This window comes from Kitasatospora sp. NPDC018619 (assembly GCF_044391605.1).
GTDB lineage: Bacteria > Actinomycetota > Actinomycetes > Streptomycetales > Streptomycetaceae > Kitasatospora.
The window spans coordinates 322,775-377,227 of sequence record NZ_JBISAI010000002.1 but is presented as its reverse complement, the minus strand read 5'-3'; the positions used below and the strand labels follow the sequence as shown (position 1 = coordinate 377,227).

General features: G+C 72.4%; 57 protein-coding genes and 1 pseudogene (2 of these 58 only partly in view). 21 read left to right on the top strand and 37 right to left on the bottom strand.

Annotated elements, in window-relative coordinates; all coding sequences use genetic code 11:
* The 4 genes in view from ACH5AR_RS04175 to ACH5AR_RS04160 are tightly spaced (at most 46 nt apart) and all read left to right on the top strand, a layout consistent with a single transcriptional unit that may run on beyond the window.
* Positions 1–41: the final stretch of a hypothetical protein gene (locus ACH5AR_RS04175; protein ID WP_396299835.1), read on the top strand. Its footprint begins 568 nt before the window's first position; 41 of the gene's 609 nt are visible here — the last part of the coding sequence; its start codon lies beyond the left edge, outside the window; it ends in the stop codon at positions 39–41.
* A 27-nt stretch (positions 42–68) separates the two neighbouring features.
* Positions 69–338, top strand: coding sequence for a hypothetical protein (locus tag ACH5AR_RS04170; RefSeq protein WP_117490912.1), 270 nt, complete (start codon positions 69–71; stop codon positions 336–338).
* A gap of 43 nt (positions 339–381) precedes the next feature.
* Positions 382–1,680, top strand: coding sequence for a peptidoglycan-binding protein (locus ACH5AR_RS04165; protein ID WP_396299834.1), 1,299 nt, complete (start codon positions 382–384; stop codon positions 1,678–1,680).
* Between the two features lie 46 nt (positions 1,681–1,726).
* Positions 1,727–2,020 carry a hypothetical protein gene (locus tag ACH5AR_RS04160; RefSeq protein ID WP_396299833.1) on the top strand — a complete coding sequence of 98 codons (294 nt, stop codon included), beginning with the start codon at positions 1,727–1,729 and terminating at the stop codon, positions 2,018–2,020.
* A 132-nt stretch (positions 2,021–2,152) separates the two neighbouring features.
* Here the strand turns inward: ACH5AR_RS04160 and ACH5AR_RS04155 are convergent, their stop codons facing one another.
* From ACH5AR_RS04155 to ACH5AR_RS04080, 16 genes are all read right to left on the bottom strand, one after another.
* A complete protein-coding gene (locus tag ACH5AR_RS04155; RefSeq protein WP_396299832.1) occupies positions 2,153–2,962 on the bottom strand; it encodes a hypothetical protein in 810 nt (269 codons plus the stop codon).
* Positions 2,963–3,077: 115 nt separating this feature from the next.
* On the bottom strand, positions 3,078–4,448 hold the full coding sequence (locus tag ACH5AR_RS04150) for a DUF3987 domain-containing protein (protein WP_396299831.1): 1,371 nt from the start codon (positions 4,446–4,448) through the stop codon (positions 3,078–3,080).
* A 13-nt stretch (positions 4,449–4,461) separates the two neighbouring features.
* Positions 4,462–5,139, bottom strand: coding sequence for a hypothetical protein (locus ACH5AR_RS04145; protein WP_396299830.1), 678 nt, complete (start codon positions 5,137–5,139; stop codon positions 4,462–4,464).
* Positions 5,140–5,234: 95 nt separating this feature from the next.
* Positions 5,235–5,477 carry a hypothetical protein gene (locus ACH5AR_RS04140; protein ID WP_396299829.1) on the bottom strand — a complete coding sequence of 81 codons (243 nt, stop codon included), beginning with the start codon at positions 5,475–5,477 and terminating at the stop codon, positions 5,235–5,237.
* Positions 5,474–5,839: a hypothetical protein gene (locus tag ACH5AR_RS04135; protein ID WP_396299828.1), complete on the bottom strand. Its 366-nt coding sequence runs from the start codon at positions 5,837–5,839 to the stop codon at positions 5,474–5,476. The genes ACH5AR_RS04140 and ACH5AR_RS04135 overlap by 4 nt, the downstream gene beginning before the upstream one ends.
* Entirely contained in the window at positions 5,836–6,060 is a 225-nt protein-coding gene (locus ACH5AR_RS04130) for a hypothetical protein (RefSeq protein WP_396299827.1), read from the bottom strand. Before ACH5AR_RS04130 ends, ACH5AR_RS04135 begins: the two co-directional genes overlap by 4 nt.
* Complete coding sequence (locus ACH5AR_RS04125; protein ID WP_396299826.1) at positions 6,060–6,623, bottom strand: antirestriction protein ArdA; 564 nt, start codon at positions 6,621–6,623, stop codon at positions 6,060–6,062. The genes ACH5AR_RS04130 and ACH5AR_RS04125 overlap by 1 nt, the downstream gene beginning before the upstream one ends.
* Positions 6,624–6,746: 123 nt before the next feature.
* On the bottom strand, positions 6,747–7,082 hold the full coding sequence (locus ACH5AR_RS04120) for a hypothetical protein (protein ID WP_396299825.1): 336 nt from the start codon (positions 7,080–7,082) through the stop codon (positions 6,747–6,749).
* Between the two features lie 347 nt (positions 7,083–7,429).
* Positions 7,430–7,726 (bottom strand): hypothetical protein, encoded by a 297-nt coding sequence (locus tag ACH5AR_RS04115; RefSeq protein WP_396299824.1) that lies wholly within the window; start codon positions 7,724–7,726, stop codon positions 7,430–7,432.
* 80 nt (positions 7,727–7,806) lie between these two features.
* Positions 7,807–8,049, bottom strand: a complete 243-nt coding sequence (locus tag ACH5AR_RS04110) for a hypothetical protein (RefSeq protein WP_396299823.1) — start codon at positions 8,047–8,049, stop codon at positions 7,807–7,809.
* Positions 8,046–8,258, bottom strand: coding sequence for a hypothetical protein (locus ACH5AR_RS04105; RefSeq protein ID WP_396299822.1), 213 nt, complete (start codon positions 8,256–8,258; stop codon positions 8,046–8,048). Before ACH5AR_RS04105 ends, ACH5AR_RS04110 begins: the two co-directional genes overlap by 4 nt.
* Complete coding sequence (locus ACH5AR_RS04100) at positions 8,258–8,548, bottom strand: hypothetical protein (protein ID WP_396299821.1); 291 nt, start codon at positions 8,546–8,548, stop codon at positions 8,258–8,260. Before ACH5AR_RS04100 ends, ACH5AR_RS04105 begins: the two co-directional genes overlap by 1 nt.
* Positions 8,545–8,769: a hypothetical protein gene (locus ACH5AR_RS04095; RefSeq protein ID WP_380352077.1), complete on the bottom strand. Its 225-nt coding sequence runs from the start codon at positions 8,767–8,769 to the stop codon at positions 8,545–8,547. The genes ACH5AR_RS04100 and ACH5AR_RS04095 overlap by 4 nt, the downstream gene beginning before the upstream one ends.
* Before the next feature lie 196 nt (positions 8,770–8,965).
* Entirely contained in the window at positions 8,966–9,187 is a 222-nt protein-coding gene (locus tag ACH5AR_RS04090) for a hypothetical protein (protein WP_396299820.1), read from the bottom strand.
* A gap of 1,141 nt (positions 9,188–10,328) precedes the next feature.
* Positions 10,329–10,589: a hypothetical protein gene (locus tag ACH5AR_RS04085; RefSeq protein ID WP_396299819.1), complete on the bottom strand. Its 261-nt coding sequence runs from the start codon at positions 10,587–10,589 to the stop codon at positions 10,329–10,331.
* Between the two features lie 151 nt (positions 10,590–10,740).
* Positions 10,741–12,315: a recombinase family protein gene (locus ACH5AR_RS04080; protein WP_396299818.1), complete on the bottom strand. Its 1,575-nt coding sequence runs from the start codon at positions 12,313–12,315 to the stop codon at positions 10,741–10,743.
* A gap of 90 nt (positions 12,316–12,405) precedes the next feature.
* Between ACH5AR_RS04080 and ACH5AR_RS04075 the strand changes: the two are divergent.
* Together ACH5AR_RS04075 and ACH5AR_RS04070 are read left to right on the top strand one after the other, a co-directional pair.
* Positions 12,406–12,543 (top strand): annotated as a pseudogene (locus ACH5AR_RS04075) (exodeoxyribonuclease III); the annotation flags it as partial.
* Positions 12,544–13,025: 482 nt separating this feature from the next.
* A complete protein-coding gene (locus tag ACH5AR_RS04070; RefSeq protein WP_396299817.1) occupies positions 13,026–15,338 on the top strand; it encodes a hypothetical protein in 2,313 nt (770 codons plus the stop codon).
* A 334-nt stretch (positions 15,339–15,672) separates the two neighbouring features.
* Here ACH5AR_RS04070 and ACH5AR_RS04065 read toward each other — a convergent pair whose 3' ends face one another.
* From ACH5AR_RS04065 to ACH5AR_RS04055, 3 genes are read right to left on the bottom strand one after another with little or no spacing between them, the layout of a single operon-like run.
* The gene (locus ACH5AR_RS04065) at positions 15,673–15,936 is read right to left on the bottom strand and encodes an acyl carrier protein (RefSeq protein WP_396299816.1); all 264 of its coding nucleotides are present in this window, start codon (positions 15,934–15,936) and stop codon (positions 15,673–15,675) included.
* 17 nt (positions 15,937–15,953) lie between these two features.
* Positions 15,954–17,207, bottom strand: a complete 1,254-nt coding sequence (locus tag ACH5AR_RS04060; RefSeq protein ID WP_396299815.1) for a ketosynthase chain-length factor — start codon at positions 17,205–17,207, stop codon at positions 15,954–15,956.
* Positions 17,204–18,496, bottom strand: a complete 1,293-nt coding sequence (locus tag ACH5AR_RS04055; protein ID WP_396299814.1) for a beta-ketoacyl-[acyl-carrier-protein] synthase family protein — start codon at positions 18,494–18,496, stop codon at positions 17,204–17,206. The genes ACH5AR_RS04060 and ACH5AR_RS04055 overlap by 4 nt, the downstream gene beginning before the upstream one ends.
* Positions 18,497–19,248: 752 nt before the next feature.
* Here ACH5AR_RS04055 and ACH5AR_RS04050 point away from each other — a divergent pair.
* Both ACH5AR_RS04050 and ACH5AR_RS04045 read left to right on the top strand, forming a co-directional pair.
* Entirely contained in the window at positions 19,249–21,201 is a 1,953-nt protein-coding gene (locus ACH5AR_RS04050) for a BTAD domain-containing putative transcriptional regulator (protein WP_396299813.1), read from the top strand.
* Positions 21,202–21,379: 178 nt separating this feature from the next.
* Positions 21,380–21,751 (top strand): antibiotic biosynthesis monooxygenase family protein, encoded by a 372-nt coding sequence (locus ACH5AR_RS04045; RefSeq protein ID WP_396299812.1) that lies wholly within the window; start codon positions 21,380–21,382, stop codon positions 21,749–21,751.
* On the opposite strand, the gene ACH5AR_RS04040 is transcribed toward ACH5AR_RS04045, so the two are convergent.
* From ACH5AR_RS04040 to ACH5AR_RS04030, 3 genes are all read right to left on the bottom strand, one after another.
* On the bottom strand, positions 21,735–22,844 hold the full coding sequence (locus tag ACH5AR_RS04040) for a DegT/DnrJ/EryC1/StrS family aminotransferase (RefSeq protein WP_396299811.1): 1,110 nt from the start codon (positions 22,842–22,844) through the stop codon (positions 21,735–21,737). The genes ACH5AR_RS04045 and ACH5AR_RS04040 overlap by 17 nt on opposite strands.
* Before the next feature lie 182 nt (positions 22,845–23,026).
* Positions 23,027–23,737: a class I SAM-dependent methyltransferase gene (locus ACH5AR_RS04035; protein WP_396299810.1), complete on the bottom strand. Its 711-nt coding sequence runs from the start codon at positions 23,735–23,737 to the stop codon at positions 23,027–23,029.
* A gap of 76 nt (positions 23,738–23,813) precedes the next feature.
* Positions 23,814–24,593 carry a cyclase family protein gene (locus tag ACH5AR_RS04030; RefSeq protein ID WP_396299809.1) on the bottom strand — a complete coding sequence of 260 codons (780 nt, stop codon included), beginning with the start codon at positions 24,591–24,593 and terminating at the stop codon, positions 23,814–23,816.
* A 230-nt stretch (positions 24,594–24,823) separates the two neighbouring features.
* On the opposite strand from ACH5AR_RS04030, the gene ACH5AR_RS04025 reads away from it, so the two are divergent.
* Positions 24,824–25,270 (top strand): nuclear transport factor 2 family protein, encoded by a 447-nt coding sequence (locus ACH5AR_RS04025; RefSeq protein WP_396299808.1) that lies wholly within the window; start codon positions 24,824–24,826, stop codon positions 25,268–25,270.
* 115 nt (positions 25,271–25,385) lie between these two features.
* Here ACH5AR_RS04025 and ACH5AR_RS04020 read toward each other — a convergent pair whose 3' ends face one another.
* The 6 genes from ACH5AR_RS04020 to ACH5AR_RS03995 are packed head-to-tail and all read right to left on the bottom strand — an operon-like array spanning position 25,386 to position 32,383.
* Positions 25,386–26,651 carry a methyltransferase domain-containing protein gene (locus ACH5AR_RS04020; protein ID WP_396299807.1) on the bottom strand — a complete coding sequence of 422 codons (1,266 nt, stop codon included), beginning with the start codon at positions 26,649–26,651 and terminating at the stop codon, positions 25,386–25,388.
* On the bottom strand, positions 26,651–28,141 hold the full coding sequence (locus ACH5AR_RS04015) for an NDP-hexose 2,3-dehydratase family protein (RefSeq protein WP_396299806.1): 1,491 nt from the start codon (positions 28,139–28,141) through the stop codon (positions 26,651–26,653). Before ACH5AR_RS04015 ends, ACH5AR_RS04020 begins: the two co-directional genes overlap by 1 nt.
* Positions 28,138–29,082 (bottom strand): NAD-dependent epimerase/dehydratase family protein, encoded by a 945-nt coding sequence (locus tag ACH5AR_RS04010; protein ID WP_396299805.1) that lies wholly within the window; start codon positions 29,080–29,082, stop codon positions 28,138–28,140. Before ACH5AR_RS04010 ends, ACH5AR_RS04015 begins: the two co-directional genes overlap by 4 nt.
* Positions 29,079–29,693, bottom strand: coding sequence for a dTDP-4-dehydrorhamnose 3,5-epimerase family protein (locus ACH5AR_RS04005; RefSeq protein WP_396299804.1), 615 nt, complete (start codon positions 29,691–29,693; stop codon positions 29,079–29,081). The genes ACH5AR_RS04010 and ACH5AR_RS04005 overlap by 4 nt, the downstream gene beginning before the upstream one ends.
* Before the next feature lie 60 nt (positions 29,694–29,753).
* Positions 29,754–30,965: a methyltransferase domain-containing protein gene (locus tag ACH5AR_RS04000; RefSeq protein ID WP_396299803.1), complete on the bottom strand. Its 1,212-nt coding sequence runs from the start codon at positions 30,963–30,965 to the stop codon at positions 29,754–29,756.
* A gap of 17 nt (positions 30,966–30,982) precedes the next feature.
* Positions 30,983–32,383 carry a P450-derived glycosyltransferase activator gene (locus tag ACH5AR_RS03995; protein ID WP_396299802.1) on the bottom strand — a complete coding sequence of 467 codons (1,401 nt, stop codon included), beginning with the start codon at positions 32,381–32,383 and terminating at the stop codon, positions 30,983–30,985.
* A 120-nt stretch (positions 32,384–32,503) separates the two neighbouring features.
* Here ACH5AR_RS03995 and ACH5AR_RS03990 point away from each other — a divergent pair, with 120 nt between their 5' ends.
* Positions 32,504–34,618, top strand: a complete 2,115-nt coding sequence (locus ACH5AR_RS03990) for an NAD-dependent epimerase/dehydratase family protein (RefSeq protein ID WP_396299801.1) — start codon at positions 32,504–32,506, stop codon at positions 34,616–34,618.
* A gap of 52 nt (positions 34,619–34,670) precedes the next feature.
* Here the strand turns inward: ACH5AR_RS03990 and ACH5AR_RS03985 are convergent, their stop codons facing one another.
* Positions 34,671–35,618 carry an aromatase/cyclase gene (locus ACH5AR_RS03985; protein WP_396299800.1) on the bottom strand — a complete coding sequence of 316 codons (948 nt, stop codon included), beginning with the start codon at positions 35,616–35,618 and terminating at the stop codon, positions 34,671–34,673.
* Positions 35,619–35,716: 98 nt separating this feature from the next.
* The gene (locus tag ACH5AR_RS03980) at positions 35,717–37,309 is read right to left on the bottom strand and encodes an FAD-binding oxidoreductase (RefSeq protein ID WP_396299799.1); all 1,593 of its coding nucleotides are present in this window, start codon (positions 37,307–37,309) and stop codon (positions 35,717–35,719) included.
* Between the two features lie 312 nt (positions 37,310–37,621).
* On the opposite strand from ACH5AR_RS03980, the gene ACH5AR_RS03975 reads away from it, so the two are divergent.
* Genes ACH5AR_RS03975 through ACH5AR_RS03965 form a run of 3 tightly spaced genes read left to right on the top strand, consistent with a single transcriptional unit; the run spans position 37,622 to position 40,116 of the window.
* Positions 37,622–38,611: an ATP-binding cassette domain-containing protein gene (locus tag ACH5AR_RS03975; RefSeq protein ID WP_396299798.1), complete on the top strand. Its 990-nt coding sequence runs from the start codon at positions 37,622–37,624 to the stop codon at positions 38,609–38,611.
* Between the two features lie 2 nt (positions 38,612–38,613).
* Positions 38,614–39,402, top strand: coding sequence for an ABC transporter permease (locus ACH5AR_RS03970; RefSeq protein ID WP_396299797.1), 789 nt, complete (start codon positions 38,614–38,616; stop codon positions 39,400–39,402).
* Between the two features lie 42 nt (positions 39,403–39,444).
* Complete coding sequence (locus ACH5AR_RS03965) at positions 39,445–40,116, top strand: disulfide bond formation protein DsbA (RefSeq protein WP_396299796.1); 672 nt, start codon at positions 39,445–39,447, stop codon at positions 40,114–40,116.
* An 11-nt stretch (positions 40,117–40,127) separates the two neighbouring features.
* On the opposite strand, the gene fabG is transcribed toward ACH5AR_RS03965, so the two are convergent.
* A complete protein-coding gene (gene fabG, locus ACH5AR_RS03960) occupies positions 40,128–40,913 on the bottom strand; it encodes a 3-oxoacyl-ACP reductase FabG (RefSeq protein WP_396299795.1) in 786 nt (261 codons plus the stop codon).
* A 155-nt stretch (positions 40,914–41,068) separates the two neighbouring features.
* Between fabG and ACH5AR_RS03955 the strand changes: the two genes are divergently transcribed.
* The 7 genes from ACH5AR_RS03955 to ACH5AR_RS03925 all read left to right on the top strand — a co-directional run bounded on the left by ACH5AR_RS03955 (position 41,069) and on the right by ACH5AR_RS03925 (position 48,634).
* On the top strand, positions 41,069–41,887 hold the full coding sequence (locus tag ACH5AR_RS03955; RefSeq protein WP_396299794.1) for an NAD(P)H-binding protein: 819 nt from the start codon (positions 41,069–41,071) through the stop codon (positions 41,885–41,887).
* 97 nt (positions 41,888–41,984) lie between these two features.
* Positions 41,985–43,169, top strand: a complete 1,185-nt coding sequence (locus tag ACH5AR_RS03950) for a hypothetical protein (protein ID WP_396299793.1) — start codon at positions 41,985–41,987, stop codon at positions 43,167–43,169.
* 15 nt (positions 43,170–43,184) lie between these two features.
* Complete coding sequence (locus tag ACH5AR_RS03945; RefSeq protein ID WP_396299792.1) at positions 43,185–44,408, top strand: nucleotide disphospho-sugar-binding domain-containing protein; 1,224 nt, start codon at positions 43,185–43,187, stop codon at positions 44,406–44,408.
* 115 nt (positions 44,409–44,523) lie between these two features.
* Entirely contained in the window at positions 44,524–45,324 is an 801-nt protein-coding gene (locus tag ACH5AR_RS03940) for an SDR family NAD(P)-dependent oxidoreductase (protein WP_396299791.1), read from the top strand.
* 117 nt (positions 45,325–45,441) lie between these two features.
* A complete protein-coding gene (locus tag ACH5AR_RS03935; RefSeq protein WP_396299790.1) occupies positions 45,442–46,758 on the top strand; it encodes an activator-dependent family glycosyltransferase in 1,317 nt (438 codons plus the stop codon).
* A 51-nt stretch (positions 46,759–46,809) separates the two neighbouring features.
* Positions 46,810–47,247, top strand: coding sequence for a MarR family winged helix-turn-helix transcriptional regulator (locus ACH5AR_RS03930; RefSeq protein ID WP_396299789.1), 438 nt, complete (start codon positions 46,810–46,812; stop codon positions 47,245–47,247).
* Positions 47,248–47,323: 76 nt separating this feature from the next.
* A complete protein-coding gene (locus tag ACH5AR_RS03925; protein WP_396299788.1) occupies positions 47,324–48,634 on the top strand; it encodes an activator-dependent family glycosyltransferase in 1,311 nt (436 codons plus the stop codon).
* 28 nt (positions 48,635–48,662) lie between these two features.
* Here ACH5AR_RS03925 and rfbD read toward each other — a convergent pair whose 3' ends face one another.
* Positions 48,663–49,592: a dTDP-4-dehydrorhamnose reductase gene (rfbD, locus tag ACH5AR_RS03920; RefSeq protein ID WP_396299787.1), complete on the bottom strand. Its 930-nt coding sequence runs from the start codon at positions 49,590–49,592 to the stop codon at positions 48,663–48,665.
* Positions 49,593–49,734: 142 nt separating this feature from the next.
* On the opposite strand from rfbD, the gene ACH5AR_RS03915 reads away from it, so the two are divergent.
* Complete coding sequence (locus ACH5AR_RS03915) at positions 49,735–50,097, top strand: muconolactone Delta-isomerase family protein (protein WP_396299786.1); 363 nt, start codon at positions 49,735–49,737, stop codon at positions 50,095–50,097.
* 20 nt (positions 50,098–50,117) lie between these two features.
* On the opposite strand, the gene ACH5AR_RS03910 is transcribed toward ACH5AR_RS03915, so the two are convergent.
* The 5 genes in view from ACH5AR_RS03910 to ACH5AR_RS03890 are tightly spaced (at most 53 nt apart) and all read right to left on the bottom strand, a layout consistent with a single transcriptional unit that may run on beyond the window.
* Positions 50,118–51,086 carry an SRPBCC family protein gene (locus ACH5AR_RS03910; protein ID WP_396299785.1) on the bottom strand — a complete coding sequence of 323 codons (969 nt, stop codon included), beginning with the start codon at positions 51,084–51,086 and terminating at the stop codon, positions 50,118–50,120.
* 37 nt (positions 51,087–51,123) lie between these two features.
* A complete protein-coding gene (locus tag ACH5AR_RS03905) occupies positions 51,124–52,419 on the bottom strand; it encodes an activator-dependent family glycosyltransferase (RefSeq protein ID WP_396299784.1) in 1,296 nt (431 codons plus the stop codon).
* On the bottom strand, positions 52,416–53,450 hold the full coding sequence (locus ACH5AR_RS03900; RefSeq protein WP_396299783.1) for a hypothetical protein: 1,035 nt from the start codon (positions 53,448–53,450) through the stop codon (positions 52,416–52,418). The genes ACH5AR_RS03905 and ACH5AR_RS03900 overlap by 4 nt, the downstream gene beginning before the upstream one ends.
* Complete coding sequence (locus ACH5AR_RS03895; protein WP_396299782.1) at positions 53,447–54,256, bottom strand: phytanoyl-CoA dioxygenase family protein; 810 nt, start codon at positions 54,254–54,256, stop codon at positions 53,447–53,449. The genes ACH5AR_RS03900 and ACH5AR_RS03895 overlap by 4 nt, the downstream gene beginning before the upstream one ends.
* Before the next feature lie 53 nt (positions 54,257–54,309).
* Positions 54,310–54,453: the end of a nucleotide disphospho-sugar-binding domain-containing protein gene (locus ACH5AR_RS03890; protein ID WP_396299781.1), read on the bottom strand. The gene runs 1,005 nt beyond the window's last position; only the last 144 of its 1,149 coding nucleotides appear in the window; its start codon lies off the right edge, out of view; it ends in the stop codon at positions 54,310–54,312.

Below are 54,453 nucleotides of genomic sequence, written 5' to 3'. Positions count from 1 at the left end.
TGACCATCCAGAAGATCGCCGATCTACCGGCACCGGCATAAGCCTGAGACCTTGAAGGACGCTGCACGATGAACGCACTCGACTACATCCTCGGTGGAGGCCTCATCGCTGCGGTGACTGGCGTGGTGCAGCTCTACCGCATGGTCAAGGAAGGCGCAAAGGCTGACCGCAGCGAAATCCTCGGAACCATCAAGCACTGGAACGAGGACCTGGTGGACCGGGTGGAACGGCTACAGGAGCTCTGCGACAAGCAGACCGAGGAGATCGCCAAACTCCGGTTCCGGGTAGTCGAGTTGGAGCTCTTCATAAAGAAGCACGACCTTCCCGTTCCCGACTGATCCAACAACACATTCTGCATGGGGCCTCCGGGCTCCTTTTTTCATGCCCGAGGAGGACAAATTGGCGACTGGTGCCCAGACGCTCATCAACAAGGCGAAGACCTACATCGGGTACCGCGAAGGTGCAGGAAACAGCAACCGGTTCTCCCAGGAGATGGGACGCCCCGCGGAGTCGTGGTGCGCGGACTTCATCTCCGCCGTCGCCCGTGAGACCGGCAACGCCGACATCATCCCGAACACGGCATCGTGCAGCGTTGCCCAGGAGTGGTACCGCAGCCAGGGCCGGCTGAGCGAGTTTCCTGCCGTGGGAGCCCAGGTCTTCTACGGCGACTCGACCTCGACCTACGGCCCCGGGGGCTCGCACACGGAGATCGTCTTCGCCTACGACCGGGACCACATCTACACCGTGGGCGGCAACACGAACGACTGGGGCGGCTCCGAAGGCGTGGGCGTCTTCAAGCGGACCGTCTCTCGTCACGCGAACTGGACACACTCCTACGGCTACCCGAAGTACCCGGAGGGCATCGTCGGCGCGGACAAGAACCTTGCCGACGTCTACTTCGGCCAGGAGGCCGGCGAGGCCGACATCCCAGCCGGAGGCACGCCCACCCTCCCGCCGGCCAGCACCGTGACCATCCAGGGCTTCCAGTACGGACCGGGCGCCCAGGGCGACCACATCACCTACATGGGCCAGTGCCTGGTGGCCGCTGGTTGCTCGCGGTACTCCGAGGGCCCGGGGCCGACGTGGGGAAGCGCCGACACCGAGTCCATGCGGGCCTATCAGCTTGCGATCGGCGACACCGACAGCGCCGATGGCATCCCCGGCCCCGCCCAGCTCGCCAAGCTGGAGACCGAGCACGGCCAGGGCCTGTGGCCGATCAGCAACCAGCCCGCGGAGCCGTCTCCCCCGCCACAGCACGATCCGGTGGCACCTCAGGTGACCGGTATCCCCAGCAACATCTGGGCACGCAACGACAACCGCACGCAGGTGACGAACGAACAGCTCGCAACCATCGACGTGGACGGCAGCAGGAACGGCGTCATCCTCGACGGAGAGGTGCACCAGTACGCGGCCGTCACCATGTCGATCGAGGCGACGATGTCGCCCGGCTCGGCCCTCGCGTGCCGCTACTTCAAGGCCAACAAGGCGACTGGCGCCCGGACCTACACCATGCCGGCCGCCCGCTTCGTGGCTGACGAACAGGGTCTCGTGGACGCCCAGTTCACGTACACCAACCTGCTCTGGCCCGGCGAAATCCTGCTCGCCGAGGTTCAGGGCAAGGACTCCAAGGGCCTCGACTACACGGTGTCCGCCCGCACCACCGCCGGGATCGCCTGGTAGGCGGGACCGCAATGACGGATTGCTAGATTGAAGGAAAGGGTTGACCGTGAAGGCTGTCGTCTCGTTCCTGCTGGCCAACTCGGCTCGTGTCCAGGCCGCCCTGGTAGCGGTCCTGGCACTGTTCACGAACTGGGTCAGCCCGGACGTTCAGGACAAGATCGTTTCCCTGGTGATGCTGGTCATCTCGCTACTCGGTGGCGAGCTGGTCCACCAGGCCCACACCCGCGCGGTCCGCAAGGCCGGAGTGGAGAACCTGCCGACCGAGCAGGTAAGCAACAGGACCACCCCGGCCGGCCAGCCGGGGAGTGCAGAGGAGAGCGCGTTCGGACCGATGGTCTAAACGCAGAGAGCCCCCGGGTATCCCGAAGTTGGGATGCCCGGGGGCCTTTCGTGCTTTCGAGCCCGACGACCGTGTCACCCGCCGTCGAGGCCGAGCTGGCGTCGTGCCCCAGCCGGGTCGGCACGGATTGCGTCAATCGGACTGGTCGTCCTCCACCGGAACGAACGCCTTCGTGGTCCACCACCCCACAAGCTTCCCCGTTCGCACGTGGTGGATCGGCTTGCCGTGGGGCGGTTCCACCTCCATGTGAACCTTCCGATTCGTCCAGTCCTCGGCAATCTGCTCCAGACTTTCGCCACCCATGAAGCGGTCCATGGCTTCCTTGGCAAGCTGGGGTTGGGTCCGCAGCTCCACGCGCACGTCGTCCTCCTCGGGGGCCTGGGCCTCTGCCGGCTTCGGCTCGTCGGCCAGCTTACCGACCGTCGTGATTTGGCCCGTGAAGAGGCTGTTGTGCCTGGACAGGAACTCCTCGGCGGCCTTGCTGTCGTATCGGTCTTCGGCCACGTCGGCGAAGGACTCCGCGTAGTCGAGCATCCACCCCAGGGTGTCTTGCCCCACGCTCCCCCTGCGCCCACCGCCGTTGGCTCGGAGCGCCATCAGCTCACCGTAGATCTTCGGGTCCTCTTCCCCTCCTTCCTGAAGCAGCCCCGTGCCCTCGAAGTACTCCCACAGTCGCTTGCCAACCCGAACTTCGACGGTTCCCATTTCTTCTTCCTTGTTCTTCCCGTGAATGAACCAGAGGTAAGCAACCTCGTAGTCCGCGCTCTCGATCGTCCTGGTCGACAGATCTGATTTATCCCTTAGCCAGCCCTTGGCGTCTACAACGAAGCCCTCGAAGCTCCTCGTGAAGGACTCAGCCACCGGAGACCAGGGGTCTCCACTGTCCTCGTTGGGCTTTTGCAGGTTGCGCATCACGTGCTGAGTGGCGCGATTCTCGGCCACGTCTCTCCCTCTCCATACGCGAGAGAGCGGGCCCAGCTGACGCGGGCCCGCTCTTCTCCGGTCTTCGTCGCGCAGCTCCTCCGCGCGCTACTGGTCTACGTCGTCACGCCCCCCCCTACAAGAGCGCCTGGAGAGGGTTGACGGGCTCCGCAGCGGTGCCCGCGGCCGGATTCTCCTCGGAGGCCTTCGCCGCCGTCCGCCCCTGCTTCCTCGCTTCAGGGAGCGAGATCACCTGCGCCGTCTCCTCCCCGGCCTGGTCGGCCTCGATGCCGTCGTCCCGCTTCTCGTCGTCGCCCAGGCCGTCTTCGGTGTCCTGGTCGGTGGCGCGGAACCGGTAGATCTCCGCTGTCCGTCCGAGCGCCCCGGATTCGTCCCAGAGCACTTCGATGTCGTCCATCTCCTTGATGGCCGCTCGGACGGAGGTGGCGTTCGCCCGCGCTCCCAGCGCGCGCACCAACTTGCTGTGTTGGGTCGTTCCGCCAAGGCGGACCAGGTGCTCCCGGATGTAGTCCGGCAGGGTCTTCACTCCCCGCCCGTTCGCCGCCAGGCTTGCGAACTGCTCAACTGCCGTGAACGAGTACTCGACGAAGGCACGGGCCGCTTGAAGGTCAGTGCTGGTTACCTCCTTGCGGATGTCGAAGAGGCACATCAGTCCCGCCACCCGCCGGATGTGCTCGATCACTCGGGCGCCGAACGGCTTGAGAGAGGGCACGCTCGCGATGTGCTTTCGGATGGGACGCTCCATCTCGTCCGCAGCGTCCAGCGCGTCTTCCGTCAGCGAGAGGAAGGGCGTTCGGCGCGAGTGACGCAGGGCCTCCGCAAACCACTCCTGTGCCTTCACGGTCAGCTCCGGGGGTCGACGGTGCCGCTCCGACAGCCAGTTCTCCTGCTCGATGGGAATGAAGATCTGCCGGTTGTACGAACCGCCCGACGCGTCCCGCGCGGACATGCATGATGCGAAGACCTCAGGCTGAATGTGCCCGAGGAAAGACACGTGGGGGTCTTCCACGACAACCCGATCCTTGCCGGTGCCACCCGCGACGGTCATAGAGTCGGCAAAGTCCCGGATGTTGGCGGAGAGCGTAGGGTTCCTGGTGGCTGACATCAGGATTCGCTGCCATTCACTCTCAAACACCAGCGCATGGTTGCCACGGTTGAAGACCTCGACGAGGAGGCCCTTTCCGCCTGTCACGCTGTTGATCACATTGTTACCCATGAACACCGGGTCGGCGTTCTGCGCAATGTCACGGACGATTTGCCACAGCTGGCCCTTCCCTTCGCCGGACTCGCCCACGATTACCACTTGCAGCGGGAGCGCCAGGCTTCCTTCCCCGCGCTGGACTCGGGTGCCGTCCGCCAGGGCCGACTGGACCGCGAGAAGCGTTGCTCCGAGCCCGATCGGACTCCAATTCATCTGAGGTGCGAACTCGTCCACCAGGGTCTTCAGCCGCCCCGTGAACATCCCGCTGTAGTCGGCCGAAGCCATGTCCTATCTCCCCTCACACCGGCAGGAGCGCCCGCGCGCCCCGCTTGAGTTCAACGTCCGGAAGCTCATCGTTGGCAGGGAACTCCCCCGCCTCCACACAGTTGGCGAACACGCGGGCCCGGCTGGCGTCCAAGGCCGGCGTCTGGTGGTGCCTCGCCTCGGCCACCTTGTGTGCCGCTGGCTGCTTGCCGAGCACGATCATCACCGTGTCGGCATCCACGTGACCAACGACCCTGTACCCCGCGTTCTCCAGTGCTCGCCGCGCGTCCGAGTGGTTGTAGCCGGGGATGTTACCCGTGACCACGACCGTCCCCTTGAAGTCCTCGTCATCCTCTGACAGGTCCTCCGGGAAGTCGTCCCACAGGCCCTGTCCGGCAGCGTCGAAGCCTCCCGCGGAAAGCTGCTTCGGCTCCTCCTGGGCAGGCTCCTCGGCGGCCTCCTGGGCGCCCCCCTCCGGCTCCGCTGCGGTCTCCTCCTCGGGGGCCTCGACGGCATGCACCTCGGTACGGCAGGGTTCGCCCAGGGCATCGATAAAGAACCCGACGAACTTGTCCTCGTGCTCCTGGCAGAGGTCCCAACCCCGGGCACCGATGAACAGTTTGCACGTTCCGGGGATGTCGTCCACGCCCTTCTGTGCATGCGCGTCGCAGGTCGCGACGAACTCAGTTCGAACTATCTTGCGAATTGCCATTGTTCTACCTTTCGGTATGCCTGACACCCTATGACAAGGGGCACTGCCGTGAGTGCCCCTCATCAAAGGAAGTCAGGTCAGTTCGCCTGCGCCAGTCAGAAGTTCAGACCGGCCTCTGTAGAGGTGGCCGCCTCCAGGTACTGGCGGGCGAGTTCCCGGGAACGCATCGGGCCAACGGCGGACAGCTTGTCGACCTTGCCGTGCCGGATCTCGACCGACCGGCGGACGCTGTCCACGCTGTGGGGGGAATGCCAGCCGTCCGTCACCGACACCAGGCCAGAGCCTTCGTCGCCCTGCATGTATAGAACGGCCCAGTACAGGAGCACACTGTCACTCATGCGCCCAGCCTCTCGATCAGGTCGCGGGTGCGGCGGTCGACGGTGCAGCAGGCGAACCATGCAAAGTCGTGATGGTCGGCCAACTCGTAGGCCACGCATGGGAAATCGGTCCACCAGTCATCGCGGTCACCAATGAGCCGACGAAGGTCCCCGAAGGCACGGAGGACGGCCCGATTCAAGCTGGCCGCGCCGGGGTCCGAGGGAAGGTGGTGCAGCTCACGAGTGATCGCCGTGTTTAGCTCTCCATTGGAGTCCAGGACCGAGACCCGAACCCCGCCATCGATCGGATGCCACTCGACAACCGCCGTCACCCCGAAGGTGTTCGGCCCGGCCCCGACTGCCATATGAGTGTAGGTGGTCACTTGCTGATCTCCAGGTCTTCGATCAAGGCGACGAACACGCCGCCCGGGTTGATCAGGTATCCGACGATGCTGGTTTCACGAGGGACACGGACGATTACAGCGGCTCGCATTTCCTTGTTCAGGCGAATCAAGGCGCCGCCGATGATGCGACCCGTGATCTCCATCCCGTTCATGTCTCTGCCGCTCACCCTGACGTCCGGCGCGATCTCATTCGGCTTCATCAGCAGTCGGCGCTCAGGATGTAGTACACGCCAGCACCGGCGCGGACAGTCGTATAGGCGCCACCCTGAAGGTCGTCATTCGCCATGCTCCGGGCGATAGCGCCAATATGCGGCCGAATGTCCTCGGGAATGTCCTCCCGTTCATCGAGTTGTTCCCAGAGCATGTCCGCGACAGCCGAAACGTCGTCGTTCCCGTCGTGCTCGCCCATGTAGAGATCTTCGATTTTCTCACTGAGTCCATCGACGCTGTGCCCATTGTCCAGGAAGTGCTTAACGACGACAGGCGGCCACTGGGCGACAGCGGCGGCGATCGACTCGATGCGCTCGAAACTGTCCCACTCTCCGATCACGATCCCGCCGAACTCGTCAGAGTCGTGAATTGCCCACTCCTCGGCAGTTTCGCCGTACTGTGCGGCTGTGGGAGAGGCCGCCAGCATCTCCTGGACCTCGTCCATAATCTCGTCGGCGCTCTGGTTCGCATCGATCCACTTACCGTGAAGCTCTCCGGCGTTGTAGTCCTTGAGACTCGCCACGTAGATGCGCGGCGCAAGCGTGGAGCTCATTCGTTCTCCGCTATTGAGTGTGTCAAAGTCCTGCCGACTGACAGGCCATGTAAAGGGCCGCCCTGATCATCAGAGCGGCCCGGAGCAAAGCAGGTCAGGCGTACCTAATTTTCTTGAATGTGATCAGACATAGCAGGCTGCATCACAGGCGTGATGTGCTGTCCCGCACACGTCGTCATCCGCATGGCCAGAGATGATGAGGTCCGCCGTATTCACGTAGCCAAAAGCACGGAACACATCGGCATAGGTTTCCGCTTCATCGCAACACAAGGTGGTGTAGTCGGAAATGAGAGAGGACGCCAGGCCGGAGTCCGTCCAACACTCGACAAAGGCGTCGGCGGCCCGGAGCTGCCCGGCCTGATATTCATCAATGATGGCGACCTCAGACGCCTTGACGTATCCGAAGCGCCCAAGAATGGAGCGAGCGAGAGCACGCATGGCAAGTCCTTGCTTTGTCATGCGTCATCCCCCTTGCACTGGCACTCTGCGATGGGCAGCAGGACGGCCCGAAATTGGTTCACAGCACGGCGCGCATGCGAGGGGCAGAAAAAGTACGCGCCGTGGTGCGGAGTCTCCGCGAGATAGGCCGCATTGCCCTTGCAGCCATCGAAGCGGCACGTGTGCTTATGCAGGTTCACAGTCATTGCCTATCCCTCAGTCTCGATATCCAGCAGCCTTGGCGGTTCGCCGGAGCTCATATCCCTTGTCACACATATGCGTGAAGTAGAGCCAAGCAGCAGCCGCGTTTTGGCAGTCCCGGCATTCCTTGAGATGTTCCAGGTACTCAGAGATTCGCGCGTCAATCATCAGAACTCACCCTTCATGAATTCCCGCCACTGCGGCCGGAGCACACCCTTAACGCGCACCCGGATTTCCTCGTCTTCCCAGTAGCGTTCCGCGTGCAGAATCACCGGAATACCATGCGCAGCGTCCCGGGGGACGTCCACCGTGCCAGTGCCACCGGCGTCCCGGAATGCCACGTAGAGATCCCACCAAAGGGCATGCATTTCGTAGGTCAGGAAGTCTGCCCGCGCTCGGATGTGTGTTGCTACAGCGGACCCGAATCGGTGTGCGTCGGCTTGTTCGATGGTGAATGTGTGCATGACTTTCCTTTCGATTGAGCCAGTAGGCAGCACTGAGCGGCCAAGGAAAGGCACGCTTTCGCGTGCCCAACCCAAGCGGTTCAGTGAAGCGATTCGCACGCGCCAGCAAAGCCAAGCCGCGTGATGTGCCCCGGCAGTAGTTCGCCCGACTCAGTGAGGGCAGGTATCAGCCGGTCGATATCCGGCCCGGTGTAGTTGTAATCCCACCCTTGGCAGGTTTCAGCCGTCTCCGGAAACCAGCGCTCCAAGTCGCGCGCCATGTGTTCGGCGCATGCTGTGTAGTCAGCAGGTTCGTAGTAGAAGAACCGCTCCCCCGCACTCATGCCGCCACCATCCGAGTAGGAACACCCTGGGAACAGTGTCCGCAGAATCCACGCGTGAACATCCCGCATGTAATGGCTTGTTGTTTCATCTTCATTTCCGTTGCGTCGTGATCTCCGAAGTAGATCAATGCCTGCTTCTGGTCAGTGAAATTCACGACGTTGCCATTGGTCAGGGTGACAGCCCACCCCTTGTAGACATGCTCAATCATCAGGCCACCTCCTCCAGGTATTCGCACGCCGGGCAGTCATACAGAGAACCGGGCTCATGCGGGTAGTCCGTGTGCTCCGGCTCCCATTCATCGGCATGCGCACCGTGGGGTGTCGCTTTGCATTCGAACTCCAGCAACTCCCACCCACCAGGCAGGAACAAGCACGCGTCTTCACTCTCGGGACGATCACCCTTGACGTACTGAATCCAGTAATCCGTCTCCCCGGGCCGTCCGCCAATCACAGTGATGCACCAATCTGCAACCCCGGGGCCGCACAGTTCATAGCTCACTTGGCACGCTCCGAGGCAATAGACAGCGCACGGCTGTAGTCGTCAATGTCGTAGTGGCCGTTCTCTGCCACCAATTCGCCGCCCATGTGGTGGACGCTCCACACCGTGTAGGGGCCCTTGTATTTCTGGTCGCAGACCACGACTGAGCGCGCCGTCTCAGAGCTGTTGTCCCGCATGCATGCCACAACGGGAAGATTGTTGACGTACGTCAGCAGATGCATATTCCTTGCCCTTACTTGCAGATGGAGCACACGGACTTGTGTGCGTTTCGGAGCTTGCGGGACGTCTCAACCATGGTGTTGTGCGCCATGGTCATTTCGTCCTTGATTCCGAATGCGAGCCAGACGGCCGCACTTCCGAGAATCCGGGTACGGAATCGGGCGTCCCGTTCAACGATGTAGCTAAGCGACTCGCACATCAGTTGCCCTCCTTAAGCCACTCGCAAGCAACCTGGAAACCCTGCTCGCAGTCGTCGAACTTGCTTTCATAGAACCCGTCGTTAAAGACGGTCACATTGCCCGCATCGTGCGGAGTGACCAGCCAGACGATGTTGTGCCACACGGTCCCGGCAACCCGGTCCACGCCCAGCCAGTGGGCAAACAGAAGGCCCACAACCACACCGCCGACAATGGCCGCCATTTCGAAACACTTGCGCATTTCAGATCAACTCCGTAAGTCAACTTTTTCGGTAAGCGCAGCGTCCCGGAGTTGCACCGGGACGGTATAGACGCTCTCTCGCGCCCTACGCTGCTGAGTGCGGACTGTCCAATCCCCTGTCCGCTGTCACACTCGCTTGCGCTCACCTTGTCCGCTGGTTTCGTCGCGCATTGGGAGTGTGTCCCCTAGCCGTCGCATTAGGCCGCTAGTCCGCCGTGACGCGGTTTGACGCCGTTCCCCAGATGGGGCGTGCGCGCTTCCGCTCTTTGCTGTGCTTGCCGTACTTCCCGAACCCTTGGGGTTCGTCCTCTTCCGGCTCTGTCGGGGCTCTCGGTCGTTTCCGTCCCGTTCGCCCTCCAACGCATTCAAAGCTACGCCGATCAACTCCGCAGGTCAACTTCTGAATGAGTGATCTAGATCACTCCGCCAGTCAACCTATTCATTCTCAGAGAGGGATTGCGCGCGCACGTTTACCAGCTCTGCCAGTCAACCCCAAAACGAACAGAATGGTACCTCTGAGCGCCTATCAGGCATCCCCCGGGACAACCACCCCAGACCTACCCCATCAGGCCCCTGTGGGCCCTCTGTGGCGTCAATGCATGCGCACGCGCACGTGATACCACACAGAGCGGTCGACTAGCACCAATCCAGATGTGCTTCTACTCACTCGGGCGCAGCTGTTGAGGTTGATTGAAGTAATGCCCATGCCAGTTCTCCCCCTTCCAGCAATTCAGCAATTCCCATTGACTGAATGAAGAATTGAAATGTGGGGGTAATGCCTTAGCTCAATCTAAACGGGACCGCCGGGGGCACCGCCCTCCAACCGTGTACGGGATTGAAGTATTTGAGTCACGGGTCATCGACGCTGCGTAGCGGGCTTGGAGGCCGGCATAGGGTCTCCCGCGGCCCTAACTGCGTCTCGCTCCGCCGGTCAACTCATCTGACGTCGATGTTGGATTGCTAGATTGAAGGAATAGATGATCTTGGTCAGGGCTGCCCGCCGGCCTCCCCGTGAGCTGCACCACACCCGCGGTGAGGGGTGCCCGCCGGCTGGCCGAGCGGCACCTATGTAATTTTTGGAAGGGCTACATATAGAGCCGCCCACCCGAAGGCGGCATGCGCGTCAGACCCTCCTCAGAATGTCCTCGCAGTTGTGGCACCTCCTAGCCCTCAGGTAGACGGGGTACCAGGGATCACCTGGGCGCCCCGGTCTGTAGCCCGAGTGCTCCATCGCAGTGGTGCTCAGCCCGCACAGGGTCAGGTCCAACGGGTCTTCGGGGGCCTCAGGGTCAGCCCCGGCGGCGTGCACTCGCACCACCTCAGGGCTGTCGCCTTCGAGGCCGGCGGCCTGGTCCACCTCGAACAGCACGATGATCGACGCCATGCACCGAGCGTGCGCCAGACCTCGGTGGACTGCACCTCGACAAGCAGCTCCGGGTGCTCCTGGCGGCCTTCCGCGGCATGCAGAAGGAGCCGCCCCGCAGGGCGGCTCCCACCGTCAAGACGTATTGCTAGATTGATCAAACTCGACCGAGTCAGGCTGCTTCGCTCAGCTCCGTCTTCTCCAGCTTCTTCCGCAGGTTTGACGGCACCTCGATGCGCGGCTCCTCGCCCGGCGCGAAGAACACCTTGATGCCCGCACCTGTCAGCAGCGCCTTCCGCTGCTCCTCGGTCATCCGGTAGTAGGCCTCAGCGTAGGTCTCGCCGGTCTGCTCCTCGATCCACTGTGCCTTGCGCTGCGGCTGAGCGCTCAGGAACTTCCGTCGCTTCGCGAGAGCCTGGAGGCGGCTCTTGTACTCCGCTTCGCCTCCCTCGTAGTCGTACAGGCCCATGTCCTTCTCCTCGCGCACCTCGGACATGGCCGTAGACACAGCCTCCAGCTCCTTCGTGTGGTCCGAGCCGGGGATGTGGCGCTTGACCGTCACCGGCACGTCCGCAAGGTGGTCGGTCACCAGAACGTAGATCTGACGGTCCACATCCACCTCTTCGAAGATGAACCCGGGGCAGGCCGGCTTTCCGACCGACTTGATGCACCGGTAGTGCGAGTAGACCGTTCCGGTCTTCTCGTTCACCTGCTTCTGGCGGTAGATCTTGTGCTCGCAGTTGTCGCACCAGGCCACGCCGAGCTGCGGCGACGCACCATGGACGCGCTCCTTCTTCGTGGTGCGCTCGTCCATCTTTTCCTGGATGCGTGCCCAGACCTCTTCGGTGAAAAGGCCCTCCGCCATACGAATAGGCATCCCGTTGTCGTCCCGGGCGAGCTTCCGGGTCTTCCCCGACCCGATCGTCTTGAGGCCCATCGTCGCAGGAGCCCGGAGGATCTTGCCGATGCTGGTCGGATTCCAGTTCTGCTCCGGCTTGATCTTCCTCTTGCTCCGGCTGTTCTCCCCCTGCTGCTGGAGGACGTAGTTCGCGGGGGTGAGGAAGCCGGCCACGTCGAGCGCTGCGGCGATCTCCCAGAGGGACTTTCCTTCGAGCAGGAGCTTGCCCATCAACCGGACCGCCCCGGCGGAGTACTCATCGATGGCCAGGGTCTTTCCGCCGCCCTCCCTCGGCACGATCTTGAAGCCGTACGGAGGCTGGCCGCCCGCCCACCGATTCGTCTTGCGCAGATAGGTGTGGGCGCCCTTCATGCGCTGCTTGATCCGGTTGAGTTCCATTGCAGCGAACAGGGAGGCCAGGATGAGGAAGATCTCCGCCATCTGGTTACCCATGTCGTTCTCGTGGCCCGGACGGTAGTCGAGCTTGATCGAGTCATCGGTGAAGACAAGGATCTTGCCGTTGGCCTTGGCCCACTTCGCCACGTCCACGCAGTCGAAGATGGATCGGAAGGCGCGGTCCACCTTCGCCCAGATGATCGCGTCCCACTCGTCGGCCCTGTCCGTCAGCCAGGGGCCGAGGTCGGGCCGCTCCCAGGGCGCAACCTGCGCGGAGACGTCCAGGTCTTCGAAGCTGCCGATGACCTCCCAGAAGTTGGCGGTCGCGTACCGCCCGGCGGCTTCGTGCTGGGTGATGTGGGAGGTCTTGCCTTCATCGCCGTGGGTGTCGGAGACACGGGCTCCGACGATGGCGCGAATGACATCTGTGCTGATAGAGACGGCGGTGGGCATGGTGCCAGGCTCCGTGAATCGAGGCGGAACGGCACTGGACTAAGGTCCTGTCCTGCAAGGACCAAGGTCAGAAGATGTGCCGCGATTCGTTGGCGGATCGACCTCCAGGTCGCCACGCCGGGCCTCGCCGCCAAGGCCGTCGAGGGGTACGTCGAGCGCGCCGACACCCATGCCGAGCGCTGGTCCGACCACGCCCCCGTCACCGCGGTGTACGACCACGACTTCTGACAGCCTCTGCCGCAGCAGCCACACGGGTTTGACCGGTTGACGGGGACGCCCCGCCCGAACGAAGTCACCCCTGTGCCCCCCGGTGTGCGAGGGCCCCTCCCGCACCGGGGCACAGGGGTGACTTCCTGCAGCGTCAGGGCGCCGGTGTGCCGGCGCGATGCCCTTCCGCTGCACCGGCTGCGGCGCCCGCCTCGCCCACGGGTCATGGCCGCGGTCCGGTCCAGGACACGCCTCTTTCCTCAGCGGGTCCGCACCCCTGCGATGCCCCGAGCTGCGCCGGACACGCCGTCAGGTGCGGGAACCCGGCGGACACACCGGTCAACGGCGACCGGAACGGCATCCGCACCTATAAGGTCGTCAGCGAACGGCGCGGGATGCGCAGGAGTTCTTCGGCGCCGGACACGACACCGACCCCCCGATCTCCGGCGCCCGGTTCGGTGAGCCCGACGACCTCCCGAGCGCCGGCCACTGGAGCTGATCCCGTGACACTCGCCCGATGGCTGGGCCGTGGACTCCTCTCCACGGCCCTCGTCTGCCTGACTTCCCTCCCGTTCGGTATCGCCGCCGTCCCGGCCTCGGCGGCCGGTGCGCCGTCACGTTCGGCCCCGCTCCCCGTGGACCTGACCGCCGCCGGCCCCTTCGCGGACTCCTTCCGGCAGGATCCGGCGCTCAACACCGTGCCGCTGCACGGACTCAACGTCGGCCTGGAGCAGCGCCAGCAGGGCAGCGCCCGGGCGGTGTCATGGACCAGGACCTCCGGCCGCGGGGACACCCAGGTGCCGCCGGACTCCTCGGCCGTGCAGGTCAGTACGGCCGACCGGCCCAATCGGCTGGTGTTCACCCAGGGCGTCGCGGCCATCATGCTCAGCGCCCCCGTGATCGCCGGCGCCGACGGGACGTACACCGTCTCCACCGTGGTGGACCCGGCGGTCGGGGACACCTCCAGCGGCGACTGGGCCTCGCTCGTCCTCAGCCGCAGCCACCGCGCCACCGGGTACGTCGCCAACGACGACGTCGACCTCGGACTGACCGTCACCTCCTCGGGCCGACTCGCGCTGTTCCATGGCGGCGGCGGTGAAAGCCCCTTCTGGCAGGGGGCGGTGGCGCCGGCCGACCAGTACGCCGTCTCGCTGAAGGTGTCCACCGGCCTCGACGAAACCGTCATCCTGACCGTCAACGGCACCGCGTTCGCGGTCCTCGGCCCGACGACGGTCAACCGCTGGCCCGGCAGCGCCTTCCTCTACCTCGGGGCCTCCCTCTCCACCCAGGGCGAGGTCACGGCGTTCGGTGACGGCGACCGTACCGGCGTCTCCGTGAGCCGGATCGACGCCGTCGCCACGGCGAGCGCCAAGCCCTTCGTCGACACCTTCGACGGCCCCGTGGCCGGCACCGACGGCGGCCTCAACGAGGAGCTGAGCGCTCGCCAGCCCACGCTGGTCTCCGCCAACTACACGGCGGTGTCCGGAAAGCGGGATCCGGCGGCGACGCCTCCGGCAGGCGCGGTGCGGGTCGACAGCCCGGACGCGCCCAATGCGCTGTCCTTCCCGCAGGGCACCGCCGCGGTGCGGCTGAACAAGCCCGCCACAGCCGACCTCTCCGGCTCGTACACCGTGCATGCCCGGCTGACCCCGACCATGGGCTCCACCAGCGGCCCGGACACGGCAACGCTGCTGGTCAGCAATGCCTCCGACGCGACCGGGGCGGTGGACGCCGACGACGTCGCGCTCGGCCTGGAAGTCCGGGCCGACGGTGCGCTGGGGCTGTACCAGGGCGGCCGGACGCTGCCCCTGCTCTCCGGTTCCGTCGCGCCGGGCTCCGACACGTACGACGTCTCGCTCACGCTCACCGGCGGCAGCGCCCGGCAGGCCACCGTGACGGTGAACGGCACCACGGTCTTCGCGGGGGCCACCCCCGCCGCCCTGCCCCGCGACGGCTACGTGCACCTCGGCTCCCAGCGCTCCACGCCGGGGACGACCGGTGCGGCGGACGACCTGCGGGTCAGCATGCTCGGCGGGCTCGACTACTACGGCTACTTCGACATCATGGATCCGGACCCGCCGAACAACAGCTTCGACCACAGCTCCGAAGTCGCGCCGTGGACGAACATGAACAGCTTCATCCGGCAGGACCTCACCGACCCGCGCTACGCGGGCTTCCTGGACTACTGCCGCCCCGCCTCCTGCGTCATCGACGTGGGCGGGCAGGTCGCGCGCCCCGACCCGGCCCGGCCCGGGAAGAGCCTGCCGAATCCGGACGCGCCGGCGGCGCTGGCCGGCCTGGTCGCCCGGATCGGCGCCAACCTGGACAAGGTCTCCGCGGTCTACACCCTGGACGAGCCGTACAACCAGGGCTTCGACGCCGCCCAGGTCCAGACCGAGGCGGACCAGGTGCAGGCGGCCTTCCCCGGCAAGATGCTGCAATACACCACGGACGCCGCCAACCTGACGGCGCCGGTGCCCAGCGGGGTCGACCTGGTCGGCTTCGACCACTACTGCCCCGGTCGCGCCGTCATCGAGCAGGAGCTGTCCGCCCTGCAAGGCGTCCTCGCCTCGCCCGACCAGCACCTGGTGCTGTTCCCGGAGTCGATCATCCATGGCGCCAACGGCTGCGAGGCGGCGACCGACCAGACCATCGCCGGCAACAACGCCGACTACCGGGCCATCGCTGCGCAGCACCCTCGGGTGGTCTGTCTGCACAACTTCCGATGGGTCGACGCCCAGCAGGCGGTCACCATGCCGCTGACCACACAGCAGCAGCAGCGGATCGGCAAGGCCGTCATCGGCGCCGCGCCGTAGCTGCCGCGGTCCCACGGGGGCGGCGACGGGCAGGTGGGCCCGTCGCCGCCCCCGGCAGCTGTTCGTCACCGGCGCGACTTCCAGCGCAGGCGGGCGTCGGCGCAGGCAGCCGTGGCATCGCCCTGGTACCCGGCCGGGCCCGGCGCGATCCCGCGCGCGGTGTTCGACGTCGGCATCGACCGGGCGTAGAACTCCCGCAGGCGAGGAATCCGCGGGCGAGGGCCCGGGGCCGGCCGCAGGACGCCGGCCCCGGGGCGCGCTCCCGTCGGCTCACACCGCCCGGCGCACCGTCAGGTCGGGGTGGTACCGCCGGTCATCATCGGGGGTGCGGTCGTCAGGCGGAGGGCGACCGGGCCAGGAGGCGGTTGACGAGCGCAGTGAGCTCGGCGGGGGTCCGGACGGCGGCGAACTCCTCCTCCTCGACGTCGACGCCGAACTCGCGCTTCAGCCTGCCGAGCGCCTCCAGCAGCGCCAGCGAGTCGTAGCCCAGGTCGGCGAAGTCGAGTTCCTCGGGCTGGTCGGTGGGCTCCAGGGGGTCGCCCTCGCCGGCGCACTCGCGCAGGATCGCCAGGAGCCGGTCGGTGGTCAGCTGGGTCATGGTGGTCTCTTCTCCGGTCACGGTTGGGTGGGATCGGACGGCCCGCCGGGTCCGGCCACGACCAGCGCCGAGTTGAACCCGCCGTGCCCGCGGGCGAGGACCAGCGCCGTGCTCAGCGGGCCCCGGCGCGGGCTCGTCACCAGGTCGAGGGTGTGGTCCGGCAGGGGCCGGGCGACGTTGACGGTCGGTGGGATGACGCCGTCGCGCAGGGCCAGCAGGGCCGTGGCCACGTCGAGCGCGGGGCCGCCCGCACTCAGTCGTCCGGTCATGGTCTTGGGGGCGGTGACCGGTACGCCGTACGGGCCGAAGAGGCTGCGCAGGGCTTCGGCCTCGACCGCGTCCTGCTCCCGGGTGCCGGCCGCGTCGGCGAAGACCACGCTGATCTCGCCGGGCCGCAGCCCGGCGTCGTCGAGGGCCGCGCGGGCGGCGCGCAGCAGGTTCGCGGGCCGCCCGGAGTCCGGTGGCGGGTCGAAGGTGGCCGCGTAGCCGGTGATCCGGCCGTACCAGCGGCCGTCGCCCAGGGCTCCCCGCGCACGGGCCGCGTCCTCTCGCTCCAGGACGAGCAGCGCTCCGCCCTCGCCCGGCACGTAGCCGTCGGCCTCGGGGTCGAAGGGGCGGTACGCCCGGGCCGGGTCGGTCCGCCGGCTCATCCGGGCGGTGCTGAGCTGGGCGACCCACCCCCAGGGGCACGGGGACCCGTCCACCGCGCCCGCGAGGACCATCCGCTGGCCGCGGCGCAGGTCGCGGCGGGCCTGGCCCAGGGCGTCGAGGCCACCGGCCTGTTCGCTGACCAGCGCGCCGGCGGGGCCGCGCAGCCCGTGCCGGATGGAGATCTGTCCGGTGTTGACGGCGTAGAACCAGGCGAAGGACTGGTAGGCGCTGACGTACTCGGGGCCGCGCCGCCAGAGCTTCTCCAGCTCCCGGTGGCCGAACTCGAAGCCGCCCGCGGAGGCGGCGGTGACGACTCCGGCCCCGTACTCGGGCAGCGCGGCCGGATCGACCCCGGCGTCGGCGAGCGCCCAGTCGGAGGCGACCAGCGCCATCCTGGTCATGTGGTCGGTCTGCGGCAGGACCCGGCTCGGCAGGTGCTCCTCGGGGACGAACCGGGGGACCTCGCCGGCGAGCCGGCTGGGGTAGCGCCCGGCGTCGAAGCGGGTGACCGGGCCGATCGCCGAGGCGCCGTCCAGGGTGTTCGCCCAGTGCTCGTCACGGCCCAGGCCCGTCGGGGCCAGCACGCCCATCCCGGTGACGACCGGGTCGCCCCCGCTCATGCGGCGGCCCGTCCCCGGCTGCCGGGCTCGGTCAGCACCATGGCGCTCTGGAAGCCGCCGAAGCCGCTGCCGACCGTGAGGACGTCGGACACGGCCACCGAACGGGCCTCCAGCGGCACGTAGTCGAGGTCGCACTCCGGGTCGGGCTCGCGCAGGTTGGCGGTGGGCGGCACCACGTCGTGCCGGATGGCGAGGGCGCAGGCGGCGATCTCCAGGGAGCCGATGGCGCCGAGCGAGTGGCCGATCATGGACTTGATGCTGCTGACCGGGGTGCGGTGGGCGTGCTCGCCGAGGCTGAGCTTGAAGGCCGCGGTCTCGTGCCGGTCGTTCTGGCGGGTGCCCGAGCCGTGGGCGTTGACGTAGTCGATCTCCGACGGCTCCCTGCGGGCCTCCGCCAGTGCCACCCGGATCGCCTCCGCCATCTCCCGGCCGTCGGTGCGCAGTCCGGTCATGTGGAAGGCGTTGCAGCGGGCCGCGTACCCGGCGATCTCGGCGTAGACCTCGGCGCCCCGGCGGCGGGCGTGCTCGCGCTCCTCCAGGACGAACACCGCGGCGCCCTCGCCGAGGACGAAGCCCCGCCGGGTGCGGTCGAAGGGCCGGGACGCCTCGGCCGGCCGGTCGTTGTCGGGGCTGGTCGCCTTGATGGCGTCGAAACAGGCCACCGTGATGGGCGAGATCGGGGCCTCGGTGGCGCCGGCCACCATCACGTCGGCAGTACCGTCCACGATGAGGTCGGCGGCCCGGCCGACCGCGTCCAGGCCGGAGGTGCAGCCGGTCGACACCAGGGAGACGGGGCCCTCCGCCGCGATGCGGTCGTGCGCGACCTCCGTGGCGATCGAACTGGGGACGAAGTAGTCGAAGAGGTGCGGCACGGCGTAGGTGTGGTCGACCAGCCACCGGCTGCCGCTGTCGCTCACGACGGCGTACTCGTTCTCCAGGCTGGTGGTGCAGCCGACGGCGCTGCCGATGACGACCCCGGCCCGGGAACGGTCCAGGGCGTCCGGGTCGATTCCGCTGTCCTGGATTCCCTCGCGGGCGGCCACCACGGCGAATTGCGCGGCCCGGTCCATCCGCCGGATCTGCCGGGGCGTGAGCCCTTCGGCCGCCGGATCGAAATCGCATTCCGCCGCCATTCGGGACCGGAACGGCGAAGGGTCGAACGCGGTGATGGTGCGGACGGCGCTCCGGCCGGACGTCAGCAGCTCCCAGAACGGCTTCACACCGATCGCCCCGGGTGCCACGACCCCGATTCCGGTGATGACCGCACGGCGATTCTCCGGCGCTCTCATTCCGACCCCCTCTTTACCTTCGGGCGTTCGTCCGAGTTCCCTGCTCCGGTCCCGCCGCCGCGGATCTCCGGGCCGGCGTCATCGGTAATCTCCACGGAGGGATCGTGCGCGGACCGGCTCGTGTTCGGCTCAATGGCCCGTGGAGGGCGCCGACGGGCCCGGCGGCGGCTCCGGATGCGGGCCCGGACGCCCGATCCGGCCGTCCCGCGGGACGCCCCTCCGGTCGAATCCTGCTGGAGGACCACTCGAACAGGCGCGCACACCGCGCCCGTTGGCCGGAGACTACGCCTGCACGGCGGCGCCCGCCCGGAGCGGGAAAGCGGTGCCCACGCCGGTCGTGGCGGGTCGCGGGCGGGGCCGCGGTGGCGGGAAGGGACCGCTCGGCACCCGAACTGTCGACGCCGCTCGAAGGACGGATCACGGGAGCTGGCGCGCGTCGGGGCGGCGACCACGGACGCGGAGCCCGACGGATCGAATATCCGCCACTTTCCGATGGGCCGGACTTTACGGGAACTTTTCCATCGGCCGTGAATTCCAAAACGGAAGAACAGGACATTTCGCCCCTTTGTCAGCGATTCCGCCCGGCGCCTCCGGGGCCGCCGTCCGTCATTGACCAGGGGTATTCAAGGACTTACGGTGAACTCGCGACGATCACCCGATGACGAGGTGCGTGCTCGATCCCACCGGAGCTCCCCCACGCTCCGCCACGAGGACGACAAGACGCCAGGACCCACCTGAACAGGAGGAACATCTTGGAGTACCGGCTTCTGGGCCCCGTCGAGATCCTGTGGCGGGGGCGCAACATCATGCCGACCGCGCCCAAGCCGCGTCAGGTCATATCCCTGCTGATCCTGCGGCACGACACCGTGGTGCAGGCGCCCGAGCTGATCGACGAGCTGTGGCCCGAACTCCCGCCCCCGAGCGCGGTCACCACCCTCCAGACGTACATCTACAAGTTCCGCAAGCTCCTGCTCAAGCAGGGCCTGGGAAACCTCCTGCAGACCCAGCCGGGCGGCTACATCCTCAGCATCCCGGACGACAGCCTCGACGTCAGCCTCTTCGAGCGGGAGGCCGAGCGGGGCCAGGAGCTCCTCCTGCGGAACGACTCCGCGGCGGCGCTGGCGAGCTTCGAGCGGGCCCTGGCCCTGTGGCGGGGCCCCGCCCTCGCCGACGTCGAGACCGGCGGACGGCTCTTCTCCTACGTGACCAGGCTGGAGGAACTGCGCTTCCGCATCCTCGAACTGCGGATCGAGGCCGACCTGGAGACCGGCCGGCACCGCGAACTCATCAGCGAGCTCAAGGCGCTGGTCCTGGCCCACCCGCTGCACGAACACCTGCACGGGCTGCTGATGGTGGCCCTGCACCGGTCGGGGCGCCGGCACGAGGCGCTGGAGGTGTACCGGACCCTGCGCCAGAAGATGATCGACGAGCTGGGGCTCGAACCCGGCAGCGACCTCGCCCGGCTCCAGTACACCCTGCTCTCCGACTCGCCCGCCGACCCGCCGGAGCCGCGCGGCCCGCAGCCCGCACCGGTGGCTCCCGCCCTCGCCCCGGCCGAGGAGCTCACGCCCGCGCCCGCCCCCTCCACCCCCCTCCTGCCGCCCGCCGCGGTCTTCCCGGCGCCGCCCCTCGCACCGCCGGACTCCATCGGGATACCCGCCCAACTGCCCGCCGGACTGGCCGGGTTCGTCGGCCGACAGGCCGTCCTCAAGGAGCTGGAGGCGGCGCTGCGCGAGCCCGACGGCCCCGGGGCCCACGGCACCGCGGCCCGCATCGGCGTGATCAGCGGACCGCCCGCGATCGGCAAGAGCGCGGTGGCCGTGCACCTCGCCCACATGCTCCGCACCCGCTTCACCGACGGACAGCTGTACGCGGACCTGCGCGGCTCCTCCGCCGAGCCGCGCGACCCCGCGGAGGTGCTGCGCGGCTTCCTGCGGGCGCTCGAAGTCCCGGCCTCACGCATCCCGGAGAGCCTGGAGGAGTGCGGGGCGCTGTTCCGCTCCCGCACCTCCGGGCGGCGCATCCTGGTGCTGCTGGACGACGTCGAGTCCTCGGCCCGCATCCGGCACCTGCTGCCCGCCGACCCGCGCTGCGCCCTGCTGGCCACCAGCCGACGCCGGATGGCCGCCCTGGTGGAGGCCGAGCACGTCGAACTGCACGCGCCGCCCCGGGAGGAGGCCCTGGAGATCCTGGCGGCCCTGGCCGGGCGCCAGCGCGTCGAGCGGCAGCCGGAGGCCGCGCTGCGGATCGTCGAGCTGCTGGGCCGCCACCCGCTCGCCCTGCGCTGCGTGGGCGGCCGGCTCGCGGCGGGCCCGGGCCTCTCGCTCGCGGTGCTCGCCGACCGGCTCGGGGCGACGCCCCGGATCCTGGACGTGGCCCGGCTCGGCGAGCTGGACGTACGCTCCCGGTTCGAGGCGAGCTACCACGGGCTGACCAGCGCGGAACAGGAGGTCTTCCGGCTGCTCAGCGAGGTGGACGAGACGCCGTTCACCGCGAGCCGGGCCGCCGAGCTGCTGTGCCGCCCGGCCCAGGACCTGGAGGCCATCCTGGAGGAGCTGGCGGACCACCACCTGCTGGCCACCGACCGGTGCGGGGACGGGATCGGCCGCTACGTCTTCGACCGGCTGACCCGCGCCTACGCGCGCGAGCGGCGGGAGGACGCGCTGGCCGCCCGGCCGCTGGTCCGGCAGGCGGCGGGGAGCTGAGGCGCGTCCGGCAGGCCCGCCGGGGCCGCGACGGCGGTCAGCCGCTGTCGAGGCATCCTCCACGGCCCGCCGTCAGGCTCGGCGGCACGCGTCCGCGGCTGCCCGGCGCAGCCGCCCGGGCGGGGTGCCGGACACCCCGCCCGCCGATCCGCCCACACGAGACGAGGACGGTCCCGCCATGCCGAACGAAGAGCACGTGTCCCCCGAAGCCCCCGGCGGCGCCGAGGTGACGTTCGTCAACCGGTTCACCGTGCACGGGCCGGCCGAGGAGTTCGAGGAGGTCTTCGACCGCACCTCCGCCTTCATGGCCCGGCAGCCGGGATTCGTCCGGCACACCCTGCTGCGGGAGGTGGACGACCCGGCCGGCTACGTGAACATCGCCGTGTGGGAGGACCGGGACTCCTTCCGTCGCGCGGTGGGCCACCCGGACTTCGTCCCGCACGCCACCGCGCTGCGGTCGCTGAGCCGGAGCGAGAACGGGCTCTACGCGGCACGGCTCGCCCGACCGGCGGCGCACGGGACGGGCCGGCCGGTCAGGACAGGTTCTTGAGCACCTCGCGCAGTGCCTCGATCACCCGGTCCTGGGCGTCCGCGGTCAGCGAGGGGTACATCGGCAACGAGAAGATCTGACCGGCCAGCCGCTCGGTCACGGGGAGCGAGCCCTTCCCGTGGCCGAGGTGGGCGAAGCCGGTCATGGTGTGCACCGGCCACGGGTAGCTGATGTTGAGCTCGATGCCCTGCGGCCGCAGCGCTTCGATGATCTCGTCCCGGCGCGGGTGGCGCACCACGTGGACGTAGTACACGTGCTCGTTGCCCGGGGCCGTCTGCGGGAGGACCAGCCCGGTGTCGGCCAGCCCCGCGGCGTAGCGCCGGGCAATGTCCTGACGAGCCGTCATATAACTGTCCAGGCGGCGGAGTTTGCGGCGCAGGATCTCGGCCTGGACCTCGTCGAGCCGGCTGTTGTGGCCGGGCAGCGCGGTCACGTAGTACCGCTCCTCCATGCCGTAGTAGCGCAGCCGGCGCAGCGCGCCGTCGACCTCGGCGTCGGAGGTGAGGACGGCGCCGGCGTCGCCGTACGCGCCGAGGACCTTCGTCGGGTAGAAGGAGAAGGCGGCGGCCCGGCCCATCGTCCCGGCCGGGCGGCCGTGGTGACGGGCGCCGTGGGCCTGCGCGCAGTCCTCCAGCACGGCCAGGCCGTACCGCTCGGCGAGTGCCTCCAGCGGCGCCATGTCCACGCACTGGCCGTACAGGTGGACCGGCAGCAGGCAGCGGGTCCGCGGGGTGATGGCGGCCTCCACCTGGGAGACGTCCATCAGGTAGTCCTCGCGCACGTCGACGAAGACCGGGGTCGCCCCGGTGCCGACGATGGCGACCACGGTCGGGGCGGCCGTGTTCGAGACGGTGATCACCTCGTCCCCGGGCCCCACCCCGAGGGCCTCCAGGCCGAGCTTGACGGCGTTGGTGCCGTTGTCCACCCCGACGCAGTGCGGGACGCCGTGCCAGGCGGCGAACTCCTCCTCGAAGGACCGGACGCTGTCGGCGAGGACCAGCCGGCCCGAGCCGAAGACGGTGTCCACCGCGTCGAGGATGTCCTCCCGCTCCGCGGCGTACTCGTCCAGATATCCCCATACGCGAATGGTCACAGGAACTCTCTTCCCTTCGTCTTCGACAGGCTTCGACAGGCTTCGACGGGCTCGTACCGGCTTCGACGGGCTTCGACGGGCCCGGACCGGCTCCGGCGGGCTCGGACGGGCGCCGGCGGGCTCCGATCCCAGCCGACGGCACTCGCATCCGTCTCGCGCCCGGTTCGACACCGCTCCCGGTGTCAGTCGCGGCGGGCGACGAACAGGCCCCGCGCCGTCCAGTCCGGCCGCAGGTACTCCGCCGGGCAGCCGGCGTCCGCGAACGCGGCCAGGTACTCCTCCTGCGTGAACAGGGTGAGCAGGTCGATCTCGGTGAACTCCCGGATGCCGCCGGCCTCGCCGACCACGAACCGGACCTCCATGCGGGTGGTGCGGCCGTGCCGGGTGGAGTGCGAGATCCGGGCGACGGTGCGCCGCTCGTCACCGGCGAGGTCACCGGCCACGTAGTTGTCGAGGAAGCGGTCCGGGAACCACCAGGGTTCGACCACCAGCACCCCGCCGGGCCGCAGATGGCGGGCCATCGCGGCGGCCGCCGCCCGCAGGCCGGCCAGGTCCGGCAGGTAGCCGATGGCGGTGAAGAGGCAGACCACCGCGTCGAAGCGGCGCCCGAGGTCGAACGCGCGCATGTCGCCCCGGTGCAGCGGCACCCCGGGCAGGCGGCGGGTGGCGTGCTCCAGCATCGCCGGGGCGAGCTCCAGGCCCTCGGTGTGGCCGAAGCTCCCGGCGAAGGCCTCCAGGTGGGCACCGGTTCCGCAGGCCACGTCCAGCAGGGCCTGCGCCCCGGGCAGCCGGTCCCGGATCAGGCGGGTGATCTCGGCGGCCTCCGCGGCCCAGTCCTTGCCGCGCGAGCGGTAGACCAGTTCGTAGACCTCCGCCAGGTCCTGACCGTACATCGGGCTCCTTCGGTGCGAGGTTCGGGTACCCGCGGTGGCCGGCAGGCGTGCGGGCGCGGACACGGGCGGCGGCCGCTCACTCGTCGACGATCGCCACCGCGCGGGCCCAGCCGGCTCCGGCCCCGGCCACCTTGACGGGGAAGCAGGAGACCCGGAAGCCGTCCGGACCGGGCAGCGCCTCCAGGTTGGCGAGCCGCTCGATCTGGCAGTACTCGCGGTCCCGGCCGACCACGTGGGCGGGCCACAGCACCGAGCGGTCCCCGGTGGCCCGGTAGCGGGCGATGATGTCGCCGAACGGCGCGTCCAGGCTGAACGCGTCCGTGCCGATGACCCGCACGCCGAGGTCCAGCAGCAGGTGGACGGCCGGCCCGTCGAGGCCCGCGAACTCGGTGAAGTACTCCGGGGTGCCCCGGTGGCGCTGGGCCCCGGTGTGCAGCAGGACGATGTCCAGCGGAGCGGGGCGGCGGCCGATCCGGACGAACTCCCGCTCCAGGCGGTCCGCGCCGATGACGCCGGTGGGCGCGTCGGTGAGGTCGAGGACCAGGCCGGGCCGCAGGAACCAGTCCAGCGGCATCCGGTCGATGTGCCGCGGCACGCCGTCGCCGTAGCCGGCCCGCGACCCGTAGTGGGAGGGCGCGTCCACGTGGGTGCCGGTGTGGGTGGTGAGGGTGAGGCGGTCCAGGGAGAGGAACTCGCCGTCGGGCAGTTCGTCGGGGCCGACCTCGATGCCGAAGTGGGTGCGCATCTCCTCGCTCATGTGCACGGCGCCCTCACGGGGCGTGAGGACCTCGTGCTCCACCGGGTCGGGTTCCCAGAGCGTGGCGTCCACCGGCGAGGACAGGTCGATGAGCCGCACAGGGCACCTCCGTCGGGTCGGGGCGGCCGCCTCGGAGCGCGGCCCGGTGCTCCGGGGCCTGCGCTCCGGGGCCGGCCGCGGCGTCGGGCTCCGGATCCTTCCGGCCGGCCCCGGAACAACGGTGGAGCCGGGCTGGAGCCGGAGGCGGGCCCGGGCACCAGCCCGGCTCCAAGCGCGGGCGCGACCATCCGGGCAGCGTCCCGCGATCCCGCGGACGAGGAGGGAGAACCATGACGGACACCGTCAGCCCCGCGCAGCAGGCGTACCCGGCGCTCTGCGCCGACCTGGGGCACTTCTACGCCCGGCAGATGCAGCTGCTGGACTCCGGCGAGGCCGAGGCGTGGGCCGCCACCTTCACCGCGGACGGCCTGTTCGCGCCGCCGTCGCTGCCCGAGCCGGTCCGCGGGCGCGCCGCGCTGGCCGCCGGGGTGCGCTCCGCGCACGCGGCCCTGGTGGCCGGGGGCGAGGTCCGCCGGCACGTGCTGTCCACCGCGGCGGTGGAACCCCCGGCGCCGGACGGCTCGGTCCGGGTGCGCTCGTACGTGCAGGTGGTGGCGACCCGCCGGGGCGAGGACCCCAGGCTGCTGCTGATGTGCGTCTGCGAGGACCTGCTGGTCGTCGAGGACGGGCAGTGGCGGGTGCGCGAACGGTACGTGACCCGCGACGACCGGCCCTGAGCACGGCGCGGGGCCCGGCGGGACGCCACCGGGGCGTTCCGCCGGGCCCCGTCCGCCGGAGCGGCCCGGACCGCCTGACCATCCCGGGCCACCGGGCCACCGGGCCGCCGGGCCGTCAGCGGAGCGAGTCCGCCGAGACGATGACGGGTTTCGGGAACGGCAGCACGAACCGGCCGCCGGCCCGCAGGAAGGCCTCCTCCTTGCTCAGGATCTCGTCGGCGTAGTTCCAGGCCAGCATCAGGTAGACGTCCGGCGGGTCGCTCCGCGCCCGGTCGGGGCTGCGCACCGGGATGTGGGTGCCGGGCAGCACCTTGTCCTGCTTGAGGACGGTGGTGTCGATGCAGTACGCCACCTCGTCCCGGCCGAGTCCGCAGAGGTTGAGGATCGTGGTGCCCTTGGCCGACGCTCCGTACCCGGCGACCCGGTTGCCCTCCTCCACCAGCGAGCGCACCAGGGCGGGCAGTTCCTCCCGGACGGTCTGGACGCCGCGGACGAACTCCCGGTAGCCGGCCTCGCTGCCGAGATCCGCCCGCTCCTCTGCCGCGATCAGCGCCCCGACGGCCGCGCCGACCGGCCGCCTGCGCTCGGGGCGGCCCACGAACGCGAGGAGGGAGCCGCCGTGCACCGGGAGCCGCTGCACGTCGAACAGGCTGAGGCCGTGCCGGGTGAACAGCGTGTCCAGCGTGCGGACCAGGAAGTACGAGAGGTGCTCGTGGTAGATGGTGTCGAACGCGTTCTTCTCCAACAGGTCCACCGCGTAAGGGACTTCGATGACGAACACGCCGTCGGGCGTGAGCAGCTCCCGCACCCCGGCGAGCACCCCGGCGAGGTCGTCGATGTGGGCGAAGACGTGCCGGCCGAGGATGATCCGGGCCGGCCCGTGGTCACGGCGGATGTCCCCGGCGGTACCGGCGGTGAAGAACTCGGGCACGGTGGGGACCCCGAGCCGGTCCGCGGCGGCCGTCAGGTTGCGGGCCGGGTCCACGCCGAGCAGCCGGGCGCCGTGCGGGGCGAAGGCGGCGAGCTGCTGGCCGGTGTTGCTGCCGAGTTCCACCACCAGGTCGCCGGGGGCGAGGCCGGCCCGTTCCCGGCACAGCTCGGCGACCTCCGCCATGTGCCGGGTCATGGTCTGCGAGTCCGAGGTGACGTAGCTGTAGGTGCGGTACAGCACCTCGGGGTCGACGACGTGGGTGACGCTCATCAGCCGGCAGGAGCGGCAGGAGACCACGCCCAGCGGGTAGGCGGGCTCGTCCGGGTAGGAGGCGGCCGGCTCCAGGAAGGCGTTGGCCAGCGGCACGTCGCCGAACGAGACCACCTCCTGCCAGTCCGAGGCCTCGCAGACCCGGCACCGGGTGACCGGGCGTACGTTGTCGGGGTGCATCACGGCACCTTCCTCTCCACGGTCGGCGCCGGCTCGCCGGGGACGAGCAGGCTCTGCAGACAGGCCACCAGGCTGCGGGCCTGGATGTTCAGGTAGTGGCTGTGGCGCAGCAGCTCGACGAGCTGGTGCACGGTCATCCACCGGTAGTCGGGGTCGTCGGCGGCGACGTCGGTGTCGTCGTCGCCCTCGACGATCAGGTAGCGGTTGCGGGCGCGGTGGAAGCGTCCGCCCTCCTCGGAGAGCAGGGAGCGGAAGCGGACCCGGCCCCGGTCCGCCGTCTCCACCGCGTCGAGGAAGCGCGGCCGGGCGCTCGCCGGCAGGTGCGCGTAGGAGTCGGGAGTGCACTGGACGGTGGGGGCCAGCTCCACCACGTCCATGTAGCCGGCCTCGACCCGGGCGTGCATCAGGACGTGCAGCACGCCGTCGATGGGCCGGGTCAGGAAGGCGACCACGCCGGTGCCGTGCGGTTCGATCATCGGCTGGGACCACTGGGCGACCTCCCGGCCGCCGGCCTCCACCCGGACGCCGATGACGTCGAAGAAGGCGCCGCTCTCGTGCGAGATCCGCTCCGGGGTGCGGTGCCAGCCGGGCAGGCCGGCGAGCGGGACGCGGCGCACCCGGACCTCGGTGCGGGTGCGGGCCTCGGTGATCCAGCTCAGCACGGAGTCCAGCGAGTGCCGGGCCCCGGCGGACGGGTCGCAGGAGCGGAACAGGGCCGCCCGGAACCCGTCGTCGGGCGGGCCGAGCTCGCGGGCGAGCCGGGCGTCGGCGAACGGCAGGCAGGACAGCACGGTCCGGGCGTCCATGTTGACCAGGTCGTCCTCGGCGAGGAGTTCGTGCAGCTCGCCGAGGGTGAACCAGCGGAAGCCCTCGTGCACCTCCACGTCCCGGTACGCCTCGACCACCATGTTCCGGTTCCGCTTGCGGTGGAAGGCGGAGCCCTGTTCGGACTGGCGCACGTCGACCAGCGGGCCGTCCGGGCCCGGGTCCCGGAACAGTTCCAGGTACGGGACGGGCCGGCCGCCGTGGACGCCGGTGTAGTTGCTGCGGGTCGCCTGCACGGTCGGCGATATCTGCAGCCCGTTGGCGTTGCCGGGCTCGACCTTGGCCTGCATCAGGCAGTGCAGGACCCCGTCGAACTCCTGGACCAGGATGCCGAGGACGCCGATCTCGGGCTGGTTGATGATGGGCTGGCTCCAGGCCGGCACCGGGCCTTCCGGGATCCGCACCTCCAGCCCCTCCACGGTGAAGAAGCCGCCGGTGTGGTGGTGCAGGTTGCCGGTGCCGGGGTCGGTCCGCCAGCCGGCGAGTTCGTCCAGCGGCACCCGCTCCACCCAGGTGAAGGTGCGCTTCGCGGCCTCGCCGAACCAGTCGCGGAAGTCCTGGCGGAAGGCGGTCGCCTCGGGTCGGGCGCGCGCCGAGGCGGCGACGCGCAGGGGGGTGGCGGCGGTGGGCCGCCGGCTCGCGGGTCGTGCGGTTGCTTCGGTCATGCTCGCTCCAGGTGGTCCGTACGGGACGCGTCCCACATGTCCTTGATCGAGGCGGGCAGGTCCACCTGCGGTCGCCACCCCAGCAGCCGGGCCGCGCGGGCGATGTCGGCGAGGGTCCAGTCACCGCCCCGGGAGTCGACCGGGGCGGTGCGCCGCCGGAGCGCGCCGGGCGGCGGGGCCGCGGCGGCGACGAGCAGGTCGATCAGGCGGCTCACCGGGACCGCCTCGCCACGGCCCACGTTGATCACCTGGCCGGTCACCGGGGCGCTGGCCGCCGCGAGGACGGCGCGGGCCAGGTCCCGGACGTCGAGGTAGTCGCGGTGGGCCTCGGCCACGGTCAGCTCGGCCGGACGGTCCGGGGTGGCGGCGCGCAGCAGGCGGACCGCGGCGCCCAGGAACCCCGCCGCGACGCCCGGGCCGCACAGGTTGACGACGCGCAGCACCACGCCGTCCACCGCGCCCTCGCGGGTGGCGCGGAGCACCGCCTCGGCGCCGGCCAGCTTGGTGCGGGCGTAGACGGAGCCGGGGTTCGGCGCCCGGGCCTCGTCGACGGCGGTGCCGGCGGGCAGCGGTCCGTACTCGTGCACGGAGCCGATCTGCACCAGGCGCGGCGGCCGGGGCGTGCGCGCGCAGGCGGCCAGCAGGTTCTCCACCAGCCGGACGTGGGCCCGCTCGTTCTCGGCCGCCCCGGTGACCCAGCCGCCGGCCGCGTTGACCACCGTGTCCACGCCGGCCTCGGTGAGCAGGGCGGCCAGCTCGGCCGGGTCCGCGGCGGCGACGTCGAGGGCGTGGAAGCGGCGGCCGGCGGTGTCCGGGGGCCGGCGGCGCGCGACCCCGAGCACGGGCCGGCCGGCCCGGCCGAACGCGGCGCTCACCGCGCCACCGACCCAGCCGGTGGCGCCGACCACGGCGACGGCGCCCGTGCGCGGGCCGGCGGTCACCGGGCCGGGCGGCCGCACAGTGCCCGTTCGAGTTCGAGGCAGGCGCGGTACTCCGGGAGGGTGCCGCTCTTCTCGGCCGTCTCCAGCGTCGGCGCGGCGCGGTCCCGTTCGGACATCACCGGGTCGATGTCGCGCGGCAGCGGCAGGCCGAGCACCGGGTCGAGGACGGAGAGCGACAGCTCGTGCTCGGGGACGTACTCGCCGGAGAGCATGTACGACATCACGGTGTCGTCCTCCAGGGCCACGAAGGCGTGGGCGACGCCGACCGGGAAGTAGACGGCGCGGAAGTCCTCCTGGTCGAGCAGGACGGCGTCCGAGCGCCCGTACGTGGGCGAGCCGACCCGGACGTCGATGACCAGGTCGAGCGCCCGGCCGCGCGCGCAGTACACGTACTTGGCGACCCCGGGGGGCGTGAGGGTGTAGTGGGCGCCCCGGATCGTGCCGCGCCGGGAGCGGCTGTGGTTGGTCTGGGCCACGGGGAACAGGGGGTGCCCCAGGGCCTCGCGGGCGGCCGTCTCCTGGAACGGGGAGACGAAGAGCCCCCGTTCGTCGGTGAAGACCTGCGGCCGGAACTCGAACGCGCCGGCCACGGCGAGTTGTCGCGACTCCATGTCACCGTCCTCGTTGCTGGTGGTGGCGCCGGCGGGGGCCGGCGGTGGGGTGGTGCGAGGTCAGATGACGCGGACCTCCGGCGCGTAGACGATCCAGCGCCCGCCGGACTCGCGGAACAGCCGTTCCTTGGCCATGATCTCCTCGGCGTGGTTCCAGGCGAACAGCACCACGTAGTCCGGGTAGGGGTGGGCCAGGGCCTCGCTGGGGCGGACCGGGATGTGCGAGCCGGGCATGAGCTTGCCGTGCTTGGCCGGGGTCACGTCGCAGACCCATTCGATCAACTCGGGTCCGATGCCGCAGTAGTTGGTCACGGTGGCGCTCTTGGCGGTCGCGCCGTAGCCGACGACCCGTTTGCCCTCCGCGCGCAACTTCCTCAGCAGCGCGGTCAGTTCGGTGCGGATGCGTTCGATGCGGACGGCGAACTCGTCGAACACCCCCGGGTCCTCCAGCCCCCGGCGCCGCTCCTCGGCCGCCAGTTCGGCCACGGCTCGGCTCGGGGTGCCGCGGCCGGCCCGCTTGAGGGTGTAGCGCAGTTCGCCGCCGTGCACCGGCAGCCGTTCGACGTCGACGACCTCGAAGCCGTGCCGGGCGGCAGCGTTCCGCACCGAGGTCAGGGTGAAGAAGTAGAAGTGCTCGTCGTAGATCTGGTCGAAGGTGGTGCGTTCGAGGATGTCGCCGAGGTACGGGTCCTCGAAGACGAAGGCGCCGTCCCGGGCCAGCAGGGTGTCCAGGCCCCGGAAGACGGAGTCGAGGTAGGGGATGTGGCAGATGGTGTTGGCGGAGTAGACCAGGTCGGCGGGGCCGTCGGCGGCCCGGATCGCGGCCGCCGTCGCCTCCTCGAAGAACTCGGAGCGGACCCGGACGCCCTGCTGGCGGGCGAGTTCGGCCACCCCGCCGGAGGGCTCCACGCCGAGGTGGCGGATGCCCTCCTTGGCCAGGGCCCGCAGCATCACCCCGTCGTTGCAGCCGATCTCCACCACGAACGGGTCGGGCCCGCGCAGGTGCTCCCGGGACAGCCGGGCGGCGGTCTGCTCGAAGTGCCGCCGCATGTGCGCCGAGCCGGACGAGTGGTAGGGGTAGGCCTCGTGGAACATGCGGTCCCGGGCGACCTCCTCCAGGAGCTGGGTCATGCCGCAGGACTCGCAGGTGCCCACGGCGAGCCGGAAGAAGTACTCCTCGTCGACGCGTTCCGGGTCCACGAAGGCGTCGGACAGTGGCTGGCGCCCGAAGTCGAAGAACTGACGGACGGGTCCTCCACAGACACGGCACATGGGGCCTTCCTCGGGATTCATCGGGCCCGGGGCGGGATCTGCCGCCGGACGGTTCCGTGGCGGGCGGCGGGGAAGCGGAGCACCCCGCCGGTGATCGGTGAGCGGAGCCGGCGCAGCACCTCGCCGGTACGGGTCAGGTCGGGCAGCTCCGCGGCGAGGGCCCGCAGGGCAGCGTCGGCCGCCAGCCGCGCCGCCGGGCCGACCAGACCGCCGTGGTGGCCGTCCTCGGGGAGCGGCGGACGGCCGTCGGGGCGGCGGCGGAGGTCGAACCGGTCGGGGTCGGGGTGCCGCCGGGGGTCGCGGAGCGCGGCCTCGACCAGCACCACCACCTCCTCGCCGGCGGTCACCTCGGCCCCGGCGAGTTCCAGGTCCTGCCGGGCGTGCAGCCGGTACAGCCGGACCGGCGGCGCGTGCCGCAGGGTCTCGGTGACGCAGGCGGTGGCGAGGCCGGGGTCCTCGACCAGGGCCCGCCACTGCCCGGGGTGGTCCAGCAGGAGGGCGAGGGCGTTGCCGACCAGGGTGGTGGTGACGTCGACGCCGACCGTCGCGAGCAGGACGCTCACGGTCAGCGCGTCGTCGGCTGCGGCCGCCGGACGCCCGTCCGGGGCCGGGAGCCGCAGCAGCCGCCCGGGCAGGCCTCCCCCGGTCACCCGCCCGGCCGCCGGGCGGGCGTCCGGGTTCCCGGCGTCCGGGTTCCCGGCGACCGCCTTCCGGGCGTCCGCGACCGTCTCGGCGAGCAGGGCGCGGAGTTCGGGCAGGGCCGCGCCCAGCCTGCGGGCGGTGTCCAGCCTGGGCGGGCAGAGCGTCGCGTCCAGCGCTCCGGCGCTCGCGCCGCACAGCTCGGCGAAGCGCTCGGCCCGGTGCCCCGGCAGGCCGAGCAGCACCCGGGCCGTCTCGGTGGTGGCCGGCCGGATCAGGTCGTCCACCAGGTCGAACCGCTCGCCGAGGGCGGCCGCCCGGCTCCGGTAGGCCCGTACGGCCGGGGCCCGCAGGCGCCCCACGGCCCGTGCGCCGAGGACCGGTTCGGCCCAGCGCGCCAGCCGCTCGTACTCCTCGCGGTCGAGGCCGGTGGGCAGCTCGGCGAGCGGCAGCGCCTCGCGCAGGGCGGGTACGTCCCAGGGCGCCGGTTCGCCGGCCGGCCCACCGGCCGGGGCCGCTGCCCCCGGGGGCCGGGGCGTCAGCCGCCGGTCGGCCAGCGCGGCGGCGGCCACCTCGTGGTCCGCCGTCACCCACGCCTCGGCGCTGCTGCGGTACAGGGGGCCGCGCTCGCGGACCCGCCGGCCCAGTTCGGCGCGGTCGTCACCGGCCGCACGGAGCAGCAGCGCGTACGGATCGCCCTTGGTGCCCAGGATCCACTGCACGCCGCGCAGGGTCAGCAGCACACGCCCCAACTCGCCGTCGGTCATGCTCGCTGTCATGGGGAAGGACGCTAGGCAGGTCCTCTCGACCACCCCTCGACTTCCCGTGGCCGGGTCCGGGCGGGCCGTCGAGCCGGGCACGAGGGGGGCGTGGCACCCGCGCCCTAGGGTGACGCGGTCATGGACATCATCGGCAAGGGATTCATCGCCCGGTACCTGCGGCCGCTGCGCGAGGCCCACCCCGGGGTGACGGTGCTGGCCGCGGGCGTGCCCCGCCAGCACCTGCCGGACTCCGAGCACGAGCGGGAGGCCGCGCTGGTGCGGGACACCGTCGCGCGCTGCCGCGACCGGGGTGAGCTGCTGGTCTTCCTCTCCACGGTGAGCATGTACGGCGGCCCGGGCTGCCTGGGCCGGGAGGACGACCCGCTCGTCCCCAGCACGCGCTACGGGCGGCACAAGCACGCCCTGGAGAGCGTGATCCGGGAGTCCGGCGTCGAGCACCTGGTGCTGCGCCTGGCGTACGTCCTCGGGCCGCACGAGCCCGACTTCCGGCTGGTACCGGCCCTGCTGGCGCAGGTCAGGGCGGGACTGGTCCGGCTGCACCCGGGGGCCCGGCGCGACCTGCTGCACGTGGCGGACTTCGTCCGGCTCGTGGACGGGCTGCTCGCCGCGGGCGTGCGCAACGAGACGGTGAACGTGGCCTCCGGCGACTGCGTGGACGTCCGGGACCTGGTGGCCCACCTGAAGCGGCGGCTGGGCCTGGAGGCGGCCGAGGAGCTCGTCGGCGGCGGGGACAGCGCCTTCTCGCACTGCCCGTCGGTGGCGAAGCTGCGGCGGCTGCTCCCCGCGGCGGCCGGGCCGCCCTTCGGGCCCGGCTACCACCGGCGGGCGCTGGACCGCTACCTGCGGGAGACCGGCGCCCCGCCGGCCGGGACCGGGGACGGGGCAGCGGCTCCGGGGGCGGGGCAGCGGCTTTCGAACGGTCGTCGAACCGTACCGGACACCATCGAGGCCGTCCCGATCGCACCGGGCGGCCGGATGTCGAGCGAAGGAAGCGGGAACACGATGGCGACACACGACGGGTACCGGGCGGTCACGGCGGATCTGCGCACGCCGAGGACCGCGGCCGGCCGGGCCCTGCTGGAGCGGCTCACCGGGCACCTGCCCGCGATCCGGGACGGTGCCCGGCAGGCCGACCGGGAGGGGGCCTTCCGCACCGAGGTGTTCGCGGCCCTTCGCGCCGGCGGGGTGCTCGGCGCCACCGTGCCGCGGGAGTTGGGCGGCCTGGGCGTCACCTCCCTGCACGACGTCGCCCTGGCGCTGACGGCGGTCGCCGAGGCGGACGCGTCGGCCGCGCTGGCGCTGCACATGCAGCTCAGCCGGGGGCTGACCTTCACCCACGAGTGGCGGCACGGCGACGACGGGCCGCGGGCGCTGGCCGAGCGGCTGCTGCGCGCCATGGGCTCGGGCGAGGCCGTGGTGTGCACCACCGTCAAGGACGCCCCCGGCAGCCGGGCGGCGACCGGGCTGCGGCCGGCCCCGGACGGCGGCTGGGTGCTGAGCGGCCGCAAGACCCTGGCGAGCATGGCGCCGTTCGCGACCGACTTCGTCGTCTCCGCGCAGGTGGAGGTGGCCGGGGTGGCCCGCTCGGCGGCGGCCGTGCTGTCGCGCGGGACCCCGGGCCTGACCGTGCTGGACAACTGGGACGGGCTGGGCATGCGGGCCTCCGGCACCGTGGACGTCGTCCTGGAGGACTGTCCGGTCCGGGCCGGGGACGTGTTCCTGCGCGGGCCGGTCGGGGAGCGGTCGGACGCGTCCCTGGCGGGCCAGACGGTCAGTTCGATCACCATGCTGGGGATCTACACGGGGGTGGCGCAGGCGGCGCGGGACGTCGTGGTGGCCGAACTCGCCAAGCGGGGCGGGCTTTCGGCGGCGGGAGCGGCGACGCGCACGCTGCTCGCGGAGATCGAGGCCCGGCTGTACGCGCTGCGCATGACGGTGGCGGGCACGCTGTCGGTGGCGGACTGGCTGGCGTACGGCTTCGACGGTGATCCGGCGGAGCGCGGGCGGCGCATGATGGCCGACTTCCAGTGCGCCAAGCTGATGGTCAACCGGCTGGCACCCGAGATCGTCTCGGACTGCCTGGTGGTGGTCGGCGGCGCCTCCTACGCCGGGGCGCACCCGCTGTCGCGGCTCTACCGGGACGTACGGGCGGGCGCGTTCATGCACCCGTTCACCTATCCCGACGCGGTGGACTGGCTGTCCGAGGCGGTGCTCGGCGGCCCGAAGGGCTGAGGAAGGGGCGGGGGAGGGCCGGCCGTCCCGGCCCTCCCCCGCCCTGGCCGTGCTACGCCCGCGGCCGGCCGGCGTGCGCCACGGCGTGCTCCATGGTGGTGGTGCTGTTGCGGCCCAGCGCGTCACGCACGAACGCGCGGGCGTCGGCGAGGGTGGCCTGTGGTCCGAGGACGGCCGGGACGGCCTCCTCGTTCAGGACCACGGTGTGCACGGAGGTGACCCGGGCCCCCTCACCGTCCGCCCGGAACAGCCACTGCCCGGTGTGGGCGGTCATCAGCGCGGGGGTGCGCAGCTGCTTGTAGACGATCCGGTCGTACGGGAAACAGATCCGGACGGACCGGGTGGTGTGGGTGGAACCGTCCGGCGCCCGGGTGTCCATCTCCAGGACCTGGAGGCCGGGCCGGTCCTCCGTCAGCTCGGCGCGCGCCACGTGCGGCAGCCGCTCGGGCCAGCGGTGCGCCTCGTCGACGAAGGCGAAGGCGGCCTTGACGTCGCCGTCGAACGCGACGGTGTCCTCGAAGGTGAGCACCGGGCCGGCCCCGGCCTCCTCGCGTTCGACGGCGGTGCGCAGGGCCGCGAGTTCGGCGCCGCTGTTGTGGTCGACCGCCCGCCGGATCCAGGCGACGTGCCCGGCGTCGTCGTCGACGGCCCGGAAGTCGTGCAGCAGCCGCACCCGGGTCTCGGTGTCGGTCAGCGGCTCGACGATCCACTCCCCGCCCATGGCGGCCACCGGGGGCTGGGAGACCTCCTGCCGGAAGCGGACGCGCAGCCGGACCGGGTCCAGCAGCCGCCGCGAGGTCCAGGTCTTCACCTCGCCGTTGGCGGTGGCCCAGAGCCGGATGCGCTCCTCGGTGCCGCCCCGTTCGACGTGTTCGACGTGCACGGTGGGCGGGAAGGTCTCCGGCCAGCGGCCGACGTCGGCGATCAGGTCGTAGACCCGCCGCGGGGGCGCGGACACGGTGATCGAGTGTTCGGTGTGGTGGGTTGCGGGACGTGACATGGTCCTCCTCCGGCTCCGCTGTCGGTCAGCGGTGCCAGGGTCGGGGCCGGCCCTGGTCGGTGACTCGAGAACCGCTGGGCCGGGCTCGCCGCCGTCCGTCAGCCGGTCGGCCGGACGCCCAGGTCGTGGTGGAACAGGTCCAGCGGGTCCCAGCGTTCCTTGGCCCGTTGCAGCCGGGGGAGGTTGCCCCGGTAGTAGAGGGTGCTCCACGGCACGCCCGAGGTGTTCCAGGCGGGGTCGGCGAGGTCCGTGTCCGGGTAGTTGACGTAGGCGCCGCCGTTGGCCGCGTTCGGCACCGGGACGCCGCCGGTGTCGGCGTGCAGCTCCCGGTAGAGGCCGCGCACCCAGGCCAGGTGGCGTTCGGTCTGCTCCGGCTCGCCCCACAGGGTCTCGTGGACGACGCTGAACAGGCTGTCCCGGTGGGGCAGGGCGGTGGCGTCCGGGGGCACGGTGTTGATCCGTCCGCCGAGGAAGGTGAGGTAGACGCCGGCGGTGGCGAACTCCTCGCCGCCCCGGTTCAGGTGCTCGTGCAGGACCGCGATCTGCCGGTCGGACCAGGGTTCGCGCAGCAGGGTGGACTTGGACTTGAACCGGGCGCCGCCCGGCCACTGCACCACGCCCAGCACCGACTTCAGCCACGGCGTCTCGGCGGTGGCCGCCGTGTGCGGGACGCCGGCCGCGGCGGTCAGCCCGGTGGCGAAGGCGTCCAGGAGCTCCCGGGCACGGGGGCGCGAGGCGTCGAGGGCGGCGTCCACCGAGACCCGCCCGGCGGCGCGGTGGCCGAGGGTCAGGCCGCTCGACAGGTCGGCGTAGGGCGTGTCCGTACCGGCGTGCCGCCGGTGCCAGTCCCCGTGGGCGCGCAGCAGCCGGGTGAACGCCTCCTGGTCCAGGTCCTGCCACTGCCAGCCGAGGGAGACCGAGCGTACGGCGGCCGGCGGCTTCGGCAGCAGGTCGCCCGGCGCGCCGGCGGCGCCCGGCGACCGGAAGAGGTAGCGGGTGACGACCCCGAAGTTGCCTCCTCCGCCGCCGGTGTGGGCCCACCACAGCTCGCGCTCGGGCCCGGTGGAGTCCCGGGTGGCGGTGACCAGGCGGGCCCGGCCGGACCGGTCCGCGACGACCACCTCGACGCCGTGGAGGTGGTCGACGACCAGCCCGTACCGGCGGGACAGCGCCCCGTAGCCGCCGCCCGCGACGTGGCCGCCGACGCCGACACCGGGGCAGCTGCCGCCCGGCAGGGTCACGCCCCACCCCAGGTAGAGCGTGCGGTAGACCCGCCCGAGGGTGGCGCCGGACGCGACGGCGAAGAGCTGCCGCTCCGGGTCGTGGGTGACGTCCGTCATCTCGGAGACGTCGATCAGGACCCGGACGGCGGGGTCGTCGACGAAGCCCTCGAAGCAGTGGCCGCCGCTGCGGACCGCGATCCGCTTGCGGTCCCGGGCGGCCCGCTCGACCGCGGCGACCACCTGGCCGGGCGAGCCCACCAGGTGCACCACCTCCGGGGAGCCGGTGAAGCGGCCGTTGTGCCCGCGGGTGGTGAGCTCCGTGTAGCGGGGGTCGTCCGGGCCGAGGACCACCGGCCCGAGGGGGGCGGGCGGTGCGGCCGCCGCGGTGGCGGCCGGAGCGCCGAGCAGCGCCGCTCCCCCGGCCGCCGTGGAGAGCTCCATCAACCGTCTGCGCGTGAGTCCTGCCATGGGGTTCACCGACCTTCCCGTACGGCCCGCGGCCGATCGTCCGTCGGCGGTCAGCCTGGGGTCCGCCGCTGGCGGGCCGGTGGAGGGCCGCTGGTCCGTGCGCGCTCGAACGCGCTTCCGAGGGAGGGAGGCAGACTGTCAGCAGCCCTGACAGTGACGTTATTGACGCTTCTAAGCTCTCAGAAGTCAAGAGCCCCGAGCCGCTGACTTCTCCTCCGCCTGGCCGGGGGCCGCCGACGACCGGCCCCCGACAGCCGTGGCCCGCGCTCCGCGCCCCGCTCCGCCCTCCACGCCCCCCGTACGGGAGACCTCATGATCCACACCCGCGGACTCACCCGAAGTTTCCGCGCCAAGGGAGAGACCGTCGAAGCCGTCCGCGGTCTCGACCTCGACATCGCGGCCGGCTCCGTGGTGGCCTTCCTCGGCCCGAACGGCGCCGGGAAGACCACCAGTCTGCGGATGCTGACCACCCTGCTCCCACCGACCTCCGGCACCGCCACCGTCGCCGGGCACGACGTGGTGGCCGACCCGGCCGGGGTGCGCCGCCGGATCGGCTACCTCGGCCAGGGCAACAGCGCCGGCACCGGCTTCCGGGTCATGGACGAACTCGTCACCCAGGGCCGCGCCTACGGCCTGCGCCGCGCCGAGGCGCAGGCCCGGGCCGAACGCCTGCTGGACGCCCTCGAACTGGAGGGGCTGGCCCGGCGGACGGTCGGCACCCTCTCCGGGGGCCAGCGCCGCCGGCTCGACATCGCCATGGCCCTGGTCCACGAACCGGACCTGCTGTTCCTCGACGAACCCTCCACCGGACTCGACCCGCACAGCCGCGCCAACATCTGGGAGCACGTGCTGCGCCTGCACAAGGACCTCGGCACCACCATCGTCTTCACCACCCACTACCTGGAGGAGGCCGACCTGTGGGCCGGGCGGGTACTGGTCGTCGACCACGGCCGGGTGATCGCCGACGACTCCCCGGAGCGCCTCAAGGCCGAACTCGCCGGCGACCTCATCACCTTCACGACCGCCGACCCCGCCGACACCGGCCTGGCCGCCACCCGGGCCGGCACCCTGCGGGCCGTCCGGGAGGTGGCCGTCGAGGACAGCGAGGTACGGGTCCGGACCTCCGACGGCGACGTCCGGCTGCCGGAACTGCTGCGCGACCTCGACGCGGCCGGGATCCGGGTGCACAGCGCCCGGCTGACCCGCCCCACCCTCGACGACGTCTTCCTCACCCTGACCGGCCGCACCCTCCGGGAGAGCGCCGACGCCGGCCTCCCCGCCACCCCTCACCAGGGAGCCTGACCATGAAGGTGCTCACCGACACCCGCACCGCCTTCGCCCGCGAGCTCAAGCCCGAACTGCGCCAGCCCGTCGGCCTGCTCTTCACGATGATGCTGCCGTTCCTGCTGCTCGCCCTCTTCGCGCCGCTGCTCTCCGGCTCGGGCGCGGGCGGCACGGGCATGGGCGGCGGGCCGGGCGGCGCGGGCTCGCCCTGGCAGTGGTTCGTCCCCGGCATGCTCGTCCTGCTCGGCCTGTCCGCCACCGCGGGGGCGGGCGCCTCGCTGCTCAACGAGATCTCCTCGGGGGCCTTCGAGCGGCTGCTCGTCACCCCGCTCAACCGGGCCGCCATGCTGGTCGGCCGGACGCTGAAGGAGGTCGTGGTCCTGCTCACCCAGGCCCTGCTGATCCTCCTCCTGCTGCTGCCGACCGACTTCCGGCTGCACCTGCCGGGCGCCCTGGCCGGGCTGCTGCTGCTGAGCGTCTTCGGCGTCGGCATCGGCGCGCTGTCCTTCACCCTGGCGCTGCACTCGCGGCGCCGGCAGACCCTGTTCTACGGGGTCCAGCAGGTGGTCTTCTTCCCGCTGCTGCTGCTCTCCGGAGTGCTGCTGCCGATCACCGAGGCGGCCGCGCCGGCCTGGCTCTACGTGCTGAGCCGGATCAACCCGGTGACCCACGTGGTCGAGGCCGAACGCGCCCTGTTCGACGGGCGGTTGGCCGAGCCGGTGGTGCTGTACGGCTTCCTCGCGGCCGGCGCCGTCGCGCTGCTGGGCGTCGCGGCCGGGATCCGCGGCATGCGCAAGGCCTCGACGTAGCCGGACCTGACGACCCGCCACACCAGTGGGAGGAAGACCCTCGTGACCGAGTTCGACGCGCCGGGGCCCGGCGTCCGCACCGTGGACGTCTGGTTCGACCCCGCCTGCCCCTACACCTGGCTGGCCTCCCGCTGGCTGCACGAGGCGGCCCGGGTGCGCCCGCTGGCGCCGCGCTGGCACCTGATGAGCCTGGCGCTCCTCAACGAGGGCCGGGACGACGATCCGGAAGGGGACCCCGACGGCTACCTCCTAGTGCCGGTGCGGATCGCCACCGCCGTCCGGCAGGCCCACGGCCAGGACGCCCTGGTCCGCTTCCACCGCGCCCTGTGGGCCGGAAGCGGCCGGCGCTGGATCACCGACCCGGCCACCGCGCTGGCCGCCGCCGGCCTGCCGACCGCCCTGGCGGCGGCCGGCACCTCCACCGCGCACGACGCGGCGCTGCGCGCCTCACACGCCGAAGCCCTCGCCCTGCTGGGCCCGCGCACCGGCACCCCGGTGGTGGCCGTCGGCGACCCGGCACGGCCCGGTCGGCCCCCGGTGGCCTTCTTCGGGCCGGTCCTCTCCCGGGTGCCCCGCGGGGCGGAGGCGGGCCGGCTGTGGGACGCCGTCCTGCTGCTGGCCGGCACCCCCGGCTTCCACGAGCTCAGGGGGACGCCCGCGCCCCCGGACCCGGACGTCGGGGACGGGGACGGGGACGGGGACGGGCCGACGTGACCGGGCCGCGCTCAGTAGTTGCCGAGCCCCCCGCACACGTTGAGGGCCTGGGCGGTGATCGGCGCCGCCGTGTCCGTGATCAGGTAGCCGACCAGCCCCGCGACCTCCTCGGGGGTGGTGTACCGGCCCAACGGGATCTTCGCCTCGAACCGTTCGCGCACCTCCTCGGGCGTGGTGCCCCACACCTCGGCGTACCCCGCCCGGACCCGCTCGGCCATCGGCGTCTCCACGTAGCCGGGGCAGACCGCGTTGACGGTGATGCCGGTCTTCGCCAGCTCCAGGCCCAGCGCCTTGGTGAAACCGACCACGGCGTGCTTCGAGGCCGAGTACGGCGCACCCAGCACCACGCCCTGCTTGCCGCCGGTGGAGGCGATGTTGACGATCCGGCCCCGGCCGCGCTCCAGCATGCCGCCGGCGGTCAGGGCGGCCCTCGTCACCCGGAACACGCTGGTGAGATTGGTGTCGAGGACGTCCAGCCACAGCTCGTCCGTCAACCGGGCGGTGGCCCCGCCGCCGTTGCGGCCCGCGTTGTTGACCAGGACGTCGACCGGGCCGAAGCGGTCGACGGCGGCGCGCACGAAGGCGTCCACCTCCTCGGTGGACCGCACGTCGCAGCTCCGCCCGTCGGCCTCCACCCCTTCCTCCCGCAGGAGCGCCACGGTGTCGGCGACCGCCGCACCGTCCCGGGCGCAGAGGAAGACCCGCAGCCCCCCGGCGCCCAGCGCTCGGGCCACGGCGAGGCCGATCCCGCTGGTCGCCCCGGTGACGACGGCCACCCGTCCATCCGTGCCGCTCATGGTTCCTCCCGGATCGTGACGTGGAACGTACGTAGGCGCCACGACGATGGCAACGGCCGCTCGACGGGCGCTCAAGCCGCGGCGGACACCACGCCCGGAGACCCCTTGAACACGACGAATCCCAGTACCCGAGAAGAAGCAGAAGGAGAGGGACCATGACCGTTCTGGTGACCGGAGCCACCGGCAACGTCGGCCGGCACGTGGTGGCGGGCCTGCTGGCGGCGGACGTGCCGGTGCGCGCGATGACCCGCACGCCGGAGCGCGCCGCACTGCCCGCGGCCGTGGAGGTGGTCCGCGGCGACCTCGCGGACCCGTCGAGCCTGGACGCGGCCCTCGCCGGGGTGGACCGGGCCTTCCTGTTCCCGCTGCCCGGCACCGCCGAGGAGTTCACCGCCCGGGCCGCCGAGGCCGGGGTGCGGCGGATCGTCGTGCTCTCCTCGATCGCGGCCGAGTACGCCGCCGGGGACTACAGCGGCGACCACCACAGCGTGGTGGAGCGGGCCGTGGAGGCCTCCGGGCTGGAGTGGACGCACGTGCGGCCCGGCGAGTTCATGACCAACCTGCTGTCCTGGTGGGCCCCCACCGTCCGGGCCGAGAACACCGTCCGCGCCCCGTTCGGAGCGGCCCGCAGCGCCCCGGTGCACGAGGCCGACATCGCCGACGTGGCGCTGGCCGCCCTGCTGGAGGAGGGGCACGCCGGACGGGCGTACGCCTTCGCGGGCCCGGAGTCGCTGTCCAAGCACGAGCAGGTGCGGGTGCTCGGCGAGGTCCTCGGCCGGCACATCCGCTTCGAGGAGCTGACCGTGCCCGCGGCCCGTGAGCTGTGGCTCGGCCAGGGCATGCCGGCCGAGGCCGTGGACTGGCTGCTCCAGGACCCGGTGGACGTCCCGGCCGGCCCGACCAGCGAGCGGGTCACCGGCCGGCCCGCCCGCACCTTCGCGCAGTGGGTGGCCGACCACCGCGCGGACTTCTGAGGCCGGGGCCCGGCGGCGTTCAGCGGCGGTCGAGCCGCTCTCCAGGCGTTCCGTCGACGGTGGTCCGGACCGCTTCGTGGACCGATGGGACGCCGCCATGGTGGATGCCGCAGAGAACGCCCTGATCCGACGCCTGATCCGAGCCGGAACCGGCTCCGACGAGGAGATCGACGCCCTGCTGAAGGACGTCGGCCTGTCCGAGGTGGCCCGGGTGCTCGTCGACGAGGTGCGGTTCCGCTGCCCGGAGCCGACCAACACCGCCCCCGTCGACGTGGCGCTCGACCTCACCCACGGCGGGGAGCGGCACTCGGCCGCGCTGCGCGTGGTGCGCGACGAGCCGGTCCGGCTGGTCGCCGAGGAGTCCGCCGTGGTCCGCTCCCGGGTCACCTTCACCGCCGCGGGGCTGCTCCGCCGGCTCTTCGGGCCGGTGGACTCCCCGCGCACCGGGGACTTCCACAACACCTTCATGCCCACCCCCGAGGACCCCGGCCGGCTGCGGGAGCTCCTCGGCGAGGTGGACGTCGTGCTGCGTGCGGCGGCCCAGGCCACCGCCACCCTGATGGCCGGCTGCACCGGGCGCGCCCCGGAGCTCGGGGAGCTGTCCATCCGGTACGGCTCCGACAAGTGGGCGAGCTTCCACTGGTACACCGCGCACTACGAGCACCACTTCGCCCGCTACCGGGACCGCCCCGTACGGGTGCTGGAGATCGGGATCGGCGGGTTCGAGGACGACCTCGGCGGCGGCTCGCTGAAGATGTGGAAGCGCTACTTCCCCCGCGGCACCGTCTTCGGGCTCGACCTGTACGACAAGACCTCGCTCTCCGAGCCCCGGCTCACGGCGCTGGTCGGCGACCAGAACGACCCCGACTTCCTGACCGGACTCGCCCGGGAGCACGGGCCGTTCGACATCGTCATCGACGACGGCAGCCACCTGAACGAGCACGTGCGCACCTCCTTCCGGACCCTCTTCCCGCACGTGCGGCCCGGCGGTCTGTACGTCATCGAGGACCTCCAGACCGCCTACTACCCCGACTTCGGCGGCAGCCCGGGCGGCGTCGCCGGCCCGGACACCTCGCTCGGGCTGGTCAAGGAACTGATCGACGACCTGCACCACCGCGAGCACCGGGACCCGACCGTCACCCACCCCACCCCCACCCAGAGCAGCGTCGTCGGGGTGCACGCGTACCACAACATGGTCTTCGTCGAGAAGGGCACCAACGGCGAGGACACCCTGCCCCGGTGGATGGACGCCGACGTGTGGACCGCGCTCGGCGCGAAGTGAGACGGGAGAGCGACCGTGCGGGTGCTGTTCACCGTGTCGTCCTGGCCGACCCAGTACGCGGCGCTGGTGCCGCTCGGGTGGGCGTTCCAGGCGGCCGGCCACGAGGTGCGGGTGCTGTGCGACCCGTCCCAGACCGATCCGGTCGCCCGGTGCGGGCTGCTGCCCGTGCCGGTCCTGTCGGGGATGCCGGAGGTCCTGCGGCTGCGGCTGCAGTACCACGCGGAGGCGGTGGCCGGGAACTGGCCGTACCCGTGGCTTCCGCCGCACCCGGTGACGGGCGGCCGGCTGGAGCGCCTCGACGCGTTCGACCTCGCCGACTTCGAGCGCCGGACCGCGCCGCGGCTCGCCGAGGAGGCCGCCCGCGGCTTCGACGCGGCGGTGGCCCACGCCCGGGACTGGCGGCCGCAGCTGGTGCTGCACGACCCCGGGAGCCTGGAGGGGCTGCTGGTGGCGAAACTGCTCGCAGTGCCGTCCGCCCTGTGCCTGTGGGGGCCCGCCAGCCCGCACGACCCCGAGCACATGCGGATCGTCCCCACCGACCACAGCGGGTCGTTCCCCCGCTACGGCCTGGGCGCGTTCGACGTGTCGATGGTCGAGCGGGTGGTGGACCCGAACCCGGCGTCGCTGAAGGTGCCGGTCGCGGCCGAACGGCTGCCGGTCCGCTTCGTCCCGTACAACGGCGCCGTGGCCGCGCCCGCGTGGACCGCGCGGCGCCCGGAGCGGCCCCGGGTCGTCGTCACCTGGTCCACCGCGCTGTCCACCGTGTCGGGGCCGGACTCCTGCCTGCTCCCCCGGATCGTCGCCGCCCTCGACGGCCTGCCGGCGGAGGTGCTGGTCACCGCCACCGCCCGGGACCTCGCCGGGCTCGGGCCGGTGCCGGCCCCGGTCCGGGTGGCCGAGCGCCTGCCGCTGGCCGCCCTGCTGCCGGGCGCCTCGGCGGTCGTGCACCACGGGGGCGGCGGCAGCTCGCTGACGGCCATGTGGGCGGGGGTGCCGCAGTTCGTCGCGAGCTTCGCCGCCGAACAGCGGGTCTCCGGCGAGCGGGTGGCCGGCACCGGGGCCGCGCTGCACGTCTCCGGGGAGCTCGCCGACGAGGCGGCGATCCGGTCGGGCGTCGAGCGGCTGCTCGACGACCCCTCGTACCGGGCCGCGGCCGGGCACCTGCGCGAGGAGGTGGCGGCGGCCCCGACCCCGGCCGAGCTCGCCGCCGACCTCGCGGGGTTCGCGGCCGGCGGGTGACCGCCGGGCCCCGGGCGTGCCCGACGACCCGCGGGCCCGGCCGGAACCGCCGGGCGCGCCCGCCGCTGCGCGAGGGTCGAGGCGGTTGCGAGGCCCGCTCCCGATCCTGTCCGGCATGACCACACGAACCGAGAACACCGACCACCCAGGCTGGTCCGGAGCCGGTGCCCCGCGCGGGATCGTCGTCACCGGGGGCGGCACCGGCATCGGCCGGGCCACCGCCCGCGCCTTCGCCGCGCACGGGGACGGGGTGCTCGTCGTCGGCCGCACCGCGGCCACCCTGGCCGAGGCCGCCGAGGGGCACCCGGGCGTCCGGACCCTGGTCGCCGACCTCACCGACCCGGACGCCCCGGAACGGATCGTCGACGCCGCCGTGCGCGAGCTCGGCGGCGTCGACGTCCTCGTCAACAACGCCGCCGCGCTGGGGTACCGGCCGCTCGACGCCCTGGACCGGGCCGAGGCGCGGCGCCAGCTCGACACCAACCTGCTGGCGCCGGTACTGCTCACCCGGGCCGCGCTCGCGCCGCTGGCCGCGCGCTCCGGCACGGTGGTGAACATCGGCTCGGCCGGCGCGCTCGGCCTGCGCTCCTGGCCGGAGAACAGCCTGTACGGGGCCGCCAAGGCCGGCCTGGACTTCCTGACCCGCTCCTGGGCCGTCGAGCTGGCCCCGCGCGGCATCCGGGTGGTGGGCCTCGCGCCCGGGGTGACCGACACCGCCCCCGAGCCGGCGCCGGGCGGCCCGGGCGCCGATCCGCGGTACGCGGCCTTCCTGGAGCGGACCGCCGCCCGGGCACCGAGCGGCCGGGTCGCCCGCCCCGAGGAGATCGCCTGGTGGATCGTCCAGCTCACCCGGCCCGAGGCGGAGTACGCCAACGGACTGGTGCTGCCGGTGGACGGCGGCCTCTCGCTCACCTAGGGCGTGTCGCGGACCTCCGCCGGGCGGGCGCCCGGAAGGACCAGGCCCGGCCCCGGGCCGCCGAACCGCCCGACCGCCGGCCGTCGTCGCCGGCCCGTCCGAAAGGGGAACGCCCGGATGCGGGTCCTGTTCCAGCCGTTCGCCGCCGCCACCCACGTGGCCGCCCAGGTGCCGCTCGCGTGGGCGCTGCGCGCCGCCGGGCACGAGGTGCGCGTCGCCGTCCAGCCCGACGCGGCGGAGGCCGTCGCGCGGGCCGGCCTCACCGCGGTGCCGGTCGGCGAACCGCTGCACGTCGCGGCCAGGATGAACCCCGACCAGGCCGGCCTGCCGGCGGAGCTGCGCGGCGACGCCTGGCTGCGGGCCCTGGATCCGGGCGAGATCCGCCCGGCCGGGCTGTCCGCCGACCACCTGCACGGGATCTTCGCCGCCTGGACGCCGCTGGTGCACCGCAACACGGTGCCGGACCGGATGATCGACGACCTGGTCGCCTTCGCCCGGGACTGGCGGCCGGACCTGGTGGTCTGGGACACCATGACCTTCGCGGGGCCGGTCGCCGCCCGGGTCTGCGGGGCCGCCCACGCCCGGCTGATGTTCGGCCTCGACCTGGTCGGCCTGCTCCGCGAGCGCTACCTGGCCGTGCTGGGCCGGCGGCCGGCCGAGCTGCGGGACGACCCGCTGGAGGAGTGGCTGGGGCAGGTCCTGGAGCGGTACGGGATGACCGGCCCGGGCCGCGGCTTCGACGAGGAGCTGGTGGTCGGGCAGTGGACGATCGACCCGGTACCCACCTCGCTGGCCCTGCCGCTGCGCACGCCGCGCCTCCCGGTCCGCTACGTGCCGTACAACGGCCCGGCGGCGGTGCCCGGTTGGCTGGACGAGCCGCCCCGCCGCCGCCGCGTCTGCCTCACCCTGGGCGTCTCGTTCCGCGAGGTGGTCGGCGGGGACCAGGCGTCGGTCGGCGACCTCCTCGCGGCCGTCGCCGACCTGGACGTGGAGGTGGTGGCCACGCTCGACTCCGCCCAGCTGGCCGCGATCGGGCCGCTGCCGCCGAACGTGCGCGCGGTGGACTTCGTCCCGCTGAACGAGCTGCTGCCGAGCTGCTCCGCGGTCATCCACCACGGTGGCGCCGGCACCTTCCTCACCGCGCTGGCCCACGGGGTGCCGCAGGTCGTGGTGCCGGCCCGGATGTGGTGCAACACCCCGCGGGCGGAGCGGGCCCGGGCCGCCGGCGTGGCCCTGACCTGCCCGCCGGAGAGGCTGACCCCCGGCAGGCTGCGCGCGATGGTGACCAGGGTCCTGGAGGCCCCCTCGTTCGCGCGCGCCGCGGCCCGGGTGCGTGCCGAGCTGCTCGGCACGCCGGCCCCCCGGGAGCTGGTGCCGGTCCTGGAGCGCCTGGCCGCCGAGCGCCGCTCCGCTCGGCGCCAGGGCGGCCCATGACGTACCGTCGGGGGGAACGATCACGGCGCCCCCGGCTGAGGTGAACCGCCCTTGAGGACCCACATCCCCTATCTCCTGGCCGTGTCCAGCACGGTGGCGACGCGCCGGGTGGACGAGCACCTGCAGGACTACGATCTGACGGTACGTCAGTACGGCCTGCTCGCCCAGCTGTCCCACGAGCCCGGGCTGACCATGGCGGACCTGGCCCGCCAGCTCGGCATCGCCCGGCAGTCGGTGCACCGGCTCGTCGACGAACTGGTCGAGGCCGACCACGTGCGCCGCCTGCCCGGGGCCGACGACCGCTCGCGCCGGCTGGAACTCACCGACACCGCCCGCTACATGCTGACCCGGATCGACGGTCCGCTCGCCCGGGTCGAGGCGGACCTGCTCGGCGACCTCGCCCCGGACGAGGTCGAGACCCTGCGCGAGCTCCTCCAGCGGGTGCTGGCGCACGCCACCGACGACGAGGCGTGGCTGCCCGCCCGGTGACGCCCCCGTGGACGGCGACCGGGAAGGTCGAGGACGCGTCGAGGAGGGGTCGAGGACGCCTTCCTACGCTCGCCCCATGCGAGTGCTGTTTGTGACCGTGGCCGCCAAGGCCCACTTCCACGTCCAGGTGCCCCTGGCGTGGGCGCTGCGCGCCGCCGGCCACGAGGTGCGCGTGGCCAGCCAGCCCGACCTGCTGGACACCATCACCGCGGCCGGCCTGCCCGCGACCGCGGTGGGACCGCCGCTCGCCCAGGAGGAGTCCGTGGCGGAGCTGCGGCGCCGGCAGGAGCGGGCGGCCGCACGCCTGGCCGACCCGCCCGACGCCCAGGAGCTCATGCGGATGGCGGAGGACCGGCCCGAGCACCTCACGCCCGACTTCCTCGACGGCCTGTTCACCGTGATGACCTCCGCCATCTTCCAGAACTTCTCGGCAGAGGAGACCGTCGACGACCTGGTCGCCCTGGCCCGGCGCTGGCGCCCCGACCTCGTCGTCTGGGACACCCTGCTGATGGGCGGGGCCGTCGCCGCCCGGGCCGCCGGAGCCGCCCACGCACGCCTGCTCTACGGACTGGACCTGGTGGGCACGATGCGCCGGCGGCACCGGGAGTCGCTGGCCGGCCGCCCCGGCGAGCTGCGCGAGGACCCGCTCGCCGAGTGGCTGGAGTGGACGGCCGCCCGGTACGGCGGCGGGTTCAGCGACGACCTGGTGACCGGCCAGTGGACCCTCGACCCCGCGCCGGCCGCGCTGCGCACGCCCACCGACCTGCCCTGGGTGCCGGTGCGGCACGTCCCGTACAACGGGCGGGCGGTGCTGCCGCCGTGGCTGCTCGAACCCCCGCGCCGGCCCCGGGTCTGCCTGACCCTCGGGATCTCCTTCCGCGAGGTGATGGGCGGCGAACGGACCTCCGTGCCGGTGCTGCTGGAGGCCCTGGCCGAGCTGGACGCGGAGGTGGTGGCGACCCTGGACCCGGCGCAGCTGGCCGGGGCCGGCCCGCTGCCGGACAACGTCCGGGCGGTGGACTTCGTCCCGTTGGACGCGCTGCTGCCGTCCTGCTCCGCGATCGTGCACCAGGGCGGCTTCGGCACCTCGCAGAACGCGCTGGTGCACGGCGTCCCGCAGGTCGTCGTCCCCAACGACCTGTGGGACCTGCGCCCCCGGGCGGAGCTGGTCGAGCGGTCGGGGGCGGGACTGCACCGGCCCGGCCCCGGCCCGCTCACCCCGGCGGAGCTGCACGGGCTGGTGGCCCGGGTGCTCGACGACCCGTCGTTCACGCGCGGGGCGGCGCGGCTGCGGGACGAGATCGCGGCCACGCCCTCGCCCGCCGACCTGGTCCCGGTCCTGGAAGGGCTGACCCGCCGGCACCGGCGGCCCGCCTGGAGCGGCTGAGCCGGCGGGCCCTCCCCCGGCCCCGCCGTCAGCGGGGCCGGCCCGGCTCCTCCCGGGGTGCCGCCGACAGCGCCTCGGCCAGCGCCTCCCGCCAGGGCCGGGGGGCCGGGATGCCCACCTCGTGCCAGCGGTCGTGGCCGAGAACGGTGTACCGCGGCCGGGGCGCGGGGCCGGCGACGGCCGCGGCGGGCACCGGCCGCACCAGGGCGGGATCGGCACCGACCAACCGGAACACCTCGCGGGCCAGCTCGTACCAGCTGGCCCGGCCGGCGTTGGTGGCGTGGAAGACGCCCCGTGCGCCCGGGGTCCGGCCGAGCGCGAGCAGCAGTCGAGCGACGTCCGCCGCCCAGGTCGGCTGTCCCACCAGGTCCGCCACCACGTCGACGGTCCGGCCGGCCCGGGCCCGTTCGGCCATCACCCCGACGAAGCTGCGGCCGTGCGCGCCGTGCAGCCAGGCGGTGCGGACCACCGCGCCGAGGTCCGGCAGCAGGGTGAGGACAGCCCGCTCGCCGGCGGCCTTGCTGCGCCCGTAGGCGTTGCGCGGGGCGGTCGGATGCCCCTCCGGGTACGGGGAGTCGGCGTCGCCGGGGAAGACGTAGTCGGTGGACAGGTGCAGCAGCCGGGTGCCGTGCCGGGCGCAGAGGGCGGCCAGCTGCCGCGGCCCGTCCCCGTTGACCCGCAGCGCCCGCGCCTCGTCCGCCTCGGCGGCCTCCACCGCCGTGTACGCCGCGCAGTTGACCACCAGGTCGGGGCGGTGCCGGGCGAAGGCCGCGGCGAGCGCGTCGGGGTCGGTGACGTCCAGAGCCCGCCGGTCCAGGGCGGCCGCGGCCACGCCCTCGGCGGCCAGCGCCGCCGTCACCTCGTGCCCGAGCAGCCCGCCGGCTCCGGTGACGAGCCATCTCGTCGGGGGCGGTACGGGCGTCCTGGGCCGGCGGCCGGCGGGGAGCGAGGAGTTCACCCGCCCGAGCCTGCCCGCGCCCGGTCGAGCATCCGGCGACGTGCCCTGGTCGCCCCCGGGCCGTCCGCTCCAGCGGTCGTCGACCGATCGGTGACCGGGGCCGCCCAGACTCGGACGCCGAGATCCCGATCCTGGAGGAGCGATGGCGCTGTTCGCGGTCCTGGCGACCCAGTCCCCCACCGGCATTTCCGCCGACGAGTTCCGTCGGCGGCTGCCCGAAGGCTTCGCCTACGTCAAGGAGTTGGTGGACAAGGGCGTCATCCGGCACAACTGGATCCGGGTCGGCGCCTCGGGCGGGCTGCTGATCTACCGGGTCGACTCGCACGAGGAGCTCAACACCCTGCTGTACGGGAACCCGCTCAGCCCCCACCTGCGCTTCGAGGTGGTCCCGCTGGCCGAGGTCGGCGGCTTCGACCCCGGGGCCTTCGAGTCCGCCACCGCCGGGTCCGCCACCACCGAGGCCGCGGCCGCCGAGTCCGCGACCGCCGACCGGGCGGCCGGCTGACCGGCTGACGCCCCGGGGCGTCAGCCGGCCGGCAGCGCGCGGGCGAGGGCGCGGTAGAAGGCCAGGACGCCGGGCTCCTTCGGGGACAGGTGGCCGCGCTCGGCGAACCGGGAGCCGGCCACCCGCTGGACGGCCTCCATGCCCAGCCGGTCCTCCCGGTTCACCACCGCGGCGCTGCGCGCGTTCTCCTCGCGCAGCGCCGCCAGGTCCTGGCCGTCGAGCGCGGCCGGATGCATCAGTACCCCGCCCCGGACCTCGATCCGGTCGATGGTGAGCGGGATCATGCTGATCCAGACCACCGAGTCCCCGAACGCCGCGAGGCTCGCGGAGGGGAACACCGCGCAGTTGTACATGGTGGCCCGCTGGTCGGCGCTGAGCGGCAGCGCCGTGGACGCCAGCGGTTCCCGAAACGGGCTGAGCAGCCGGGTGACCCACCGGGACTCGCTGCGCACCTCCATCGCTCCGCCGGGCGGGGTGATCAGCGCGACCGTCGTCGGGTGGAGCCCCATCGCGTGGTAGTTCTCGTGGGCGTTCTGCACCGCGATCTTCCAGTTGCACCGCCATTCCTCGGAGAAGCCGGTGACCGGCGCCATCTCCGTCAGCCGGTAGGCGGCGAGTTCCCGACCGGTCCGGGCCAGGTGGGGTGCCAGGGGCTCGGCGTCCGGGTCGGCGTTGACGAAGACGAAGCCCTGCCACTCCTCCACCGATGCGGCCGGGCGGCGCGCGCCCGTGGCGGACGTGGCGCGCAGGCCCCCGTCCTCGGCCCTGGTCACGGTGACGGGCCGGCCGGCGGGCGCGACGGTCACCGACGCGCCCGCCCCGGCCAGGTCGCCCACATGGCCGGCCAGCAGCCAGGACCGTCCGAAGACCCGGTCGCGTTCGAGCGCCCACAGCTCCGGCGAGGTGAAGGCCGCCGGGGACAGGCTCACCCGGGGGGCGTCCTCGTCCAGGTACCGGCCCAGCTCCGCCATGATCTCCGTGAGCGTCATACCGCCCTCCCTCCGTCGCGCGGGTCGTAACCGGTCGTCAGCACGGTGAAGCTCCTCGGCCGTTCCGGTGACGGGCTGTGAGCCGCTCGATGACGGCGACGGCCTCGTTCGGTGTCGGCGACTCCTGGATCTCCCGCCGCAGCCGCCGTGCGTGTTCGGCGAACGACGGTTCGTCGAGCACCCGCGCGACCGTCGCCCGGAAGCGCTCCCGGGTGAACGAACGCAGCGGCAGCGCAAGGAGGTTGCCCTGTTTCTCGTACTCCTCGCCCATCGCCTCGGTGACCCACTCCCAGCCGGTGAGGAGGACCTGGGGCACGCCGTGGAACTCGGCGGTGGCCTTGGTCTGGTAGCCGGCGTGGTGCACGACGGCCGCGCAGGTCGGCAGCAGGTCGTGCATCGGCACGTGGTCGACCACCCGCACGGTGCCCGGGAGCCGCGGCAGGTGGGCGCGCTGCCGTTCGGAGAGCGCGGCGACCACCTCGACGTCCAGGTCGGCCAGGGCGTCCAGCATGCCGGAGAGCACCGCGTCGAGGTCCCACAGGCCGTAGCCGCCGTCGATGCTCACCCCGAGGGTGAGGCAGACCCTCGGCCGCTTCGGCGGCTCGCGCAGCCAACGGGGCACGACGGAGCGGCCGTTGTACGGGACGTACCGCGCGGGGACGGTGGGCACGCCCAGGTCCTCGCGCAGACCGGCCGGGCGGGTGTCCACCGTCCACTGGCCGGTGAGCACCGACTCGTCGAAGCGGGCCGGCGCGCCCAGGCGCTCCAGCGTCCAGTCCAGCCACTCCGCCGTCGGGTCCTCCCGGTGCTCGGGCGGCTGCTCGGCCGCCAGTCGCAGGAACTCCCGTCGGGTGGCCAGCTGCATGGCCAGCTCGGGGCCGGACACCACCCGGGCGTGGGCCGCCCCCACCGTGAGCGCGGCGACCGGGCCGGCCAGGCACAGCGTCTCCCAGAGGACGAGGTCCGGCCGCCAGTGCCGGGCGAAGGCCACCAGCTCGTCGATCAGCCGGTCGGAGTTCAGGCGGGAGTTCAGGGCGGGGACGATGACGCTCTCGTAGCCGAGCTGGTCCGCCCAGGTGTCCTGGTGGCCCGGCTCCCGCCGCTGGTCGGCGGTGCCGAAGTGGGCGATGGCCTCCTGGTGGAACGGCCCGAGGCCCTCGTACCACGGCGGGCAGTCGAGCGGCACGGCCGTGATCCCGGTCCGGGTGACGGTCTCCACCACGCCGGGGACGCAGGCGGCGCGGACCTCGTGCCCGGCGGTGCGCAGCGCCCACGCCAGCGGGGCGAGCAGCTGGAAGTGGCTGCCTTCCAACGAGGCGAACAGGACCCTCATCGGCTGCCTCCGCCCGGCGCGGCCGCGGTGGCCCGGACCGGCACCCGGGCCGGTCCCCGGGTCAGCGGCGCCCGGGGGCGGCGCACCGCGGGGCCGGCGGGGCGCAGCCCGCCGTACCGGGCCGCGAACGCGGCGAGGGCGCCCTCGGCCAGGGCCCGGCGGAACGCGGTGAGGTCCCGGTCGCGGCCCCGGCCCTGCCCGTCGCCGTGCCCGGGGCCGTCGCCGGCCAGCACCGCCACCCGCTCGCCGGCGGCGATCCGTTCTCCGGCGAGCGGCACCTCGGCCCGGGCCACCAGCGGGACGATCCAGGCCGGCGGCCGTTCCCGCAGCGCGTCCGAGACCGTCGGGCCGACCGCGGCGGGCGGCAGCGGGAACCGGGCCCGGAGCAGCGCCCGGACGACCAGGTCGGCGCCGGTGCGGGCGGCGGCCACCACCGTCGCCGGTGCCGGGGCGCCGGGGACGGCGGCCAGCAGGGAGCGGAGCGCGTCGGCGGCCGTGTGCAGGCGCCGGGTGGTGTCCAGCCGCTGGGGGCACACCGTCGCGTCCAGGGCGGTGCCGCAGGCCGTGACGGCTCGTGCGAACGCCTGGTGCTCGTCGGCGGGGATCCCGCACACCTCGGCCAGGGCCGCCGCCGCCAGCGGTTCGGCCACGTCGGTGACCAGGTCGAACTCCGGCCCGAGGCCCTCGGGCACGCGGATCCGGGCGGTCTCGGGCGGGGGAACCGGCCCGGCCGGGCGCGGGCCGCCGCCTGCGCCGTCGTCGCCGTCGCCGTCGCCGGGCAGGACCGGCACGGGTGCGAGGCGGGGGTCGGCGAGCAGCGCGGCGCCCAGGGCCGGGTCCCCCGTCACCCACGGGCCGGTGGCGGAGCGCCACAGCGGTCCGGCAGCGCGGACGCGCGCCCGCAGCGGCTCCGGGTCCTCGTCGACGTCGCAGAGCAGCGCCGCGTACGGGTCGCCCTTCATCCGGTGCAGCCAGAGCAGTCCGTGCTGGTGCTGGAGCCGCTCCCCGAGCCGGGCCGGTGCCGTGGTCACGAGGCGCCCTCGGAACCGGCCGCGATCAGCGGGAAGAGCTCGCCGTCGACCGGCGCGCCCGGCTCCAGGTGGGCCACCGGGTGGTCCTGCACCCCGGGGCGGTAGGTGGCGTCGGAGTCCATGTAGACGGCGGCGAAGGCGAGTCGGCGCTCGCCGTCGGTGTTCTCGGCGGCCATGTGCACGGTGCGGAAGTCGTGGAAGACCACGTCGCCGGCGCGCATCGGAACGGCCACCCGGGGGCTGAACGGGAACTCGGGCCAGACCTCCTCCATCGGCCGGTAGTCCTGGAACCCGGCCAGGTGGACCTGGCGGTGCTCCGCCGGGCGCCGGTGCGAGCCGGGCACGTAGACCAGGCAGCCGCGGTCGGCGGGCACGTCCACCAGCGGGATCCAGGCGGTCAGCGTCCGGGTGAGGCCCGCGAGCGGCAGCCCCGGCTCGTCGTCGTGGACCACGGTGGGCAGGTGGACCCGCGGCTCCTTCTTCAGCACGTCGGTGCCGTAGAGGCGCAGCGGCCCGCCGGCCAGGGTCTCGGCGAGCCCGGTGATCGCGGGGTGCAGGGCGAGCCGGCGCAGGTCCGGGTCCTTGCGCCAGGCCGCCTCCACGTAGTGGACCTGGGTCTGCTCCTCGGACGCGCCCCAGACCTGCGGGCCCTCCTCCGCGAGGAGTCGCTCGGCGGCGGCACGGAACACGGCCACCTCGTCGGCGGGGAGCACGGCCGTGACGTGGACGAAGCCCTGCTCCCGGTAACGGCGCACGGCCTCCTCGGTGGGCCGCCCGGCCTTCGTCGGATCGGTGGTTGTCTGCATCTGTTCGGCTTCCTGGGTCGGGTGGGCGGGGGCGCCGACGGCGGGCCGGGCGTTCAGCCGAGCGACTCGGCGAGCCGGGCCGCCGTCTCGGCGGGGGTGGGCATGGCGAGCAGCTCGGCCCGGACCTGCCGGGCGTTGTCGCGCAGGCGGTCGTCCCGGAGCAGGGCCCGGCACTCGGCCGCGCCGAGGGTGGTGGC

Coding starts and splice junctions, on each gene's coding strand:
- ACH5AR_RS03940 (WP_396299791.1), top strand. CDS start 44,524: ATGACCACACGAACCGAGAACACCGACCACCCAGGCTGGTCCGGAGCC.
- ACH5AR_RS03985 (WP_396299800.1), bottom strand. CDS start 35,618: ATGTCACGTCCCGCAACCCACCACACCGAACACTCGATCACCGTGTCC.
- ACH5AR_RS03905 (WP_396299784.1), bottom strand. CDS start 52,419: ATGAGGGTCCTGTTCGCCTCGTTGGAAGGCAGCCACTTCCAGCTGCTC.
- ACH5AR_RS03955 (WP_396299794.1), top strand. CDS start 41,069: ATGACCGTTCTGGTGACCGGAGCCACCGGCAACGTCGGCCGGCACGTG.
- ACH5AR_RS04150 (WP_396299831.1), bottom strand. CDS start 4,448: ATGGCTTCGGCCGACTACAGCGGGATGTTCACGGGGCGGCTGAAGACC.
- ACH5AR_RS04020 (WP_396299807.1), bottom strand. CDS start 26,651: ATGCACCCCGACAACGTACGCCCGGTCACCCGGTGCCGGGTCTGCGAG.
- ACH5AR_RS04065 (WP_396299816.1), bottom strand. CDS start 15,936: ATGACCCAGCTGACCACCGACCGGCTCCTGGCGATCCTGCGCGAGTGC.
- ACH5AR_RS04105 (WP_396299822.1), bottom strand. CDS start 8,258: ATGATTGAGCATGTCTACAAGGGGTGGGCTGTCACCCTGACCAATGGC.
- ACH5AR_RS04015 (WP_396299806.1), bottom strand. CDS start 28,141: ATGACCGAAGCAACCGCACGACCCGCGAGCCGGCGGCCCACCGCCGCC.
- ACH5AR_RS04080 (WP_396299818.1), bottom strand. CDS start 12,315: ATGCCCACCGCCGTCTCTATCAGCACAGATGTCATTCGCGCCATCGTC.
- ACH5AR_RS04130 (WP_396299827.1), bottom strand. CDS start 6,060: ATGAAGCCGAATGAGATCGCGCCGGACGTCAGGGTGAGCGGCAGAGAC.
- ACH5AR_RS03990 (WP_396299801.1), top strand. CDS start 32,504: ATGGACATCATCGGCAAGGGATTCATCGCCCGGTACCTGCGGCCGCTG.
- ACH5AR_RS04055 (WP_396299814.1), bottom strand. CDS start 18,496: ATGAGAGCGCCGGAGAATCGCCGTGCGGTCATCACCGGAATCGGGGTC.
- ACH5AR_RS04125 (WP_396299826.1), bottom strand. CDS start 6,623: ATGAGCTCCACGCTTGCGCCGCGCATCTACGTGGCGAGTCTCAAGGAC.
- ACH5AR_RS04005 (WP_396299804.1), bottom strand. CDS start 29,693: ATGGAGTCGCGACAACTCGCCGTGGCCGGCGCGTTCGAGTTCCGGCCG.
- ACH5AR_RS04045 (WP_396299812.1), top strand. CDS start 21,380: ATGCCGAACGAAGAGCACGTGTCCCCCGAAGCCCCCGGCGGCGCCGAG.
- ACH5AR_RS03935 (WP_396299790.1), top strand. CDS start 45,442: ATGCGGGTCCTGTTCCAGCCGTTCGCCGCCGCCACCCACGTGGCCGCC.
- ACH5AR_RS04170 (WP_117490912.1), top strand. CDS start 69: ATGAACGCACTCGACTACATCCTCGGTGGAGGCCTCATCGCTGCGGTG.
- ACH5AR_RS03995 (WP_396299802.1), bottom strand. CDS start 32,383: ATGACAGCGAGCATGACCGACGGCGAGTTGGGGCGTGTGCTGCTGACC.
- fabG (WP_396299795.1), bottom strand. CDS start 40,913: ATGAGCGGCACGGATGGACGGGTGGCCGTCGTCACCGGGGCGACCAGC.
- ACH5AR_RS04060 (WP_396299815.1), bottom strand. CDS start 17,207: ATGAGCGGGGGCGACCCGGTCGTCACCGGGATGGGCGTGCTGGCCCCG.
- ACH5AR_RS04095 (WP_380352077.1), bottom strand. CDS start 8,769: ATGCATCTGCTGACGTACGTCAACAATCTTCCCGTTGTGGCATGCATG.
- ACH5AR_RS04000 (WP_396299803.1), bottom strand. CDS start 30,965: ATGTGCCGTGTCTGTGGAGGACCCGTCCGTCAGTTCTTCGACTTCGGG.
- ACH5AR_RS04115 (WP_396299824.1), bottom strand. CDS start 7,726: ATGCACACATTCACCATCGAACAAGCCGACGCACACCGATTCGGGTCC.
- ACH5AR_RS04085 (WP_396299819.1), bottom strand. CDS start 10,589: ATGGCGTCGATCATCGTGCTGTTCGAGGTGGACCAGGCCGCCGGCCTC.
- ACH5AR_RS04145 (WP_396299830.1), bottom strand. CDS start 5,139: ATGGCAATTCGCAAGATAGTTCGAACTGAGTTCGTCGCGACCTGCGAC.
- ACH5AR_RS04140 (WP_396299829.1), bottom strand. CDS start 5,477: ATGAGTGACAGTGTGCTCCTGTACTGGGCCGTTCTATACATGCAGGGC.
- ACH5AR_RS04035 (WP_396299810.1), bottom strand. CDS start 23,737: ATGTACGGTCAGGACCTGGCGGAGGTCTACGAACTGGTCTACCGCTCG.
- ACH5AR_RS03910 (WP_396299785.1), bottom strand. CDS start 51,086: ATGACGCTCACGGAGATCATGGCGGAGCTGGGCCGGTACCTGGACGAG.
- ACH5AR_RS04110 (WP_396299823.1), bottom strand. CDS start 8,049: ATGAGTGCGGGGGAGCGGTTCTTCTACTACGAACCTGCTGACTACACA.
- ACH5AR_RS04165 (WP_396299834.1), top strand. CDS start 382: ATGCCCGAGGAGGACAAATTGGCGACTGGTGCCCAGACGCTCATCAAC.
- ACH5AR_RS03970 (WP_396299797.1), top strand. CDS start 38,614: ATGAAGGTGCTCACCGACACCCGCACCGCCTTCGCCCGCGAGCTCAAG.
- ACH5AR_RS03895 (WP_396299782.1), bottom strand. CDS start 54,256: ATGCAGACAACCACCGATCCGACGAAGGCCGGGCGGCCCACCGAGGAG.
- ACH5AR_RS03925 (WP_396299788.1), top strand. CDS start 47,324: ATGCGAGTGCTGTTTGTGACCGTGGCCGCCAAGGCCCACTTCCACGTC.
- ACH5AR_RS04025 (WP_396299808.1), top strand. CDS start 24,824: ATGACGGACACCGTCAGCCCCGCGCAGCAGGCGTACCCGGCGCTCTGC.
- ACH5AR_RS03975 (WP_396299798.1), top strand. CDS start 37,622: ATGATCCACACCCGCGGACTCACCCGAAGTTTCCGCGCCAAGGGAGAG.
- ACH5AR_RS03980 (WP_396299799.1), bottom strand. CDS start 37,309: ATGGCAGGACTCACGCGCAGACGGTTGATGGAGCTCTCCACGGCGGCC.
- ACH5AR_RS04090 (WP_396299820.1), bottom strand. CDS start 9,187: ATGGCGGCCATTGTCGGCGGTGTGGTTGTGGGCCTTCTGTTTGCCCAC.
- ACH5AR_RS04120 (WP_396299825.1), bottom strand. CDS start 7,082: ATGACAAAGCAAGGACTTGCCATGCGTGCTCTCGCTCGCTCCATTCTT.
- ACH5AR_RS03915 (WP_396299786.1), top strand. CDS start 49,735: ATGGCGCTGTTCGCGGTCCTGGCGACCCAGTCCCCCACCGGCATTTCC.
- ACH5AR_RS03950 (WP_396299793.1), top strand. CDS start 41,985: ATGGTGGATGCCGCAGAGAACGCCCTGATCCGACGCCTGATCCGAGCC.